At 69.3% G+C, this 54,556-nt stretch carries 45 protein-coding genes; 24 read left to right on the top strand and 21 right to left on the bottom strand.

What is annotated here, in order from left to right; all coding sequences use genetic code 11:
* Positions 1 to 24: 24 nt before the first annotated feature.
* From J7I94_RS21540 to eccE, 3 genes are all read right to left on the bottom strand, one after another.
* Positions 25 to 2,778 carry an SCO5717 family growth-regulating ATPase gene (locus J7I94_RS21540; RefSeq protein WP_215168968.1) on the bottom strand — a complete coding sequence of 918 codons (2,754 nt, stop codon included), beginning with the start codon at positions 2,776 to 2,778 and terminating at the stop codon, positions 25 to 27.
* Between the two features lie 206 nt (positions 2,779 to 2,984).
* Complete coding sequence (locus tag J7I94_RS21535; protein WP_215168966.1) at positions 2,985 to 3,830, bottom strand: hypothetical protein; 846 nt, start codon at positions 3,828 to 3,830, stop codon at positions 2,985 to 2,987.
* Positions 3,830 to 5,155, bottom strand: a complete 1,326-nt coding sequence (gene eccE, locus J7I94_RS21530; RefSeq protein ID WP_215168964.1) for a type VII secretion protein EccE — start codon at positions 5,153 to 5,155, stop codon at positions 3,830 to 3,832. The genes J7I94_RS21535 and eccE overlap by 1 nt, the downstream gene beginning before the upstream one ends.
* Positions 5,156 to 5,696: 541 nt before the next feature.
* Between eccE and eccB the strand changes: the two genes are divergently transcribed.
* From eccB to J7I94_RS21460, 14 genes are all read left to right on the top strand, one after another.
* A complete protein-coding gene (eccB, locus tag J7I94_RS21525; RefSeq protein ID WP_215168962.1) occupies positions 5,697 to 7,283 on the top strand; it encodes a type VII secretion protein EccB in 1,587 nt (528 codons plus the stop codon).
* A gap of 195 nt (positions 7,284 to 7,478) precedes the next feature.
* Positions 7,479 to 7,790 (top strand): WXG100 family type VII secretion target, encoded by a 312-nt coding sequence (locus tag J7I94_RS21520; RefSeq protein ID WP_215168960.1) that lies wholly within the window; start codon positions 7,479 to 7,481, stop codon positions 7,788 to 7,790.
* 129 nt (positions 7,791 to 7,919) lie between these two features.
* Positions 7,920 to 8,204, top strand: coding sequence for a WXG100 family type VII secretion target (locus J7I94_RS21515; RefSeq protein ID WP_215168958.1), 285 nt, complete (start codon positions 7,920 to 7,922; stop codon positions 8,202 to 8,204).
* Between the two features lie 211 nt (positions 8,205 to 8,415).
* The gene (gene mycP / locus J7I94_RS21510) at positions 8,416 to 9,636 is read left to right on the top strand and encodes a type VII secretion-associated serine protease mycosin (RefSeq protein ID WP_308114654.1); all 1,221 of its coding nucleotides are present in this window, start codon (positions 8,416 to 8,418) and stop codon (positions 9,634 to 9,636) included.
* A gap of 72 nt (positions 9,637 to 9,708) precedes the next feature.
* Entirely contained in the window at positions 9,709 to 10,044 is a 336-nt protein-coding gene (locus J7I94_RS21505; RefSeq protein ID WP_215168954.1) for a hypothetical protein, read from the top strand.
* 35 nt (positions 10,045 to 10,079) lie between these two features.
* Positions 10,080 to 11,516 (top strand): hypothetical protein, encoded by a 1,437-nt coding sequence (locus J7I94_RS21500; protein WP_215168952.1) that lies wholly within the window; start codon positions 10,080 to 10,082, stop codon positions 11,514 to 11,516.
* 88 nt (positions 11,517 to 11,604) lie between these two features.
* Positions 11,605 to 12,903 (top strand): type VII secretion-associated serine protease mycosin, encoded by a 1,299-nt coding sequence (gene mycP / locus J7I94_RS21495; protein WP_215168950.1) that lies wholly within the window; start codon positions 11,605 to 11,607, stop codon positions 12,901 to 12,903.
* A 96-nt stretch (positions 12,904 to 12,999) separates the two neighbouring features.
* Positions 13,000 to 13,335, top strand: coding sequence for a hypothetical protein (locus J7I94_RS21490; protein WP_215168948.1), 336 nt, complete (start codon positions 13,000 to 13,002; stop codon positions 13,333 to 13,335).
* On the top strand, positions 13,332 to 14,492 hold the full coding sequence (locus tag J7I94_RS21485) for a WXG100 family type VII secretion target (protein ID WP_215168946.1): 1,161 nt from the start codon (positions 13,332 to 13,334) through the stop codon (positions 14,490 to 14,492). Before J7I94_RS21490 ends, J7I94_RS21485 begins: the two co-directional genes overlap by 4 nt.
* Positions 14,493 to 16,303: 1,811 nt before the next feature.
* Entirely contained in the window at positions 16,304 to 16,855 is a 552-nt protein-coding gene (locus J7I94_RS21480) for a hypothetical protein (RefSeq protein WP_215168944.1), read from the top strand.
* 157 nt (positions 16,856 to 17,012) lie between these two features.
* Positions 17,013 to 17,324, top strand: coding sequence for a hypothetical protein (locus J7I94_RS21475; protein WP_215168942.1), 312 nt, complete (start codon positions 17,013 to 17,015; stop codon positions 17,322 to 17,324).
* Positions 17,325 to 17,579: 255 nt separating this feature from the next.
* Positions 17,580 to 19,241, top strand: a complete 1,662-nt coding sequence (locus J7I94_RS21470; protein WP_215168940.1) for an alpha/beta hydrolase — start codon at positions 17,580 to 17,582, stop codon at positions 19,239 to 19,241.
* 58 nt (positions 19,242 to 19,299) lie between these two features.
* Positions 19,300 to 19,776 carry a hypothetical protein gene (locus J7I94_RS21465; protein ID WP_215168938.1) on the top strand — a complete coding sequence of 159 codons (477 nt, stop codon included), beginning with the start codon at positions 19,300 to 19,302 and terminating at the stop codon, positions 19,774 to 19,776.
* Between the two features lie 40 nt (positions 19,777 to 19,816).
* Positions 19,817 to 20,332 (top strand): type VII secretion target, encoded by a 516-nt coding sequence (locus J7I94_RS21460; RefSeq protein ID WP_215168936.1) that lies wholly within the window; start codon positions 19,817 to 19,819, stop codon positions 20,330 to 20,332.
* 69 nt (positions 20,333 to 20,401) lie between these two features.
* Here J7I94_RS21460 and J7I94_RS21455 read toward each other — a convergent pair whose 3' ends face one another.
* The 10 genes from J7I94_RS21455 to J7I94_RS21410 all read right to left on the bottom strand — a co-directional run bounded on the left by J7I94_RS21455 (position 20,402) and on the right by J7I94_RS21410 (position 32,402).
* Complete coding sequence (locus J7I94_RS21455) at positions 20,402 to 20,959, bottom strand: hypothetical protein (RefSeq protein WP_251075507.1); 558 nt, start codon at positions 20,957 to 20,959, stop codon at positions 20,402 to 20,404.
* A gap of 264 nt (positions 20,960 to 21,223) precedes the next feature.
* Positions 21,224 to 21,499: a hypothetical protein gene (locus J7I94_RS21450; protein ID WP_215168932.1), complete on the bottom strand. Its 276-nt coding sequence runs from the start codon at positions 21,497 to 21,499 to the stop codon at positions 21,224 to 21,226.
* Positions 21,500 to 21,830: 331 nt separating this feature from the next.
* The gene (locus J7I94_RS21445; RefSeq protein ID WP_215168930.1) at positions 21,831 to 21,986 is read right to left on the bottom strand and encodes a hypothetical protein; all 156 of its coding nucleotides are present in this window, start codon (positions 21,984 to 21,986) and stop codon (positions 21,831 to 21,833) included.
* 217 nt (positions 21,987 to 22,203) lie between these two features.
* Complete coding sequence (locus tag J7I94_RS21440) at positions 22,204 to 22,827, bottom strand: hypothetical protein (protein ID WP_215168928.1); 624 nt, start codon at positions 22,825 to 22,827, stop codon at positions 22,204 to 22,206.
* A 43-nt stretch (positions 22,828 to 22,870) separates the two neighbouring features.
* Positions 22,871 to 23,839 (bottom strand): WXG100 family type VII secretion target, encoded by a 969-nt coding sequence (locus J7I94_RS21435; RefSeq protein WP_215168926.1) that lies wholly within the window; start codon positions 23,837 to 23,839, stop codon positions 22,871 to 22,873.
* 2 nt (positions 23,840 to 23,841) lie between these two features.
* The gene (locus tag J7I94_RS21430) at positions 23,842 to 24,348 is read right to left on the bottom strand and encodes a hypothetical protein (protein WP_215168924.1); all 507 of its coding nucleotides are present in this window, start codon (positions 24,346 to 24,348) and stop codon (positions 23,842 to 23,844) included.
* Positions 24,349 to 25,499: 1,151 nt separating this feature from the next.
* A complete protein-coding gene (locus J7I94_RS21425) occupies positions 25,500 to 25,703 on the bottom strand; it encodes a hypothetical protein (RefSeq protein ID WP_215168922.1) in 204 nt (67 codons plus the stop codon).
* A gap of 87 nt (positions 25,704 to 25,790) precedes the next feature.
* A complete protein-coding gene (locus tag J7I94_RS21420) occupies positions 25,791 to 26,777 on the bottom strand; it encodes an FUSC family protein (protein ID WP_251075506.1) in 987 nt (328 codons plus the stop codon).
* Positions 26,778 to 26,852: 75 nt separating this feature from the next.
* Positions 26,853 to 31,541: a toxin glutamine deamidase domain-containing protein gene (locus J7I94_RS21415; protein WP_215168921.1), complete on the bottom strand. Its 4,689-nt coding sequence runs from the start codon at positions 31,539 to 31,541 to the stop codon at positions 26,853 to 26,855.
* 198 nt (positions 31,542 to 31,739) lie between these two features.
* A complete protein-coding gene (locus J7I94_RS21410; protein ID WP_215168919.1) occupies positions 31,740 to 32,402 on the bottom strand; it encodes a hypothetical protein in 663 nt (220 codons plus the stop codon).
* Between the two features lie 108 nt (positions 32,403 to 32,510).
* Here J7I94_RS21410 and J7I94_RS21405 point away from each other — a divergent pair, with 108 nt between their 5' ends.
* Positions 32,511 to 32,942 carry a hypothetical protein gene (locus tag J7I94_RS21405; RefSeq protein WP_215168917.1) on the top strand — a complete coding sequence of 144 codons (432 nt, stop codon included), beginning with the start codon at positions 32,511 to 32,513 and terminating at the stop codon, positions 32,940 to 32,942.
* A gap of 58 nt (positions 32,943 to 33,000) precedes the next feature.
* On the opposite strand, the gene J7I94_RS21400 is transcribed toward J7I94_RS21405, so the two are convergent.
* The 6 genes from J7I94_RS21400 to eccCa all read right to left on the bottom strand — a co-directional run bounded on the left by J7I94_RS21400 (position 33,001) and on the right by eccCa (position 42,063).
* Positions 33,001 to 34,329 carry an SUKH-4 family immunity protein gene (locus tag J7I94_RS21400; RefSeq protein ID WP_215168915.1) on the bottom strand — a complete coding sequence of 443 codons (1,329 nt, stop codon included), beginning with the start codon at positions 34,327 to 34,329 and terminating at the stop codon, positions 33,001 to 33,003.
* 91 nt (positions 34,330 to 34,420) lie between these two features.
* On the bottom strand, positions 34,421 to 36,364 hold the full coding sequence (locus J7I94_RS21395; protein WP_215168913.1) for an ATP-binding protein: 1,944 nt from the start codon (positions 36,362 to 36,364) through the stop codon (positions 34,421 to 34,423).
* A 77-nt stretch (positions 36,365 to 36,441) separates the two neighbouring features.
* Positions 36,442 to 36,771 (bottom strand): hypothetical protein, encoded by a 330-nt coding sequence (locus tag J7I94_RS21390; protein WP_215168911.1) that lies wholly within the window; start codon positions 36,769 to 36,771, stop codon positions 36,442 to 36,444.
* A 412-nt stretch (positions 36,772 to 37,183) separates the two neighbouring features.
* Positions 37,184 to 37,501, bottom strand: coding sequence for a DUF397 domain-containing protein (locus J7I94_RS21385; protein ID WP_215168910.1), 318 nt, complete (start codon positions 37,499 to 37,501; stop codon positions 37,184 to 37,186).
* Between the two features lie 97 nt (positions 37,502 to 37,598).
* Positions 37,599 to 38,006, bottom strand: a complete 408-nt coding sequence (locus J7I94_RS21380) for a hypothetical protein (protein WP_215168908.1) — start codon at positions 38,004 to 38,006, stop codon at positions 37,599 to 37,601.
* A 112-nt stretch (positions 38,007 to 38,118) separates the two neighbouring features.
* Positions 38,119 to 42,063, bottom strand: coding sequence for a type VII secretion protein EccCa (gene eccCa / locus J7I94_RS21375; RefSeq protein ID WP_215168906.1), 3,945 nt, complete (start codon positions 42,061 to 42,063; stop codon positions 38,119 to 38,121).
* A 268-nt stretch (positions 42,064 to 42,331) separates the two neighbouring features.
* Here eccCa and eccD point away from each other — a divergent pair, with 268 nt between their 5' ends.
* The 6 genes from eccD to J7I94_RS21345 all read left to right on the top strand — a co-directional run bounded on the left by eccD (position 42,332) and on the right by J7I94_RS21345 (position 49,414).
* On the top strand, positions 42,332 to 43,789 hold the full coding sequence (eccD, locus tag J7I94_RS21370) for a type VII secretion integral membrane protein EccD (protein ID WP_215168904.1): 1,458 nt from the start codon (positions 42,332 to 42,334) through the stop codon (positions 43,787 to 43,789).
* Between the two features lie 174 nt (positions 43,790 to 43,963).
* On the top strand, positions 43,964 to 44,251 hold the full coding sequence (gene rpsO / locus J7I94_RS21365) for a 30S ribosomal protein S15 (protein ID WP_004924725.1): 288 nt from the start codon (positions 43,964 to 43,966) through the stop codon (positions 44,249 to 44,251).
* A gap of 305 nt (positions 44,252 to 44,556) precedes the next feature.
* Complete coding sequence (locus J7I94_RS21360) at positions 44,557 to 46,779, top strand: polyribonucleotide nucleotidyltransferase (RefSeq protein WP_215168970.1); 2,223 nt, start codon at positions 44,557 to 44,559, stop codon at positions 46,777 to 46,779.
* Positions 46,776 to 48,155 (top strand): pitrilysin family protein, encoded by a 1,380-nt coding sequence (locus J7I94_RS21355; RefSeq protein ID WP_215168903.1) that lies wholly within the window; start codon positions 46,776 to 46,778, stop codon positions 48,153 to 48,155. Before J7I94_RS21360 ends, J7I94_RS21355 begins: the two co-directional genes overlap by 4 nt.
* Positions 48,156 to 48,183: 28 nt before the next feature.
* Entirely contained in the window at positions 48,184 to 48,936 is a 753-nt protein-coding gene (dapB, locus tag J7I94_RS21350) for a 4-hydroxy-tetrahydrodipicolinate reductase (protein ID WP_215168901.1), read from the top strand.
* Positions 48,937 to 48,949: 13 nt separating this feature from the next.
* Complete coding sequence (locus J7I94_RS21345) at positions 48,950 to 49,414, top strand: hypothetical protein (protein ID WP_215168899.1); 465 nt, start codon at positions 48,950 to 48,952, stop codon at positions 49,412 to 49,414.
* Between the two features lie 76 nt (positions 49,415 to 49,490).
* Here J7I94_RS21345 and J7I94_RS21340 read toward each other — a convergent pair whose 3' ends face one another.
* Both J7I94_RS21340 and J7I94_RS21335 read right to left on the bottom strand, forming a co-directional pair.
* Positions 49,491 to 50,045, bottom strand: coding sequence for a hypothetical protein (locus J7I94_RS21340; RefSeq protein ID WP_215168897.1), 555 nt, complete (start codon positions 50,043 to 50,045; stop codon positions 49,491 to 49,493).
* Between the two features lie 121 nt (positions 50,046 to 50,166).
* The gene (locus J7I94_RS21335; RefSeq protein ID WP_215168895.1) at positions 50,167 to 50,409 is read right to left on the bottom strand and encodes a hypothetical protein; all 243 of its coding nucleotides are present in this window, start codon (positions 50,407 to 50,409) and stop codon (positions 50,167 to 50,169) included.
* Positions 50,410 to 50,580: 171 nt separating this feature from the next.
* On the opposite strand from J7I94_RS21335, the gene thyX reads away from it, so the two are divergent.
* The 3 genes from thyX to J7I94_RS21320 all read left to right on the top strand — a co-directional run bounded on the left by thyX (position 50,581) and on the right by J7I94_RS21320 (position 54,250).
* On the top strand, positions 50,581 to 51,324 hold the full coding sequence (gene thyX, locus J7I94_RS21330; protein ID WP_215168893.1) for an FAD-dependent thymidylate synthase: 744 nt from the start codon (positions 50,581 to 50,583) through the stop codon (positions 51,322 to 51,324).
* Between the two features lie 202 nt (positions 51,325 to 51,526).
* A complete protein-coding gene (gene dapA / locus J7I94_RS21325) occupies positions 51,527 to 52,426 on the top strand; it encodes a 4-hydroxy-tetrahydrodipicolinate synthase (RefSeq protein ID WP_215168891.1) in 900 nt (299 codons plus the stop codon).
* Between the two features lie 138 nt (positions 52,427 to 52,564).
* Positions 52,565 to 54,250, top strand: a complete 1,686-nt coding sequence (locus J7I94_RS21320) for a ribonuclease J (RefSeq protein ID WP_215168889.1) — start codon at positions 52,565 to 52,567, stop codon at positions 54,248 to 54,250.
* Positions 54,251 to 54,556 lie beyond the last annotated feature (306 nt).

Here is a 54,556-nt window from a genome sequence, read left to right as displayed (position 1 = left end):
GGTACGGGCCCTGGCCTGTGTGCGCTACTGCTGGGTCCAGCCGGGCGGTACGGTGCCCTGCTGAGGGTTCTGGGGAGGCTGCTGCCAGCCCTGGCCCGGCGCGGGGTGCTGCTGCTGGGGAGGCTGCTGCCAGCCCTGGCCCGGCGCGGGGTGCTGCTGCTGGGGAGGCTGCTGCCAGCCCTGCCCCGGCTGGGGGGTACCACCGGGATGGGGGTACGGCTGCTGCTGCGGCCCGGGCGCGTACCCCTGCTGGGGCTGCTGCGGGTACTGCATGTTCGGGTTGCCGAAACCCTGCTGGGTCCGGGCGATGTCCTCGGCGATGAGGGCGGCGAGATCGAAGTACGCCTCACGGGTCTTGGGACGCATCATCTCCAGGTCGACCTCCGCGCCGGCGGCGAGGTGCTCGTCGAAGGGCACCACGACGACACCGCGGCAGCGGGTCTCGAAGTGCGCGACGATGTCCTCCACCTTGATCATCTTGCCTGTCTCGCGGACACCGGAGATCACGGTGATCGACCGCTGGACGAGATCGGCGAACCCGTTCGCGGACAGCCAGTCCAGGGTGGTCGACGCGCTGCTCGCACCGTCCACCGACGGGGTGGAGATGATGATCAACTGGTCGGCGAGGTCGAGGACCCCACGCATCGCGCTGTAGAGCAGACCGGTTCCCGAGTCGGTGAGGATGATCGGGTACTGCCTGCCCAGCATGTCGAGCGCGGCCCGGTAGTCCTGGTCGTTGAACGTGGTCGACACCGCCGGGTCCACGTCATTGGCGATGATCTCGAGACCCGACGGCGCCTGCGAGGTGAAGCGGCGGATGTCCATGTAGCTGTGCAGCTGCGGGATCGCCTGTACCAGGTCGCGGATGGTGGCACCCGTCTCGCGCCGGACCCGTCGCCCCAGCGTGCCGGCGTCGGGGTTGGCGTCGATCGCCAGGATCTTGTCCTGCCGCTCGGAGGCGAGGGTCGCGCCCAGAGCCATCGTCGTCGTGGTCTTGCCGACACCGCCCTTGAGGCTGATCACCGCGATGCGGTAGCAGGACATCACCGGCGTACGGATCAGCCCGAGCTTGCGCTGCCGCTCCGCTTCCTCCTTCTTGGCACCGAACTTGAAGCGGGACGGGCCCGCGTTGTTCTTGCGCGCCTTGGGCTGGTTGCGCAGCAGTCGGTCGGAGGTGAGCTCCACGGCGGCGTTGTAGCCGAGCGGGGTACCGGGCGCGGCCTGCTGCGGGTGGGCCCCAGGCCCCCCGGGCTGCGGGCCGGGCGGAGCGCTCCAGCCCTGGTTGCCGTAGGCGGCGGGCTGCTGTTGCGGCTGCTGTTGCGGCTGCGGCTGCGGTTGGGGCTGTTGCTGGGGTGCGGGCTGGGGCGGCTGGCCCGGCTGCGGGTAGCCGTAACCCGGCTGCTGGGGCGGATAACCGTAACCGGGCGGTACGGGCGGCTGAGGAGCCTGCTGCGGGTAGCCGTACCCGTCGGCCTGCGGCTGGGGCGGGTGAGGAGGATCCGCCGGTGCGGGCTGCCCGGCCGCCGCCGCGGGGTACGCGGGCTGCGGGGGCGGGCCGAACGCCCCTTGCGGAGGCACCTGGTGACCGGGCTGCCCGGGCATCGGCTGGCCGGGAACCTGGGGGTAGCCGGGGCCGGCCGCCTGCGGGTCCGGCTGCTGCGGTACGCCCTGGCCGGGGTGCGCGGGCGCGAATCCCTGCGGCAGCGGCGGCAGCGGCTGGCCGGGCGGGGCAGGCACGGGGGCCTGCCCGGGGGGCTGTTGTGGCTGCGGCTGCTGTCCCTGGGCCGCGGGCATCGGCCCGGGAGCGGCGGGCGCAGGTCCCGGCGCGACGGGCGGGGTGCCGGGCGCGGGCGGCGGAGGGCCGGGTACGACGGGGGCGGCGTCGGCGGCGTCGGCGGCGTCGGCGGCGGCCGGCGGGGCCGCGGGTACGGCGGGAGGCGGTCCGGCGGCGGGCACCTGACCCGCGTCCGCCTCCGGACCCGCTTCCACCGCCGGTGCGGCCCCGGCGTCCGGGTCGGACTCGGGTTCGGAGGGACCGGCGGACTCCGCCGCGTCGCTCCGGGGCTCCTCCGGCTCCGCCTCCTCCACGTGGTCGTCGGCACCGCCGAACAGCCGCGCCGCCTCCGCGTCGGCCGCGGCGTGGTTGAGTTCGGCCTCCGTCGGCACGGGCGCGGCCGGCTGTTCCGGAACGGGCGGCGCGGGCACTCCCGGCGCGGGAGCGGCGTTCGGGGAGGGCGCGCCGGCGCCGTCCTGGTCGACCGGCCGCAGTACGGGGAAACCAGGGGCCGCCGGCTGCTGCGCGGGCGGCTGGGGGGCCGGGTAGCCGCCCGACGTGTTCTGACCCGGCTGGGGCGTACCGGGCCCGTTCTGCTGGGGGTAGCCGTACCCGCCGGGCGCGGACTGCTGCGGGAACCCGTAGCCGCCCGTGGAGGCACCCGGCTGAGCGGCGTCAGGGGCGCCTTGAGCCTGGGCGGGCTGCTGTTGCCGCGCGGGTTGGTGCGGGGCGCCCGGGGCCTGCGGCTGCGCCGGCCGCGCGCCCTGAGGCGCCGGACCGCCCGGCGGACCGTTGGGCGGCCCGACCGGCGGCCCGGCCGAGGGCGGCGGTGGAGTGGGTGCGGACGGCCGCTGCGCTTCGGCGGGCGACCCGCTCTGCGTACTCTGTGCGTACCAGGCAGGAGGCGTGTAGACGATTTCGAACTCGCCGGTGAGATCCACGTCGTGATCGTCCCCGTCCGAGGAAGGGCTGCCGCCGTTGTACTCGGACCGATCCCTGTTCACTGCTTGCCTCCTGGTCAGCCACTGCTGCTGAGCTGGTCGTCGTCTCGGCCGGGCGGACCGAGTGGCGAGTCCCACGCGACTGCGATCGTCACCGCACCACCAGAAGCCTAATCACTCGGATGGCGGGACGGAAAAGCCCCCACGGGCGCCGAGGGAGATGCCTCGTGGGGGCGGCCGTTCCCACCGCCCTCGCGGACGACGACGCGTCAATCCATCCGGCGTGCCGCGCCGAGCAGGCCCGTCTCCGCATCAGTGGGTTCGGTCATGACGAACTTGTGGTGCTTGCGAGTGCACCACAGGGCCACGCCGTCGTGAAGGTTCGGGAGGTGTTCGAGGTGCTCGCTGGAGACGCCCAGGGTGTCACGTACGACCTCGGTCTCGTAAGGGGAGATGCGCTGGATACCGACGAGGTGGGCCTGGGCCAGCCAGCGCGGCGCGTGCTCGCTGACGAAGGGAAGCACCGTCACCACGGCCTGCCACGGCGCGGTGTTGACCCGTCCCCGCGGCGGACGGATGCCGCAGTCCCGGATCAGCACCACAGGACTCGACACGGAGGGCCCCTGCGCGGGCACCCGGCCCACCGGATAGACCGTCATGCACTGCTGCCCGCCGCCCGCTGCCTGGGCGAGCTGCTGCCAGGCCTGCGGGCGGCCCGTCTCGACCCCCACGCGCGCACCCGTCGCGGCGGCGCGCAACGCCAGCACCTGGGCGAGCCACAGACCGCCCACCAGTACGACGTCGAAGGCGGTCGGCCGGGACAGCCCGAGCACCGCCGGCTGTCCGTCCTGGTCCTTGCCGATCAGTACGCCGTCGTCACCGATCGGCATGCTGATCGCCGCCAGTTCCTCGGCGGTGACGACATGGCGGTTGCGGCGCGGACCGCGCAGCCCGAAACCCGGGCTGACGATGCGGCGCTGCTGCTGCGGTGTCTGCGGCTGCCGGATGATGGGGATCATGCCGGTGTCGGTCGGCGAGGCCACGTGCGCGGGCGTGCGCACCGGGGCGGCCTGGTTCTGCCGGCCGGGAGGCATGGTCGACGCGGGGTGGGACATCAGCTCGTACCTCCGAGCGGCAGAGTGGCGAGGGCTCCGGGAACCTGTTCCCGGTCGAGACGGACGAGGCCGACCTTCGCGGCGCTCGCGGCCCGTTCCAACTCGCGTCCCACCTGACCGAGTTCGTCGTCACCGCGGGCGGTGATCCGGACGTGCCCGGTGAGCGCGACACCCCGGTTGCCGGCCTTGCTCAGGGTCATGCTGAACGTCGTGGCGAGCACCGGCAGCGAGGTGAACTGCGTGACCAGCTGGGGCAGCGCCACACCGCCGTTCCCCAACTGGGGCCAGCGGGAGACCCAGTACGTCGTGTGCCAGCGGTCGTCGACCCGCCAGGTCCGCACCGACTCGACCGTACGCCGCTGGGACGACCGTCCGTCCTGCGCGTGCTGCGCGTTGACCCGGGGGTTGAGGCAGCTGGAGGTCGCCAGCGCCTGGAGCAGTTCGGTCTCGTCCAGGATCGTCGCCTTGAAGCCGGCCCCGGCCAGTCTGCTCGCCAGCTGGTCCGCCACGCGCAGCAGGGCACGCTGGGCCCCCGGGACGCCGTCCCCGCGGGCCTGCACCGCCTCCGGGCACAGCTCCGGGTCGAGCTTGAGGGCGACCCAGGTCAACCGGAGCGCGGGAGAACCGGTCTGCGCCTGAAGGGGACCGTACGACCGGGCGGCGAGCGACTGCGCGGGCAGATGCGGCGCGGGAGCCGGCTGGGTGTGCTGCACGACCTGGGCGGAGGCGAGACGGATACCGTCGACCTCCAGGGCCTCCTGGATCAGCCGCAGCGGCAACTGCCGTCCGGCCGCCTCCGGGCGCAGCGGCTGGTCCGCCGGCTGCACGAAGAGCACGGTGGTCAGGAAGGTGCCGTCACCGATCATGCCGATCGAACGGTCGTCACGGGACACGAAGTCGTACGTCCGCAGGGCGGGATCGCACTCCACGGCGGCAGCCAGCATCGGGTCCGTGCCCGGGGGGACGGGCAGCTTGGCCTCGCGGCGGCGGTGCCTGAGCGCGCGCGCCGTCTCGTACCACTCGGGCAGCGGACGGCTGCCCCGGCGCAGCACCGCCAGGAGCAGCAGCAGCGCGGCCACCACTCCGGCCGGGATCAGCAGCCAGGACACGTCGGCGACCCAGGCGGCCAGCATGATCGCTGCCGCGAGTTCCACGAGGATGAGCTGCTGCAGCCGCACCGGACCCAGGCCGCCGGGACGAGGCAGTGTGCGCGGCGACGCGGCGGCGGAAGGGGGCGGTGCGGCCGGGGCGCGTCCGCCGCTGGCCGGACCCCCCTGTCGCTGCTGTGCGCGGCGTCCGCGCCGAGTGCTCGTACCGCTGGTCATCCCCCGGACATCCCTTTCGCGAAGTGTGCGGCCGATCGTCGGCGAGAGCCTCCGCAGAGGTCCCGGCGACGGGCCAGGAGCGCCGATGGCCCCATCATCCATGCGAGTGGCTCACGGTACCCGTTGCGGAACGCGAGGCGACACAGGGGACACCGGACCCCGGCCGTCCAGCCTGTCATGGACCGGCCGTGCGCGGCGCGGTGTTGCGGGGAAGCTCTGTGAAGATGCGGGGACGGCTGTATACCTGGTGGATCACCGTTCCGCGACGCAGGGCATAGTAGGTGCCTGCGCGGGCGGAGCGGCCTTCGAGTGCGACGGGCCGTGAGCGCGAGGGGTGACGAGTCCCGCGCGGGGGCCGCGCGGCCCGAGCGTGACCGGGCACCACGAGGCACGATCGGGCACCGTGAGGCACGACCGGGCGCCACGAAGCCCGATCGGGCATCACGAAGCCCGATCGAGCACCACGAACACGGCCGGACGTCACACCACGATCGAACAACACCACACGATCGAGCATGACCAAACGGGAGATACGGGGACCATGGCAAAGCGTCAGGACGAGCTCGCCGCCTACACGTTCGCTCGCAAGCGCACCGTCGCGGCGTTCCTGGCGCCGTCACCGGGAGGCTCGGAGGAGGGCGCACCGCGCCCCGTCCGCACGGTGATGCCCAGCCTGGCGGTCGGTGTCGTACTGGTGGTGGGCTTCATCGCCTGGGGCGTGATCAAGCCGACGGCACCCCAGGGCTGGGACAAGCCGGGCGAGTACATCATCGTCGACAGCGACTCCACGACGCGCTACGTCGTCCTCAACGACGAGGCGTCCAACGGCAAGAAGACGCCGACCCTGCACCCCGTACTCAACTACGCCTCCGCCAAGCTCCTCCTCGACAAGGGCAAGGGCAGCGTCATCGAGGTCGCCGGCAAGGAGATCGACAAGAGCGACATCCCGCACGGCGCGACCCTCGGCATCCCCTACGCGCCGGACCGGCTGCCCTCCAAGGAGGACGCGGAGAAGCCGAAGACCTGGGCGGTATGCGAGCGTCCGGCTCCGGGCTCGCAGGACGCCATCGACCGCGCGGTCTTCGTGCTTGACGCCGCCGACGCCAAGTCGCTCGACGACACGGGCAAGGTCGACGCCCGTGAGGCCCTGTACGTAGTCGACTCCAAGACCGGTGCGCAGTACCTGGTCGACGGCGAGGGCAACCGCTTCCTGCTGGGCGGTGAGTCGGGCCTGAACAGCACGACCATGGAGCAGTTGCGGGCCGCCGTCATCGGCACCTCGGCCGAGCCGCAGCCGGTGAGCCAGGAGTGGCTGAGCACCCTCAACGACGGCGGGGACATCACCTTCCCGGAGGTCCCGTCCGTCGGGCAGCCGACCTCGGTCCGGGGACTCCCCGCCGAAGCCGCCACGGTGGGCCGGGTACTGCGGGCGAAGGACGCGCAGGGCGAGCAGTACTACATCGTCCTCGAGGACAAGGTCGCCGCCGTCACGCCGTTCGTCGCCGACCTGCTCAAGGCGTCGCCCGCCGCGCAGCAGGCCTACGGGACGGACAGCATCGACGACATCAGGGTCGACACCCAGACCATCATCGAGGCCAACGGCGGTGCCGCCGACAAGTTCTACGCCGACAAGGGCTGGCCCCAGTCGGTTCCGGGGCAGGCCAACCCGGCCGCGACGGCGACCGACGAGGCGTACACCACCTCGTGCAGCGTGTACAAGGGCACCATCGGCGAGGACAAGAAGCCGGAGCTGGCCGCCTGGGCCGGGACGACGTACCCGAAGAAGGCCATCGCCGATTCGCTGAGCGCCTCCGTCTCGTCCGGCTCGGGCCTGCTCTTCCAGGAGGTCACCGGTGCGGCCGGCGGTGGCGGGGCGACGTACTTGCTGACCGACACGGGCCTGCGGTACTCGTTGCCGGCGAACAACGACAGCGAGGCGTCGGACGGCGGGAGTGCCTCTTCCGCGGATTCCGCCTCGGGCGAGGCGAGCGAGACGGACAAGGCGCGCACCCGGCTCGGCTACGAGGACGTCTCCAGCCCCGCGATCGTGCCGCAGACCTGGGCGACGTTCATCCCCAAGGGGCCCACGCTGGACACGGGCAGCGCCGCGCAGCCGCAGAGCCAGTGACCGGTTCCGGCGGCTGGACCGGGCGCGGATAACGGACCGATCGCTCAAGTGTGTGAGCCGTGTAACTGATTGGTCATGTCTGTGGATGAGTGACAGGCTGACGATAGAGTGTCACCAGCGTGCAACGCTGCGAAACTTTCCGGGCCGACCGTGCAGGTTTCCCGGAACAACGACGACAACGGGGAAGGTTTCACCATGGCCGGCCAGTTCCGGGTAACAGAGGACGAACTCACCAAGCTCTCCGGTGACATCAGCACCGTCAACGGCCAGCTGCAGGGCGAGATCCGCCGCCTCAACGGAGTGATCGACCAGATCGCCGGCGGCTGGCAGGGCCAGGCGGCGCAGTCCTACCGCCAGCTGCAGGACCGCTGGAACTCGGACGCGAAGAAGATGAGCGACATCCTCGCCGACATCAAGGAAGCCGTGGACTCCACGCGGAGCAACTACTCCGCGTCGGAGGAGCAGCAGAACTCCGAGATCAGCAAGATCATGTCCGACTTCGGCTGACCGAGCCGAGCGGAACTGAGCTGTTCTTCCCGATCCTGACCGTGAGCGACCGATCCAGGTCGATCCATACCGGTCTGGGTCGGTCTCTACTGACTTTCTCTCCACGACTCTTCCTGAAAGGAAGCGACGATGTCGATTCTCGTCAATTACGCAACCATCACCAACGCGTCCACGGACGTGAAGACGACCGCCGGTCGCATCAAGCAGCAGCTCGACGACCTCGAGGCCGCGGTCAAGCGTGTCGCCAACACCTGGGAGGGTGAGGCGCAGGAGGGCTACCAGCGCAAGCAGCGTGAGTGGGACCAGACCGCCCAGGACCTGCACGCGACCCTGCTGAAGATCTCCACGGCGCTGCAGAGCGCCGCTGACAACTACCAGGCCACGGAGAAGAGCAACGCCGCGACCTGGGGCTGAGCCCGTCACGACCCGGGGGATGTGACATGAAGCAGATCGGCCCAGCGGACGCGATGTCGTCGGCTGGGCCGAACTCTGCTTCAGGGATGTACCCCGAGGAAAGCAAGTACGCCTTGGGAGCCTGGAGATGGAGGGCCTGCACGTGAAGGTCCGGACAGCCCGTACGCGCAGCCGTGCCCGTGGGACCCGCGCACTGCGGCGGACATTCGGCGTGCTCGCGGTGACCGGCATCTGCCTGGCCTCGGCGCCACCGGCACTAGCGGACGCGACCACGCCGACACACCCCACCGACGCCGGCAGCACGGACTTCGGCCTGTCGGCCAGCACGGAGTGCGTGTTCGGCGGCGACGTCATCAAGTCCACGCCGTGGTCACTCCAGCGACTCCTCCTGGACCAGCTGTGGGGGGAGGCGACGGGCAAGGGCGTCACCGTTGCGGTGATCGACACGGGAGTCGACGACTCCAACGCGCAACTGCGCAACGCCATGGCCTCCGGCGGCAAGGACTACGTCGGCTCCACCGACGGAACCGAGGACATCGAGGGCCACGGCACCCGGGTCGCGGGCATCATCGCCGCCCGCCAGATGAAGGGCACCGGCTTCGTCGGCATCGCGCCGGACGCCAAGATCCTCTCCTTCCGCTACACCGGCGGAGAGGAGAAGGAGGGCAACTCCAAGACGATGTCGCAGGCGATCCGGGACGCGGTCGCCAAGGGCGCGGAGATCATCAACATCTCCTCGGACACCGCGGCGAAGGAAGACAACCTCGAACTGCGGTCCGCCGTCGCGGCGGCCGTGGACGCGGGCGTCCTGGTCGTGGCAGCCGCCGGCAACGACGGGGCCGACGGCAAGTCCGCCGACACCTACCCGGCCTCCTACCCGGGAGTCCTGGCGGTGGCGGCCTCCGACCGCAATGACGAGCGCGCCTACTTCTCACAGGCGGGCGAATTCGTCGACATCGCGGCACCGGGCGTCGGCATGGTCTCCACGGTGCCCAAGGGCGGCCAGTGCACCGCCGACGGAACGAGCTTCGCGGCTCCGTACGTCGCGGGCGTCGCGGCCCTCCTGAAGGAAAAGAACCCGAAGTGGAGCGCTGCCCAGATCGCCACCCGCATCGAGGAAACGGCCCAACGCCCGGGCCGCGGCCCGAACCGCTTCCTCGGCTGGGGCGTCATCGACCCGGTCGCCGCCCTCTCGGCCGACTCCACCCCGGCCACCACCCCGACCCCGGACCCACCGGTCGAGGCCGGCTCCGGCGGGGTCGTCCCCATGGCGGTGACCATGGGCGAGAGCGAGGCGGAACGGGAACGCCGGACAGCCATCTACGTGCTGGGCACGGGGTTGATCTTGGCCCTGGTGGTTGCGGGGAGCGGGGTGGCTGTGCGGGACTGGCGCAGTCGGCGGGACGACGGGGTCGGCCGGGCTGGGCGATGACCTGGCTGACCTGGCTGCCGTGGCTACCGGGCGCGCGGAAGACTTGAGAAACAGGGGAGAGGACAACGGGGTATGAGTAACGGAATGCGGGTTGATCTCAGCGCTCTGGATGAGGTGATCCGGAGGCTTTGGTCGTTGCTCGATGACATGGACAAAGCGGGGCAGACGTCTCGATACAACACGGAAATCCCGGCGAGCGCGTTCGGGAACGGTGGAGCGTTCCAGGAGGCGAAAGAGCTGTTCGACGCTCATAAGACGGCGAAGACTGACCTCGAGAGTGCGATCAGTGGACTGCACGACCTGATCGACAAGTTCGGCAGCAGTACCTCCAAGGTGAAAGACAAGTACACCGAGCAGGAGTACGCGAACAAGAATCAAATGGGTGGTGGCGAGGGCAGCTTCAAGTAATCGGTCCAGTAAGTACACATTAAGGAGGAATGCAAGTGGCCGGTGACAAAGAACTGCCCGCCCCCGTGATTGAGAGTGACGTCTGTGTTGCGGACCCAGATCGACCGCAGACGAAGACCTCGTTCATCAACTACTCCCTCAAAGAACTCAAGCAGATGCTTGAGGGAACCAATCCCGATCTGATCGAAGAGGTAGGCCGTCACTGGGGCACGGTGAACGAGCTTCTTGCCGGAGGCGAGGGAGGTGGTATCGCAGGCTTGCTCGACAAGTCGGTCGACAACGTCCTGGAGCATTGGGAAGGAGAAGCGGCGCAGGCCTTCGAGAAGGAAGCACGCAAGATCGCGCAGAGCCTTCGGAACACGGCTTGGCATGCCGATCTCAATAGTAGCCAGATGGCTGATGCGGGCGCACAGTTGCGTCGGTTCAAGACGCAGTTGGACGACATCGAAGAGCCCAGTGGATGGGCAAAGATCGGTGACGCTCTCAGCGACTGGAAGTGGGACAACGGTGAAGCAGTCGCTGGTGATCTCAAAGACCGCAAGTTGACAGCTGCGGAAGTCGCAGAGATCAATGAAGGTAAGATTGGTGCGAGTCGAGAGGCTCAGCTCAATGGCGTTGCCGTCATGGAGAACCTGGGCGCTCAGTACATGCGCGTCACACGGAATCTGAAGAACAACTCGATCAGAGACTCTGGTGACGGCCACATCGGAGAACCAAGCCGTGATGTGGAATATCCTCCGGCTGTCACAGTGCCTAGCGGAAGCGCATCACGGCCCAGTGGCTCGGGTGCAACTAGCAAGCCATGGAGCGCAGGTTCCACCAGTACCATCAAGCCCGCCCCCTCCGTGTCTGCTGACCGCACTGTCACAGGAGGTACTCAACTGCCTACGTCGAAGACGAAGGTGGACGGCATCACTCCCGGACTGTCGGGACCCAGTGCCAGTGTGACTGGGGGTTCTGTAGGCGGCAGCAGCAGCGGTAGCACCGGTGGCACTCAAGGGCTGGGCATCGCGACACCTGGCGTGGGGGTCGGAGTCGGTCGAAGCGGCGGAACCGGGCGAGGTGTTGGAATCACCGGTGGCCGCGGAAGCGTGACCGGCGGCGTGGCGGGACGTGGTGCCGGCGCCCGTGCCGGTATGGGTGGCGCGGGCACCGGAGCGGGCGCCGCGGGTCGTGCCGGTGCCGGTGCGGGCGGTCGCGGAGCTCTCGCGAAGTCCCGTGGTGGTGTAGTGGGCGCGGCCAAGGGCATCAGCGGCAAGGGAACTGGCGGAGGCGCCGGCCTGCACGGCAGCCGCGGTGGAACGCAACGCGGAGCCGCCGCAGGCGCAGGAGCGGGCGGTCTGGGCCGTAAGGGCCGTCGTCCCGAGGACGAGAACAGCACTGGTGACCGTCCGGACTATTTGGTCGAGGACGAGGAGACCTGGATCTCCGAGGAAGACCGTAATCGGAACGTACCGCGGACCATCGAATAGACGCACAGGCGAGCCGCACGCATCAGTCGTGCGGCTCGCCTGTGTTGAGGCTGGATACTCCAGCTGTGATTGAGTGAGGAGCAGGGCAATGAGTTTCAGAAAAGTCTGGTCTGCGACGGGAGTCGTGGCACTGACAGGAGCTTTGCTCCTCACTACAGCTCCAACTGCGTCCGCAGACTACATCAGAGATCGGCAGTGGGCCCTAAGCGCTTTTGCGGCGGAGGATGTTTGGGCTAAATCACAGGGAGCGGGCGTCACCGTGGCAGTAGTTGACTCTGGAGTCGATGCCACACACCCCGATCTAACTGGTCAGGTCCTGGAGGGAAAGGACTTCACCGATGGCAGGGACGCTCACGAGGATCTCGTCGGTCATGGCACTAAGATGGCGAGTATCATCGCGGGCCATGGGCACGGCTCCGGAGGTACTTCCGGCGTCATGGGGATGGCACCGAAAGCCAAAATCTTGCCTCTGCGTACCCTGCAGACACGGAAGGACAAGAACCTAGAAGAGACTTGGGGACCTGCAGTTCGGTATGCAGTAGATCAAGGCGCTAAGGTGATCAATCTGTCATTCGGTTCAGACGGTGGCAGTAAGACCACGAGTGATGGTCGTGAAGCGATCGCCTATGCGCAGGCGCATGACGTAGTAGTTGTTGCAGCGGCAGGCAATGAAGCGTCGATTGCTGTGATTGAACCAGCGGCACTGCCCGGGGTTGTATCTGTTGGGGCCGTTGATCAGGATGCCAATGTCTGGACAGACTCGAACACCGGAAAGGGACTGGCACTCACAGCACCCGGTGTCGACATCGTTGGCGCGAACAACACGATGTCCAACGGGTACGGCGTATCCAGCGGGACGTCGGAAGCTACGGCTTATGTTTCTGCCGCTGCTGCCCTAGTTCGATCCAAATTCCCCGAACTCTCCGCAGGCCAAGTAATCAACCGCCTGATCAAGTCGGCCACCTTGAAGCAACACGAGGGACTAACGGCCCCCAATGAAGAGTACGGTTACGGCATCGTCCGACCCTACTCCGCACTCACTATGGATATCCCGGTTGGTCCCAAAAATAACCCTCTCGGCCAGCTTGAGGAGGACCCTGCCGCCAGCGGGGCGTCCGAGAACGAGAATTCCTCTCAGGCCCAGGAAGGTGACTCTTTTACCAGCAAAGTCGTCGTCATCGGCGGTGGTATCGCAACAGTTGTGATCGTCTCTGTCATCGTCTTCGCGGTGGTCCGGAGCCGTCGCGGTCGTAATGGCGGAGGCCCGGGGCCCGGAGGCGGGATGCCGTCTTATGGCAGTAGCTACCAGCAGTACCCGATGGCGCCAGGCCAGTCCGCGCAGTATCCGAATCCTCACGCACAACAACCGCCTTCGCAGGATCGTTGAGCAGCTCTTCCATTGGGCGCAGCGCTCCCGCATCTGGTCTTAATCGACAATTTGCATTGGCTGATGCGGGAGAATAGTTGATGAATGGGGAAGTCAATGACGGACAGTGTGTCGTACTACGCAGATGGAGCAGGCAAAGGTCTCGCCAAAGACTTTGAGCTTCAGGCTTACGATCTGCGGGCCTATCTTAAGAAGTTCGAAAACGAGACCGGGGAAGAGGCGATCTCTGATGGCTTTGGGCTTCTTACGGAATCGGACGAGATCAGAAACGCGTATATCGAGTACTCGACGACCGCAGCTTCTGCCATGAAGGCAGTGTACGAGCATCTGGATGTCATTGCTGACGCCCTGAGGAAGGTCAGCCAAAATACCGAAGTGAATGACGGCGAGACCGCTGTGCTCTTCGGTAGGGGCTCCGGAGGTGGCGCATGAGTGGCAAGGAGTCCGGCGCAGAGGAAATCATTGAGCTCGGGCTTGAAATCGTGAACCCCGGTGGTCGGCCGGACGAGTTGAGGCAGGCCGCGAAGGCTTGGCGGCAACTCAAAGCCGATGTGGCTGGCCCGAGCGGACTGCTTAACGCCCTCGACAGAAATGTCGAGAACACAGTCGGCCACACTTGGCGCGGCGAAGCAGCGGAAGCGTTTAGAGATCATTGGCGTAAAGTCAAAGCCGCAGTTGAGGAAGGAGTCGAAGAGTACGACGACATTGCTAAGCAACTGGATGAAGTAGCCGATGAAATCGAGACCGTCAACGACGAGATTCATGCAATTTACGCCGAAATTGGTGTCTCGATCGGCGTGGGCGTGGCTCTTTCTTTTGTGAGCTTCGGCGTCGCAGGCGGTGCTGCCGCCGCCAATGTTACTCGGCTAGCTGCGCAGGCGGTCCGTATTTCAGCCCGCCTTGGTACGCTGCTCCGGCGTATCGCTACAGCAATCCGTGCGTATCAGCAGGCTGGAAAGATGACGAAGCTGGCTGCAAGCTTTTTCGTCAACTGGGCTGGCAATACCGGTGGAACGCTGCTCGGAGCCGGGCTCTCCGGTCAGGACGTCGATGGGGCAACGGTGTGGGAAGCGACTTGGCAGGGAGGGCTTGCCGCAGCCGTCGGCACCCCTTCGGGTGCCACAGCAGCTGGCAGAGTCGGCAAGTTCATGGACAACCTGGAAACTCCACCGAGTCAAGTTTCCAAGAGCCTTACCGAGAACGTATCCGGTGGGATGGTCGGTAATGTGGCCGGTGGGCTTGCTGTGGATGGCAATACGGCACTCACCACAAACGAGGATCCCGAGTGGGGTAAAAATGCTCTGATCAACGCGGCAGGTGGGGCGCTCGGGGGAGCAGTGGTCGGCGGTGCTGGACACTACCGGGATAGCATCCCCGTTTCGGAAGGTTGGGATGCGTCCCGATATGGGGAGCGTGGCCAGAATCCTGATTTTGCAATTGAGGTGCCCGCTGGTGGTGTGGGCGCCGGATTGGCGGGCGCAGGAGGAGAGCTAGCTGCGAGCGACGGGAACGACGAACAGAAAGGCACGGTCGAGCCTAAGACGTCGTTCGGCCGTAATCAGCGCAGCCTTGAGGAAGAGTTCGGATGATGACACGGTCCAGCACCCTGGTCCGCTGCTTGGTTCTGCTGGGCCTTAGTCTTGCGGCTGTGGGTGCCGCTGTTCTGATCCAGCCCTCCGCTCGGCCGCCCAGGTGGGATCTCATTACCTGCTTTACGATGGCAGCAGTAGCTGCTGGCGGTGGGATCCTCACGCTCCGCGGCCGTTCCGCTGGCGGCTCTGGTTTGGGGGGTAGATATTGGTGGGTGAGCCAACGTAACGGATGGGTCAGATTTCTGTCCTGGGCCTGGGTGGTACTCACGTTCATGGTTGCTTATGCGTCGCTGTCTTTGAGGCCCGCTGCTTGGGAGATTGTTGACGCGGGTTCGGCGATGCGTACGTCCGAGATCGAGAAAGTCATCTCCTCGGAGTACGTAAGGAGCCAGCGAACCGGGCATTACACTTCCACCGTGTTGGTGTCTGTGCCGTTTGACCGAGGGCCCCAAGTCACTGAGGTCGAATTGACCTCGAACGAAAAGCCAAAAGCGGGAGAAGAGATCTGGATACTCTATTCTCCTTCATCTCCTGACTTGGGGGTATTTGTCGGGGATCGCCAGTCGATCGATGAAATGATCGGTGGGCGGGCAGACTTTTGGACCATCTTCTTGAGCCTGGCATGTCTTGCAGCCTGCTGGTTCTTTACTCTGTTCGGTCGCTGGCGTTCTGATCCCGTGGCAGGCCTCCGTCGTTCTCTGCAACAAGGAACGCTCCATGCACTGCCCGTCTCCGTTACTGGTGTGGGGACGGCCCGCGATGAGCGGCCGGCGTCTGCGTCGGTGGCCCAGCACCCCAAGCCCTGTATCAGCCTGACGAGCGCGGAGTTCGGTGGCCTGCGCCTGTATCTGGATGACATCATCGACCCGCTCCCCTTGGTGCACCAGCTCGCGGGTGCCTGTGGCCACGTCTACTGGCGGCGGCCCACTCGGCAGCTCCCGTATGCGAATTCAGTCGGTCATGCCGTACTGCTTCTGGATGGACAGCGTTATGTGGCCGGATGGGTTGAGTCTTCGGACGCTTCAATCGATCTGCCGGTCAGCGCACGTGTCTCAACAGACCAGGAGCTCCCAGTAGTCGGCGTGCCCCGCGCCCTACACCCTGCTTCCTCAGTGGAGGCGAGTGCTAATTCCACTTTTCTGGCGGCGCTTCTACTTGGCATCGTACTTCTGAGTACCGTCTCCTTCGGGGTGAGTGACGTCGCGACGGTTGTTCTCGCCGGCGCGTCCGTAATGTCAGTTATGGTGGGGCGGAGGCGAGGGAGACTTCGCGTGCGGCGAAACCTGGAAAGTGCGACTCCCGGCTATGGCTTGAATACAGACACCCCCGCGAGGCCTGATTAATGAGTTCGCATAGAGCTAAAAGGAGTGCTACCGTAGACACTGAGAATGCTACGATTGGGATCCGTAAGGACTTGGGTTCATGACTCAATAAAGCTGCTGAAGTATCTGCCCAGCTTGGTGGAATGTGGGTTCAGTTGTGTTGCCGGTCTTGACAGTCGTTTCGAGACAAGGGACCGTTAAGGAGATCGGAGAGGCGGCCTGTGCCCAAGCGGGCGGTGTGGTCCGCTCCCACCGAGGAGTCACTCTTGGTGCAGCGGACCATCCCTGCGAGTTGGATTCCTCAACTATGGACTGTCGGTTGGGGGATAGAACTCAGCAGTGTGCTCATCGCGGCTCTTCGATGGAGTGTGGTACCGCGCCGCGGAGTGACATGACGGATCGCTCGCCCTTTGCGAAGGTCGGTCTCGGCGCGCGAGTCGCAGCCCGAGGAAAGGCGGGAGCCGGGATGGACGAGAAGGGTTGGATGTGAAGGCGGACGTCACTGCTCCTGTGGGTGCCTGTGCGCTCGATGACCCGGTGACGCGGCGTACGTATCAGCGTTCGCGTCGGCTGGCGGTGCTCAGTGTGTGCTGGCGGGTCGGTGTGTGGTTGGCCCTGGTGGTGGTGGCGACCACGGTCGAGACCGATGAGCAGTTGGTGGAGGGTCTCGCGTCGTTTCTGACGATTCCTGGAGCGTTTCTGCTCGTCGCCCCGGCGAGGCGGTTGAGGTGGACGATCTCGGTCGGACGTGTGCTGGAGTCGTACCCGTGGCAGCGCTGTCATGTTGACCCTGATGACGAGACCAGAACCGCTCAGGGGACGGCCGTGGTTCTCCGTGTGGTCGGTGATGACGGAGAGGCACTCGCAACGTCTGCCATGACCGTGAGTACGTGGCGCCTGCGCAGGCCACGGTCCAAGGCGCTGACGGGGGCGGACTGGTTCGCGGGCCGGTTGGAGCGCGGAGGAGTCCTCGCGCGCTCTGGTGGACGCGTGGTGATGTCCGCCCGGCGAGTGGACGGGAAGACGCTCAAGGTGTGACGTGGTCCTCGAAGCAGGGCGTCAGGGGCGGTGTCCCGGACGGGGGTTCGCGCGACGTGGATACTTGGGCGCGGTCGCGCCGAGGTGTACGTGCGGTGCGGTCGTGCATGCGAGTGTGAATTGACCCCGATGTCGAACGTAGGAAGGGGATGCCCTCATGGGAGGGATCGTCCTTGTGGTGGGCTTGCTCGCCCTCTGCGCCGTGGTTGCCACCGTCGTCGTCCTCGCGGTGCTGCGGCGGCGCCGTGACTCCGGTGTGGGCCCGGCCGGCCCCGGTGGCGTGCCGTATCCACAGAACATGGGCGGCTACACGGCTCCCCAGGCCGGGTACCCGTCTCCGCAAGCCCCGCACGCGGCTGGGCAGCCCCCGTACCCTGCCGCTCCTCCGCAGGGCTACCCGCAGACGCCGGGGCAGGGTCCGCAGGGCGGGAATCCGTACGTCCAGCAGCCGCCGTATCAGGGGCAGTGAAGCGAGGGGAAGGGGTCTGGGTCGGAGTGGGCCCAACTGGTGCGGGGGCACTGGCCGTTGCCAGTGGTGACGTGCTGCGGTGTCTCAAGTGGAGGGACCGCCTTCCACAGCCTTGATCCAAGAAGTGTGACGTCGGCTAGGGTGATCCCTCGAATGCATGGCTGATTCATAGCAACGGGGGTTGCCTGATGTCTGTGTGTGTTGGCTCGGCATGCCGTGCGGGGCGTCTCGGCTGGTCGGGTAGGGGGCGCCGCCATGGCCTCTGACTTCAGTCGGCTGATGAAGCAGGACTTCTCCGATCTGGAGGCCGCGGCCAAGTCGTGGCGTACGCTGTCGACGACCACGGACTCGCTCACCGACCGCCACCGCCGGCAGGTCACCGGGCCGCTGCACCAGTCCTGGAAGGGCGACGACGCCGACGCGGCGCTGTTCTATCTCGAGGACGTCGAGTCGCGGATCGGTGTGGTCGAGACGGAAGCCATGGCCATCGCCTCCGTGCTCGAGACCACCAAGTTCTGGATGGAGCAGGCCCGGACGAAGTTGCGCTCCGCGGTGCGGCGGGCGGAGCAGGACCACTTCCGCGTGGACGACGACGGCTGGGTCAGCGATCCGACGACCGATGACCTGCCGCGCCAGGACCCTGACGCGCAGGCGATCATCGCCGACCGCAGCGGTCTGCTCGGGGAGTACCGGGCGGCCATCGACGAGGCGCTGGCCGACGCGCACAAGGCCAGCAACGACGGGGCGAAGGCCCTCGGTGAGCTGAACGGTGACATCCTCACCGACCCGTTCAGCCATGACGCGGCAGCGGAGTCCGCACAGGACGCCAAGAACGCGATGAACGCGATCGGTGTGCAGCCCCCGCAGATACCGGACGACGATCCGAAGGCGGCGGCAAAGTGGTGGGACGCGCTCAGCCCTGAGGAGCGTCAGACCTACACCACGCTCTATCCGAAGGAGATCGGCGCGACCGACGGTCTGCCGACGGACGTGCGCGACGACGCGAACCGCACGGCCGTCGCCCAGGAGCTCAACGCTCTCCGGGAGGGGAATTACGCGGAGAACTTCCCGGGAGAGAGCACCGAGACGGTCAACCGACGGCTGAACAACCTCACGGTGCTCAACGACCGGCTCGAGGAGTCCGACAGCGCGCCCAAGGGGAAGGAGCTGTACCTCCTCGGTTACGACTCGAAGGACGACGGCCGGGCCATCATCGCCATGGGCAACCCGGACACCGCCGCGCACACGGGAATCCTGGTGCCGGGGACGAACACGAACATGGAGAGTGTGCCCGGGCAGGTCGCGCGCATCGGCACCCTGCAGTCGGCGGCGGAGGCCAGGTCCGACGGGGAGAGCGTGGCGATGGTCACCTGGCTCGGCTACGACGCTCCCGAGGCTTCGGCGACCGACTTCAACAGCGTGGGCGGAACGGGGCGGGCCGAGGACGCGGCTCCGGATCTCCGTCAGTTCGTGGCCGGTACGCGGGCCGCTCACGACGGGTCGCCCAGTCACACGACCGTGCTCGGGCACAGCTACGGCTCGACCGTCGTCGGCGCGGCCGCGGCGGGAGGTGCCGGCCTGGGCGCCGACGACGTCGTGGTGGTGGGCAGTCCGGGGATGACGGTGGACGAGGCGGCAGACCTCCAGATGGACCCGGAGCACGTGTGGATCGGCGGAGCCGAGGACGACCCCGTCATCAACCACCTGTCCGACTACACCCTCGGCCGTGACCCGATGCTCGGAGGCTTCGGTGGCAACAACTTCGCAGTCGACACCCACGGGCACAGCGGCTATTGGGACGAGGGCAGCGACTCCCTCGACAACCAGGGAAGGATCATCGCGGGGAAGGCGCCCGATGAGGTTCCCAAGGAGGGCGGCGACCTCCCGCCGGAGGGCTACATCGTTCCGGGACTGTAGTCCCTCACTCGGCGCGGTCATCGCTGTCTGCGCGATCCTGCTTTCGACTGGAGCCTGTGTGTCTCAGAGCGACGACGACCAGAAGAACGTTCCGCTGCCCCGCGTGGACAAGGACGCCGCGGTGAAGTGGGCGGAGGACTACACGGCGTACATGGCCCGGATCACCGATGTGGAGCTCACGCCGTCGACGGCGGAAGTGAACTTCGAAGCGTGCGTCGGGAAGGACGACGAAGTCGCCCAGGACGGTCGGTACAGCCTCTTCTACTACGTCTACTCGGACGCCCCTGTCACGGAGCACTCGCGGGTCGTGCGGACGCTCCGCCGGGAGCTGACCGGGCAGGGGTACGAGGTGACCTCGTACCGGGAGTTCCAGAGCGCCTACAAGTCGGCCGTGTTCAGCGCACGGGACAAGAAGAGTTCCTACCGGGTCATGGCCGACACCGTCGGTTCCGGCAAGGACAAGCCGCAACGGCTCTCCTTCTCCGTCCGTACGCCCTGCCTGTTGCCTCCCGGCGTGACCCAGCAGCAGTTCTGACGGCCCGAAACGAGCATCTGTCCACCGGAGAGGATCCGACATGCCCCGGACCATCGACGTCGTCCCCGCCGAGCTGCGTGCCTCCGGCGGAGCGTGCGACAGTATCGCCCGTGACCTGAAGAGCCCCGCCGACAAGGCGGTGAAGGAGGCCGGGACCGCGGGAGGCTCGCTCACCGGTTGGTCGGTCGGGGCCGCCCTGACGGAGATCGCGAACAGTTGGAAGCCCGCGCTCGACGGCCTGCACGCCCGCATCCAGGCCGGTGGCGACAACCTCCGCTCGTCCGCGGACGGGCACGAGTGGAACGACGAGCGGACCTCGCGGGACTTCGAGGGCACCGGCGGCGACACCTCGGTCCAGGCCACCCCCGGTGTGATGCCGGCGGTGCTGCGCCCGAGCGCGGGCACCCAGCACCCCGTCGGGCACCCCACCGGGCACTCCGTCGGGGACGGCCCCGGCGCCGCCCCCGACCCCCGTGCCTCCTACGGCACCAACATGCCGACGTACGACGAGACCGTCAGTACCCGTCCCACGCCGGGCACGAACGACTTCGGCTGAGTCGGGCGGTAGCCGCGCGGCAGTGCGTCGACGCGGACAGCGGCCATGACAGCCCCGGTGATGCCGATGTCATGCTCGCGTGCGGCTCTTGCCGATGACGTGGGCGAGACTCCAGGCAAGGACCGCGGCGATCACGACGCCGAGCGGGGAGAACCAGTCGACTCCGCCGCTCATCTCGTCGTTCCACCAGACCTTGGCAGGGAGGAAGGGGTCCGCTTCCATCATGTCGCCGATGGCCGCGGGCGACTGGCTCTCGGCCAGGACGAGGGGCAGGGAGTTGGTGTAGCCGAAGAAGGCGCCGAGCGCGGCGACCACGGCGCCGCACATGTGTGCGCCCGCGTTGCGGTGTCCCACCATGCCGACCAGAGCCCCGACGATCAGCGCGTTGATGGCAGCGTGGGCGATGTAGAGCGTGTTGGCCGCCGTGACCGACTGGTCCTTGTACGTGGCCAGGATCAGGCCGCTGTAGAGCAGGGACACGATGAACGACACGCACAGGGCGAGGAGGACCGCGCCCACGGGGTGCCCCGTCGTCGTCCGTGGCGGCTGTCCGTAGGCCGGTCCCTGGTAGGCCGGTCCCTGGTACGGCGGCCCTTGGTAGGGCGGGTGCTGCTGTGCCGGGTACATCGGTTGCGCAGGGTGGACCGGCGGCGTCGGTGGCTGTGGTGTGACGGGCGGTGCACCGTAGTAGGCCGGTGGCTGTCCGGGGACGGCCGGGGCTGCGGGCCCGGGGCCCGGAGGCTGTGCCGGTGGCGGGCCGAAGCCGGGCTGCTGTGGTGGAGCCGGCCAGTTCTGCGGAGCGTGCGGCGGCTGGGAGGGCGGCGGTGGGAACGGTGGCGGCTGACTCATGTTTCCCCCATGGCGTGAACGGGCGGCGGCGCCAGCAAGTTATCAGGGGCGTAGGAGCGCCGCTTCAGTACGCCCGCGTACTCCGGGCGCACGCCAGGCGGTGAACGACTCACCGAGGTCGGCGATGAAGCCCAGGACGCACAGATGGGTGCCGACGACCAGGCCGCCGAGCAGCCGGTCAGCCACTTTGTCACGCCGTCGGAAGAGGTGCGGCGTCCGTGTGAGGTCTCCGTAGCGGTCGTTGTCGGACTTCTTGCGGCTGTCGTTGGTGTCATGCCAGGACGTCACCTTGAACGTGCCGGCGTGCCGTAGAGCCACCGGGCAAGGGGAGATCGGCGGTCGCGGTGACGGCCGGCACCGTGACGTTCCCGCAGCTCCGGACACGTTCGCAGCACCTTCTCACTCACTTCGAGTCGTCGGCCGAGGCGTACCCGGAGACAGAGGAACAGCAGGAGGAACAGGCCGGGCACGATGGGCAGCACGGTGAGCAGGGACACCGGGGCGCCCACGAGCTGCAACACGAACGGAACGGCGACGAGGGCGAATGCCGATGACAAGCCGGGCCATGATGTGCTTGTGCCAGCGTGTTCCTGCTACGCCGGATGACCTGACCGAAATCCGGCGGTGCGGGCTGCTGAGTCACCCGAAGTCACTGCTCATTGCTGCCGCGGCAGTACTGGGTTCGGACGTTGCGTCCGAGCCGGTTGCGCTCGGCGGCCTTGTTCGGACCGGTGAGGGAGAAGGCGCGGGCGACGCCGAGCAGGATGCTCCGGTAGGTGTCCGCCGGGCCCACGGCGAGCCTCATAAGCTGCACCATGATCAGACGCCCTCGGCACCCTGTACGCCATAGCTGGACCTTCTGTGCTGAGGGCGCCGCCTTCCAGGGACAACTGAACCGGCGGGGCCGCGGCGATGGGGTACCGGAACCGTGCCTGGTCCCGGTCGATCGCGGCCCTCGCCGTCGAGGGGGCCTGGTTCGCGGTGATGTCCGTGCTGGTGAGCTGAGCCGCGGCGGAGCTGCCTCAGCGTGAGGGTGAGGGCAGGGCGTCCGGCAGCTGCTGCCATCCGGCGCCCCGGGCCGTCACGTCGTACCAGGAACCGTCCCGGAAGTGCCAGCGCAGTGTGGCCCGTTGCTCGTTGTACGGGTCCCAGTCGGCGAACTCCACCCCGGTCACCTCTTCGCGGGGCGTGGACCAGGCGACCTCGGCCTCGTGTTCACCGACGTACAGCAGGGAGACCTGGCGCTGTCCGAGGGCGAGCACGCGGGTGCCCTGGAGATACATGGCTGTACCGAGCCCGCCCGCCGTGCTGTCCCATCCCCCCGCGAACCGCTTGTTCCGGCGACGCTTCTCCTTGCCCCGGCAGAGCCACCTGAGTCCCCTGAAGGGCGCCAGGAGCAGTTCACCGAGGAAGTGCAGGGGGTCGGTCAGCCAAGCGAAGAACCCGGTGACACCCGCCAGCGCCCGCTGCCCGCCGGACAGTTGTGAGCCGGCGCCGGGCAGTACGCGGGAGCGCGGCCGTCGCTGTTTCGGAGGCTTGGGTGCCTGGGAGTGGCGGACCACGGGTTGGAGGTGCGTCACGGGGTCGCCCCGGAGCGCCGTCGTCACCATGGTCCGGACCGCCGCTTCCACCCCGGCCGATGTCATGCGGACTCTCCCGTGTCTCGTGCTGTGCCCACCCTTGCGCTGGTCACCCGAAATCCTCCCGTATTTTCTGCTGGGTGCTCGTCTCCGCGGCGGTCATCCGCTGGTCGAAGCTCTGCGACTGCGGACGCTGGTCGTAGGCAGTCGGTTCCTTCGGCGAGGTACCGGGTGCGCCCTCGGGCGCGTATGCGGCGTAGGCCTGGCCGAGGGGCTCGCCCACGTCCTGTCCGACGATCGGGGTGACGATGCCCTGCTTCACACCGCGTTTGGCTGCTTGGTATGCCGCGTACTGGGCCAGGTCGGCCTGGTTGCCGGCCTCGACGCCGTCCACCTTGCCGCGGTAGCGGGCCAGGCCCATGCGGTAGGCGTCCTCGGCCTGCTTCTTGCCGGCGCCCAGCTTCTTCAGCTCGGTCGCGAGTTTCTCGGCCCGCTTGATGGCCTTGAGCCTCTTGGCCAGGTCGCTCAGCTTGTCGGCCAGATTCGCGGTGATCTTGACGGCCTTCAGCGCCTTCTGGGCAACGCCGGCCGCTGTGATCAGCGGTCCGATCGCGGCCGCGGCGCCGGCCGTGAGCAGGGAGAGGATCGCCGTGGTGGCCGCCGCGGCCACCACCGTCTCGATGATCTCGACGATGAGGTCGATCAACAGCTGCTCGGCGGTGGCGCAGGCCTCCGCGGCGGTTTCGAGGAGCGTGGCGACGGTGTCCATGTCGTCGGCCTCGCCGCCCAAGGCCTTCTCGAACGCCAGGGACTTCTTGCTGAACGCGTCGGCCGCGTCACCGCTCCACCGGGTGAGGAGCGCGTTCCGCTCGGCCTGCAGGTCCTGGACGACACCGCGCAGGTCACGGGCGGCCTGGCGGTAGTCGGCGGCCGTCTCCGTGAGTTTCTCGTTGTCGCCGCTGACTTTCTCCAGGTCGTCTTCGAGACCGAACTGTTTGATGATGCCCCGGACGATCTGGTCCATGGTGTCGGAGAACGGTCCGCTGAAGCTGACGCCGAGGCGGCTGAGGATGTCCACGCTCACGCACCCCCGAAGCCGGCCGTCGTGTCCTGTTCGTTGCCGTCGTAGCGGTCCGCGGTCGAACGCGCCGCGTCGACGATCTGCTGGAGCACGTCCGCCGCGTCGCCCAGGTCCTTGATCCCGTCCTGCTGCTTCGTGTCGTAGTCGGCCTTCAGTTCGTCCGACTCGGGCAGCTTGCCGAAGGTCCCGGCGGACAATTCAAGCTGCTGGATGCGGTTGCGTATGCGTAGGATCCGCTCGACGTCGGGTTCGGTTCGGCGGGCGTAAGTCCGCAAGGCGTCGCTCTGGACGTCAAATCCCTGACCCATGGGGTCCCCCGTGATCGCTGTCTGCGTCAACTGTTCAGCGTTGCTGTCGGGAATGATGATAGTCAGAGAGGCGTACGTCGAGTTCATCGCCGCGATCGCTGCGTGAGTTCCGGTCGTGCGACGTAAGTTGCGGCGTGTCGCCGAGGCGGATCGGCCGGCCGGCTCACGCTCGCCTGGGTCCGAGTCCTCGGCGACCACTCCGCTTCCGGCTCACATCCGGCCTCCTCTCTGTCCTGGGGCGGCATGCCGGGAGGTCCCGAGGTGTCGGAACCGCGGCTCGCCGGTGGCTCACAGATGGTGGAGGTCGTCCTCCTCCAGGACGTGGCCCCGATTCCCGGTGACCGCGGCCGCGGGGCGATCGTGCTGAGCCATGGGATGAGTTCGGCCGGCAGATCCGCGCCGCCGAGACCGGATCGCCGGGGCCGTCGGAGTCGACTGCCCCGGGTCGTGTGCGGCGCAGTACGCGGCTCCTCGGTGAGGGCACACCTCTCCACCGAGGCCCGTACCGGCTCGTACACGTCGTACGTGTGCGTAGAACGGGCCGTCGCCAGGTGCCTCGCTGCGCGCGCGGAGACGGCGGGGAACGTCCCGTCCCTGACCGGGCCAGGGCATTTCGTGCAGGGGCCGGTCGCCGCGCGGTGTGATGGACCAGCAGGTAGGCGGGGTGCGGCCGCGGGGAAACCGGGCCCCTGACGGGTCGCAGGCCGGTGTCGTCCAGGGCGACGGTCGTCACGAACGGAGGCGGGGCGCCGGTGAGGACGGCGGCCGCCCGGTGATCGGCCAGTCCGGACGGGAGAGCGTCAGGGGAGAGGCAGCGCAGTGTGCGGTCACCGAGGTCGGTGCTCAGCCACGGACCGAGGGCCTGGCCGCGCTCGGCGGCGGTGGGCGGGGGCGGGCATCGGCCATACGGCAGTGGAGCGGGCCGACGGCAGGAGGGGACGCTGCCAGGATTCCGGCTCGGCTGATGAGCGTGTGGGACGCGGGGCGTCGAGGGCATACAGCCCCCTGCGGCCGTACGCCACCCAGCGGTCATCGCCTGCGGCCACCGCGGCACTGCGTACCGGCAGGGGTGCCGGGCGGTCGGCACGGGACCGGTGACCGGGACCGGAGGCGGTCGCCGGACGGCTGTCCAGTGCGCTCCCGACGGTCCGCGTCACGTTGCCCCGCTCGTCGATGAACTGCCGCACCACTCTCGCCGGGGCCGCCTCGGCCCCGTCCGACAACCTCCAGATCCGTTGCCGTACCTGGAGGTCGCCCTGGTCGTCGAGGCCGGTGTCAGGGACGACATCCTGCGATCCCTCTCGGCCGAGGAGATCGGCGTGCTCGCTGGCCACGACCTGTGTGCCCGATCATGTTCCGGCCTCCACGCCCTGAACCGGCCCGGGCAGGCCGGGCCGGCGTCCCAGGACGCCGTATGGGTGCCACCGCGACCACGCGGTGCGCCAGGGCAGCGGTACGGGGCTGAGGCTCTCCAGCTGGTCGGCCCAGCCGCGGGTCCAGGTGGAGCGCCTGGACAAGGCGATCCGCGCGTACGGTTTCACCGCTGCTGCCATCCGGGCGGCGACAGCCGGCGGAATCCCGCCGTCATGACGGAGTGCGGGGAACTGAGGACGCGCGTCGGTGCGTCCGGGAAGGACCGGTCACACCGGCAGGGCGCCCGGGAAGCGGGAGTTGGGCGCCTCCGGATGGGTGGTGGCCAGCCAGCCGTGCTCCTGCGTGATGTCCGCGGGCATGTAGCCCACATCCACCGAGAGATGATGGGCGGCGACGTTGGCGTCCGTCACCCCCAGCGGGCCGCATTGGGACGGGTCGATCCAGGCACGGCCCTCGATGTAATCGAGCTCGAAGGGCAGCGGGTCGCCGTGCCACGTGGCAGGTGTGCCCCCGGAATGACGGCGTATCACGTCGCCGTCCCGCGCCACACACCAGGCGTGCAGGTCGTGGTAGACGTCTACACGGTAGAAGTGGGCTTCTCCGCACGTCGCGCTGACGGTCTGCGCGATCCGTTCGCCACTGTAGGCGTCCAGGTAGGAGTTCCCGTACAGGAGGCGCCATGCGCCGAACTGGGGAGTGATGAAGACACGATGGGCGGTTTCCTGCCGCCCCGGAGCGACGGTGACCTCCACCGCGTCGCGGGCACTGGCGCCTTCGGCGGCGGACAGTCCCATCACGGTGGTCACCGGGCGGAGGTCGTGCAGTGTCAGAGCCGACACGACACCGGCGAGTCCGTCAGCCGGAAAGGCCAGCCAGTGGCTGTCCGGCGGCAGTGTCACAGGGCGCTCGGAACGCAGTTTGAGGCGCACCAGCCGGTCCAGAGCACGTCGGTCCGCGGGAATGAACCCCTCCTCACCGCGTAGGTCGGCGAGGAGACGCAGGGCCACACGCCGTAGGTTGCCCGGGCCATGGGCGCGAATCTCCCTCAGGCGCGTCACCGCCGCGTCACCGATACGGCTGAGAGCCGACTGCGCGCGCAGGGCGCGACTGCCCCCGCGCGGAGCGGCCAGGAGTGGCAGCAGATGGTCCACAGCTTCGCCTCCGAGAGCCACCAGGGAGTCCTCGGCGGCAGCCCGGCGCCCGCGATCTCGGTCGCCGAGATCTCTCAGGAGGGAATCGATGGTGTCGGTCATGACGCACAGCCTAGTTCGGCTGCCAGAACGACAGGATGCGGACCGGGAGGAACGGGTGCGGATCGTCGGCAGGTCTCAGTTGACGAGTTGAGGCCGCAGCGCCTCCCACACTTGTCCCAGTTTCTCCATATGGCGCGTCATTTCGGCGGCCATCGCCTTCTCTGCGTCTGTTTTGGTCGCCTTTCGTATGGAGTCCTGTTCATTGCTGATCTCGCTCTTCAGTCGCGCCCGTGCCTCGCCCGGAGACAAGCTCTCTATCGTGGCGAGGTTCTTCGGCAGTGCGGGGGAATTCGGAACCAGCCGGTTACGTACCCGGTCCTCCAGTGTCTCTTTTACTTGTTGGTCCGACAAGTTGTCGACGGCGGATACCGCCGCTGCCTTCTGCGGGAGCATGGCCGCTCGTATCGCGACGCCTTCCGGGTCCTGGCGGTAGGTGGCGCTGTAGTGGACAGGAACTCCTTCGAGCCGTTTGTCCTGCAGCACCTCTGAGCACCTGGCGTGCCCCTTTCCCTCTCCGCACGGTTCTCGCTCCGTATAGAGGCCGACGGGGGTATACCGGTCACCTTGGGGATCGATGCGTTCCAGCCACTGCATCAAGTGTCTCTCGGAGTGACGAGGGCTGACGCCCGGCGTGTTGGCCGGTACGGAGGAATCAGCGACGTACATGACCTCGTGATCCGGCGGCGGCCCTTGCACTTCGAGAACCGCGAAGTTCTTGTCGGTGAAGTCGGGGCCATTTTTTTTGAGCGTCTTCGCTTCGTCCTCGGGAAGTTTCTTGAACTCAGCTCCACGGAACAGCGTGTTCACGGCCATACGATGCAGGCGAAGGCCCAGGGACTGCTTCGACAACTTCGCGCCACGGTCCTTGGTTCCGGGCTCCGGAGCCGGCTCGTCTGGCTGCCGGTAAGGGTGTGTCACCACTTCGGGGCTGCGGCCGACACCGTGCTGCTGGTGGAAAGAGAGGCTGAGCCGTGCGAGAGAGGCGACAACAGCCTGCTGCTCGCCGGGGGAAAGCCGATCGAAGCCTGTCAAGTTGGCGCTGAGCTGGGCTTGCGTAAAACTGCGCATGCCGCTCGGGCCGTCAGGGTGTGGCTGCGTGCCGGCAGTGACATGCAGTACGCGCGCCAGCTCACCAGATTGGGTCCACCTGTCGAGTTGGTGATGAACGCGGTCCAGCTCGACCCGGTGTACGTCCCGCTCTTCTCGAAGTCTCCCCTGCAGCGTGTCCGGCTCGATGCCGTATTCCCTGGACTGCGGGCTTTCGGGCGACTCATGAGTACGTGATGTGTCGCTTTCCGGCCCGTCCGCAGTCACATCACGGCTCTGTGCCGAGGTATCGCTGACACCCCGGTCGTGTGGGTCGGGGAAGTCCGCGGACGTGGTGAGTGTCCCTCCGGAGGGCTCGGCGGGTGCGACGCCTCGCCCAGGCAGTGATCGTCCGGTGCTCGAGTCCTCCACGCCGGTCTCGGAGGGAGACGATTCACCGCCCTGTTCCAGGGTGTCGTTCGCCAGGTCGTCCTGTGCTGTGTGGGAGGGCGTGGACTCCGCGTGGCCCGCAGCGCCGTGTGTGGTCTCAGTAGTGCCGGCGGTGTCCTGTGCTTCGGGCTGGGTGGTGTCGATGGGGTTGCGGTCGGGATCGAGCGGGATGTGCCAGACGTGGGCGGCTTGGTCGATGTGGAGGGGCTGGTGGCTGACCTGGCCGCTCTGGGTGTCGATCCAGACGATGGTGCCGTTGTGGTTGACGGCGTTGTAGGCGTGGCCGCCTCCGCCGGGCCAGTCGACCTGGACGATGGCGGCTGAGCCGGGGCCGGCTTGCTGGAGGGTGTCGGCGATGGCCGCGGCGGTGCCGGGATCGCCGCCTGGACCGGCGTAGGTGTGCGTGCTGCCGGTCCAGCGGATCTGGTTGTCGTTGGCGTCGGTTTCGGGGGACCAGGTGTCGGGGTTGCCGTTGGGGTCGGTGTCGGGGGTGCGGGGGGCGCTGACTTGGGGGTTGCCGTACCAGGTTTCGAGGAAGGAGCGGGAGCAGTCGGCGCAGTTGTTGCTGCGGCCGGGGACGGTGGGGCCGCCGTCGTTCTGGAGCCCGGTCCAGGGGCCGAAGGGGTCGGGGAAGCGCTGCGGGGTGCCGTCTTCGTTGTGGGGGACGGCGTCGGTGAGGGCTTGTTGGTCGGCGGGGTCGGGTGGGGTGAGGCCGCCGGGGGAGTGGTCCAGGTCGGCGCGGATGTCCTGGAGGCTGTCCTGCTGGGGCTGCTGCGCGGGCGTGGGGCTGCCGGGCGTGGTGGGGGAGCCCGGTGCCTGGGGTGCGGTGGGGGTCGCCTGGGTGGGGGAGGCAGCGGGGGCCGGGGTGCGCAGGGCGGTCGGGATCGGGACCGCCGTGACCTGGTTGTCCCGTGGTTGCTGCTGGGTGGGGGGCGTGCTCTGCGGGGGAGTCGGCTGAGCGGCGGGCTGCTGAGGGGTGTTCGGTGTGCGGGGCGTGCCGGGAGTTCCGGGGGCGCTGGTGGCGTTGCCGGCGGGCTGGTGGGGCGGTCGTGTGGGGGTGGCGCTGGGCTGGTTGTGGGTGCCGGTGGGGGCGTTCGTGACCGGGCCGGGCTGGGGAGAGTGGGCTGCTGTCCTGCCGGACGGCGCTGAGGTTCGGTCGGGGTTGGTGGGGGGTGTCGTCGTTCGAGTGCCGGTGGACGGTGGTGCGGTCCTGGGGGGAGACGACTGGGCCGGGGTGTTCTGCCCCGGGTTCTGTTCGGTGACCGGGGATGTGCGCGGAGTCTGGGGGGTGACCGTGCTCGGGTTCTGGCGTCCGGCGGGGGTGTGGGTGCCGGTCCCGTCCGGGGTGCTGGGTGCCGGGGTGCGGCCGGTCGGTGTGGTGGGGGGAGCGGTCTGGTGCGGAGTGCGGCTGTCCGTACTTCCCGGGGTGCGGTTGTCCGTCGTACCCGGGGTGCGGTTGTCCGGGGTTCCCGGTGTACGGCCGTCAGCACCCGGCGTCCGGGTGTGTGTCGAAGGGGTGGAAGTGGACGGCGTACTGGGTGCGTTCGGTGTGCTCGGTGTGCTCGGCGAGGTGCGCGGGGTGCTGGCCGGTGTGGACTGCGGGGTGGAGGCGGGGCCAGTGGCGGCCCCGTTGTGGGCGCCAGGAGTGCGTGCCGGGCCCGAGGCGGACGTGTTGGGGCCGGTGGCGGTGGTGTTTCCGGGGACCGAACCGGTGGCGGGTGCGGAGGCGGAGGGGGTGCGTGCCGGGCCGGTCTGGGTGGTCGGGCTGGTGGGGCCGGTCGTCGAGGAGGCGCCGGGAGCGTGTGTGGCAGGGCGGGCGCCTGTCGTCCCGGCGCCTGTGGTGGGCGCGGTGGGGGAGGTCGGCATGGCCGAGCCGCTGTCCGGGCGGCCTCCGCTGCTGCCGGGGGCCGGCTCCGCTGCCGGGGTCGGGGTCGCGGCGCTCTGGGTGGGGACGCTGGCGGCGAGGCTGTCGATGTTGGTGCTGATGCCGCCGTTGCCCGACGAGGACGAGACGGAGCCGCCGGAGGAGGTGGTGGGCGCGGAGTGCGGGGTCGGCGAGGAGAGGCCGGAGACGGAGGAGCCGCCGCCGGTGTGGGAGGTGCCGGAGGAGCCTGCCGCGGTGCCGGTGTCCGGGGTGCTGGTCGTTGCCGCGACGGGGGAGGGGTCGTCGAAGTCGGACAGGGTCGGTCCGGTCGATGAGGGAGCGGGTCTCGGATAGGACGTGTCCGAGGAGGACGAACTCGGTCCGGAATCGGTGGTGGAACCGGAGCCGGGCCCGGAGCCGATGTCCGGCGCTCCCACGGTGGCGCCGCCGGTCTCGGCGGATATGCCGCTGCCGATGCCCGAACGGGTCGATGACGAGGAGGAGTCCGAGCCGGACGAGCCGGACGAGCCGGATGAGCTGGATGAGTCGGACGAGCTGGATGAGCCGGACGAGCTTGATGAGTCGGACGAGCGGGAAGAGCCCGACGAACCGGAGTCCGAGCCGTCACTGCCCGAGCCGCCACTGCCCGGCGCCTCCGAGGACGTGTTGCCGTAGCCGTCGATGCGGCTGTCGATGGCGTGGTGGGCGCGGTTGCCCGCTTTGGAGCCCAGGCTGTCGCGGACGCCCTCGGCGAGGGTCTGCGGGGTCTGTTTGATGGCCTCCCAGCCGCCCTGAGCGCCGGCCTTGACCGTCTGCGACAGATCGAAGCCCTGCTGGGCGCCGAAGCCGACGTTGACGGACTGGCGTACCAGGTCGGTGATGATCGCCTCGATCGCCGAGACCGCGGGCTCCTTCATCGCCTCGACGATGGCTTCCATCAGGGCGTCTTTGAGTTCGTCGAGGAGGCGGCGGACGATGAGGCGGGTGGCCTGGGTGGCGCCGAGGGCGGCGACTTCGGAGAGGCCGAAGGTGAAGGGGGCGGCTACCTGGGCGGCGGCGATCTCGATGGCGAGGGCGATGAGCTGGGCGATGACGGCCCACTTGGCGAACTCGACGAGGTAGGCGCAGGCGTCCATCACATTGGCGATGATGTGGGCGGCCTGGGCCGCGTTGCTGAGGTAGCCGTCACCACCGCTGCCGCCGTCGAACTTGGCGTAGGTCTTGGTGAAGGCGTCGATGGACTCGCCGGCGTTGTGAGCGGTGACGGTGCGGGCACTGGTGTTGGCGGCGCTGTGCAGTCGGGTGACGTCGTCGCCGAACTTCCGCCACAGCTGTGCGGACTCCCGCAGTTTGTCCTCGTCGGCGGTCGGCCAGCGGTAGCCGAGCATTTCGAGGACCCACTCGAGCTCGTCCGGCAGCATCATCGACACAGCAGCAACCCCCGTCGCACCTCACGGCTGCCCAACTCCCCCGATCGGCAAAAGGAGTCACACAGGAGTACAGCCGTCCGCAGAAGTGTACGGAGTGCGGGTCGAGGACTTCAGGCCCCTGCTGTCACAGATTCGCTGCAGCGCGCTCCGCGCCACCCTGGACACCGGGCGGTGCCGCGCCGCGCCGCACGGTCAGACGAAGTAGCTGACCAACAGGCATACTCCGGCCCCTACGAGGCCCACCCCGAGCATCCCGATCACGACCGGCCGGGTGACACCCCGCCCGGACGCCTCCCACGCCGCGTCGTACGAGACGCGGCTCCGGCCGAACGGGGCGTACCCCGTGGCGAGGCAGAAGACGCCCAGCCCGGTCAGGACCCAGCCCCCGAAGAAGACGCCGAACCAGCGCCAGGCGCGGCCCGCGCTGCTCTGGACGTAGTCGGCGTCCGCCGCCCCGGACGCCGACGGCGGATCCGTCTGCTGCACCGACAGTTCGGTGCCGGCGGCGAACCGTTGCCGCACCTGCACCGCGGCCCCGGCGTCCCGGCTCCTGCCGTCATCGGACACGAAGGTGCCCGCACAGCGCACGGGCCGGCGGTTCTTGCGGCTGCTCCGGGAGGCGTTGTTCAGGTAGCTGATGTCGCACCGCTCGACCGTCAGCGTGCCGTGCGTGCCCGCCCACCCCGCCAGGTACGCCCCCTCGTACGCGCCCCAGCCGCTCAGCAGCAGTCCCGCCAGCAGGAAGACCAGGCCACCTGCCCGGCCGAGGCGGCCGAGGGCGCCGGCCACCAGACCGGAGGCTCCGGACGGCCCGGAGGAAGGACGGCCCTTTCCCGTGCTGTGCGTTCGCGCCATGACACCGCCACCCTTCTCCTCGGCCGCCGAAGAGGTCAGCATGACACTCGTGAGTGACGGGAGATACTTCAGGTGCCGAGAAACGGGGACCAGCGAGGAGGCGCCGACATGACAGGGCAACCCGGGAGGACACCGGACCGGCACGACCCCTCACCGGAGCGGGGTGTACTGGACGAGGCACTGGAACCGGCCCAGATCCGCTCGCTGAACTCCGCCTTGCGCAGACTCTCCCAGTCCGACGGCGCGAGCAAGGACCTCCAGGACGCGGCGAAGCGGCTGCTCACCGGCCGGCTGGCCCTGCGCGACGCTTTGGACGACCCCGCGATGGCCCGTGCCCTGGGCGGCGGGGGCATGGAGTCGCTGCGGGGGCGGTGGGAGTCGCTCTCCGAGGAGGAGCGCGAGCGGATCAGGCGTGGGGAGACACCTACGGGCGGCGGCCCTGCCGGGGCGCCGTCCGAACCGAGGAAGCCTCAGCGGGACTTGTCCCAGCCGAGGAAGGGCACCCAGGGACGGCACAGCGGCGGATTCTCGCTGTACTGATCACTGGAAGGCTTGTGACGGACCTCCGTAGCGTCGCGATCCAGCAGAAGCCGCCTGCTCAGAACAGCCCGTGCCACATCTGCTCGACGATCAACGACCACCAGGCGTCCGCGTCGCCCAGCGCGGAAGGGTCGACGGCCACCAACCGCTCCTGGAACGCGGCGACTTCCGACCCGGCCGCGACCGGGTCCAGGCCCCGCATCCCCTGCCGCGCGGTGGCGAGCAGGGCCAGGCAGCGCGCGAAGGCGGCGGCCGACCCGTTCACGTACCGCGCGGTGGCGGTGACCGGGTCCACCGCCCAGACCGTGCCGTACCCGTCCGGCCGCCCGACACCCGGCGGGCACTGCACCGTGATGACCGAGACCCCGTCGAAGCCGATGCGGACCAGGTGCGCCAGCGCGCCGATCTTCTCCTCGCCGGCCGGGCTGTGCCGGGCGCGCAGGTTCGTGGCGACATCGGTGAACAGGCCGCCCGCCGGAGGCGCCTCGGGCCGGTCGGCCGTGAAGAAGAGCGGAAGGCCGGCGGGCAGCCCGGCCGTGTGGAGCGTGGCCTTGGTGGCCTCCGGCAGCGGGGTGCCCGCGAGCGTCCCGGCGTCGTAACGGCGTACGCCGTCCTCGCCGAAGACCTCGGCGAGGTGCCGTCCCAGGGCCGCGTCGTCCATCGCCTCCGCGGGCGTCACCCGGTCCGGAACCGGAAGCCGGTGCGGGCGGGGCGGTGGCTGCCGGCCCGCGATCCGGTGCATGGTCTCCACCTGCTCGACCAGGGCCGCGATGCCCTCGGCGCGGGTTTCGGGCCGCGCCCCGTACTCCTGTGAGCAGGAGAGCCGGGCGTTGGGGAAGGCGTTGAGGAGTTCGGCCGGGTAGCCGCCGGGCAGCAGGCTGGGGCGCAGGTCGGTGTGGATCGCGAGGACGTCACCGGCGGGCACGTCCAGGCGTCGCAGCTCGTCCCATGCCTGGTACTCGGCGGGGGGCAGCCCGGGGCCGGAGGTGCGGAAGAGCGTGGTCTCCTCGCCGGTGGCCGGGTCGGTGTACGTGAAGACCGCGGTGTTGCCGGGACCGGTGACCGGGGGCGCGTCCTCCGCCCGGGCGCTGCCCTGGGCGTCACCGCCGTGCTTGCGCCGGTACATCCGGACGACCTCCTCGGCCGGCACCGAGGGCCACACCGTCAGCTCGCCGGTACGGCGGTCCACGACCCCACAGGCGTCGCCGACCTCGGCGGGCGGCCGTCGCTCACCGGTCTCCGGGGCGGTCTCGGGCGCCGCGGGCGCGGCCCACACGACCCAGCCGAGCTCGAACTCCCGCATCCGCACCTCGCGGCGGGGCTCGGCCGAGCCCTCCGGATTGAGCCACCGGTCGGCGATGGCGAGCGCCTGCTCCTGGCTGGTCACGAGAAGGCTCCTTCGAGAGCGGATCGGTCGGGGGAAAGGTCGGGGGAATGAAGGGGGGCACCGTCGCGGGGCATCAGGCCGCCGTGCGCGCCTAAGAGGCTAGCGCCGGTCCAGCGGGGAGGATGCGCAGAGCCTTCACCCCGCGCCCGGAGGCGACGAGGAGGATGCCGTCGGGCGACAGGTCGGCGGCGGTGAAGGGTGTGTCGGAGATCAGCGCGGCCACGACCTCCCCACTCGCCCGGTCCCAGACGCGCAGGTAGTCGGCGCCACGGCTAAGCCCCAGCGGAGCCTCGGCCCGCTCCTGTTCGGACGGCCGCCGGACCAGCCCGAGATCGAGACCGGGCCCCGCCCCACCGAGGTCGTCCGGCCGCACCAGACCCTGGACGAGCGCCGCGGAACCGGACTCCGTGCCGGGACCGCCGACCGGGAGCGCGCCGGGTGTGCCCGCCGGGACGACGAGGACGGCCACGGGGACGGCCGGGCCCCCGGCGCCCGGCAGACTGCCGACGGTCACGGCGCTGACACCGGGCACGGGCAGACTCCACAACGTCTGCCAGGGCAGGCCGAGGCCGAGCCGGTGCAGGGCTTCGGCGTACTCGGGCAGACCGTCCTCAACGAAGGCGGTCTCCAGCAGGGCGGCGCGCAGTACGGCGGGCGCCTCGGTACGGGTCAGCAGGGGAGCCGTCCGCAGGTAGGTGCGGGCGGGGGCGCCGAGCGACTCGGCGGGTACGGCCTCGACGGCGGCGCGCAGCGGAACCGGGTCGGCGTGCACGAACAGCGCCGGGTCGGTGAGGAGCTGGGGCAGCAGGCCGGCTTCGAGGGTGTGGCCGGCGAGGTGGTCGCGCACGTACGGGTCGGCCTTGCTCCAGTCCTGGTCCGGTACCGCCTCCAGCAGCGCCATCGCGATCCTGGTCTGGGCGGCGCGGACGTCCGGCAGGCCGGCCCGGATCTCGTCGCCGACGGCAGGGTGCAGCAGCCGCAGCAGCGTGCGCTCGCCGTCACCGCCCGCCCCCTCTTCCAGAGGCCGCAGAAACGGTCCGGCCAGCCGCATCCCGTCCGCGACGGCCCGGCTCATGTCCTGTTCCGCGACGGCGCTCACCAGACGCGGCCAGAGCTGGACCGGCAGACCGTCGCCCTCGGCCAGGGCGAGCGGCGCCAGTATCGACCGCAGCGTCCCGGGGTCCGCACCCAGCCGCCGGGCGTGCAGATCCAGGGCCTCTCCCACAGAGGACGGGAGCCAGGCGTCATCGGCGGGGTCGAAACCCTCCGGAGCCATCAGCAGGCAGTTCACGGCCAGCTCGACGACCAGCGGACTGCCGCCGGCCCGGCGCCCGATGGCCGCGCCGAGCGCGAGACGGACGGCGGAATCCGTGGTGAACGGCAGCTCGGGCGCGCCCGCGTCCGGGCTCAGCGCCGCCTGGGCGTGCAGCACCAGACCGTCGGGGTCGGCCCATTCCGGATCGTCGAGGTCGACGATCCGTACGGTGCCGGGCGGCAGGCTCGCGGCCAGCTCCCCGGCCGCGGCGCGATCCGCCTCGGCGAGCAGGCGGACGTTGCCGGTGGCGGCCAGCGGGGTGAGTACCTCCCGTACCAGCCGGGCGGGCTCGCCCGCGGCACGCACCGGACCGGCGCGGTCGGTGTCCGGTACGACGACGGTCACCGGCCGGTCGAGGGCGGCCAGCTCGGCGTACACCTCCTCGGTGCTGCCGGCGTCCAGACCGTAGTGGTCGGCGAGCAGCCACAGAGCCTGGGCCGCGGTCAGCCCGGCGACCGCGGGGACGGCGGGGGCGGGCAGGTCGGGCGGCACGGTCGTCGGGTCGAGGTCGTCGAGGGGCAGCCGCTTGCGGTACTCCGGGTCGCAGAGCATCAGGAACCCGGTGATCAGGCGCGACCGGCCGCTGCCCGGGTTCCCGGTCAGGACCAGCACGCTCGGGGTACCCGGCCACTCCATCCGCCATGCGGCCAGGGCACGCAGCACCGCACTGCGACCGCCGGTGTAGGGATGCGGTGCGTAGCCGTCGCTTGCGCGGGACATGGGCTCCAGTCCTTGTCGTGGACGTCCTCGTGGTGGACGGGGTGGTGCGCTGGACCGCCGTGGGGATCTCGCCGCCGTCAGTCGCCGCGTCCACGGATCTCGCGGTACAGGGCGATCGCCTGTTCCGTCGGGTAGTTGGGGACGGTCACGGCCTCACCGGTCTCCTTGGAGACGACGACCTTGGCTCCGCCGGGCGGGGCGGGCGCGGCGGGCCGGCCGGAGCCGGGCTCGACGGGGCGGGGCGTGGGGTACACGAGGTACCCGAGGTCGAACTCGTGCACGCTCAGCTCGGCGGGCGAGCCGTCGGGGGCCGTCGGCTGGGCGAAACGGCCGCGCACGATCCGCACGGCCTCTTCCGGGCTGGTGGGAGGGGTGCCGGGGGGCGGCGCGGGAACGTCGGATGTCATGGTGCCCTTCTCGTCTCTCATCGGGGAGCAGGTGGAAGACAGCCGGACTCCACCTCGGCGGTGAGACCGCGGTCGCCGGCGAGGCGGGCCTCGGCCGGGGGCCCGACGTGATGACTCCACCGACGTGCGCGGCCCCGGAGTCCCGCAGCGGCGAGATCGGCACGTCGCTCAGCTCTGCCGAGGGAGCGGATCGTGCACGCTTCACCGGAGGCGGAACGTTCCACCGTCGGTCCGTGAGGCAGCGGCGCGGAACAGGGCGGAACGTACCAGCGACCCCTGCACCCGAGGCGGAGAGCGCCCGGGGCCGGCAGGCCCGCCCGGACGGGCCGCTCAGGACGCCGTCCGTCTCCGCGGCCCGGCCCGGGCGGGAAGCCCGCACGAGATCCTCGCTGAAGGACCCCGCCCGGAACCGTTACTCGCTCGCCGCCCCACCGTTGTGCGGCGCCGGCTCCAGGTCGAACTCCCCGTCCCGCGCCCCGAGCACGAACGCCGTCCACTCCGCCTCGGTGTACCGCAGGACCGTGTCCGGATCGAGGGACGACCGCATCGCCACGGCGCCTTCGGGCAGGTACGCGATCTCCACCCGCTCCTCGTGCTCCTCGGTCCCCGGCGCGCTGTGCCACTCGACCCCGGAGATGTCGAGGGCGTACAGCTCGTCCCGCTCCCGCTCCTTGCGCGCCCTGACGTCCTCGGACTGAGTCGCGGCCTCGTCCTGGTGTGCCTCGGTCATGTCGCTGCGCCTCTCCCCACCGTACGAATCACGTGCGGGACCACATTACTTGCGCACCCGGTGCTCACGCTCCGGAACCGGTGGGTCACCCGCACGATCACCACAACTCCTGCCGGGGACGCAACGTCGCGTGCACCGTCGCCGGCGGCTCCACCTGACCGTCGTACTCGGACGTCAGTTCCTTCCAGGCCGCGTCCTCGTTACCCTCGTTCTGCTCGTGCCGGACGCCCATCTCGGTGAAGGCCAGTCCCATCCCCGCGATGCGTTCCGCCAGGCTCCCCATCGACTCGTACATGCCGTCGCGCAGACCCTCGTAGACGACGCCGAACTTCTCGCCGATGTCGTCGTCGCCCCACGGCGGAGTGGCGCTGTTACCGCCCTCCAGCGCGGACAGTCCCTGCTGCAGGCTCTGTACGGCCTTGCCGAAGTCCTGGCCCACCGTGAACATGTTGAAGCCCTCGGTCTTGAGGACCGCGGGATCCGCCTGCAGGCCGTCGCTCGCCACAACTGCCCCCCGTTGCTCGGCTTTTCCGTCGTCACATCACTCTAACGGGCGGGTACGACAGAGGGGCGGCGCCCGTCAGGACGCCGCCCCTCTCCCACGGGAAGCGGATCGGTCAGTACCGCGCCGGCAGCCAGCCCGTCTGCACCAGCTGTCCGCTGCGCCGCCGCGTGTGGAAGGACCCGCGCCCCGGCGGCAGCTGCGTCGCCGTGATGTTGCCGAGCAGCGCGCCCTCCGACCGGTCGCCGGAGAGCACCAGACCCTGCGCCCCCAGCTCGCGCATGCGCTGCATCACCGGCTCGTACAGCGACCGGCTGGCACCGCCCGAGGCGCGCGCGATGATGACGCGCAGACCGATGTCACGGGCGAACGGCAGGTACTCCAGGAGCGGGGCCAGCGGGTTCATGCCCGTCGCCACCAGGTCGTAGTCGTCGATGATGACGAACGCGTCCGGGCTGCTGTACCAGCTGCGGTTGCGCAGCTGCTCGGGCGTGATGTCCGGGCCCGGCATACGGCGGCCCATGGACCCGGCCAGCCCCTCCAGCGTCTCGGTGAGCGAGGGGGCCGACGGGCAGTAGCGCGACAGATGGGACTCGGGCACGCCCTGCATGTGGGCACGCCGGTAGTCACCCAGGACGATCTTCGCCTGGTCCGGCGTGTAGCGCTCGGTGATCTGCTTGATGAGCAGCCGCAGCACCGCGGACTTACCGGACTCGCTCTCGCCGAACACGATGAAGTGCGGGTCGGTCTCGAAGTCGACGAAGACCGGGGACAGCGTCGACTCGTCGATACCGATGGCCACACCGCGGTCCGGGTGCTCGAAGCCCTTCGGCAGCCGGTCCGCCGGCAGCATCGTCGGCAGCAGCCGGACCACCGGCGCGTGCGCGCCCTGCCAGTTGTCGTTGACGCCCCGGACGAGGATCGTCGTGGCCTCCGCCAGGTCCTCCGTGGCCGAGGAGCCGTCGACCCTGGGCAGCGCGGTCATGAAGTGCAGCTTGTCCGGGGTCAGACCGCGGCCCGGCACGGTGGCCGGCACGTTCTGCGCGACCTTGCGGTCGATCTCCGACTCCGTCGGATCGCCGAGCCGCAGCTCGATGCGGTTCTGCAGCATGTCCTTGAGCGCGGGCCGCACCTCGGTGTACCGGCTCGCGGTCAGGATCACGTGCACGCCGAAACCGAGACCGCGGGTGGCGATGTCCGTGACGGTCGACTCGAGCAGCTCGTAGTCCGTCTTGAAGGTGGCCCAGCCGTCGATGACGAGGAAGACGTCACCCCAGGGCTGGTCGGGCAGCTGCCCCGCGGCCCGGCGCTGCCGGTAGGTCTGGACGGAGTCGATGTTGTGGGCCCGGAAGTACTCCTCGCGGGTGTCGAGGATGCCCGAGACCTCGCTGACCGTGCGGCGCACCTTCTCGGCGTCGAGCCGGTTGGCGACCCCGCCGACGTGCGCCAGCTCCTCCATCGTGATCAGACCTCCACCGCCGAAGTCCAGGCAGTAGAACTGCACTTCGGCCGGTGTGTGGGTCAGCGCGAACGACGAGATGAGCGTGCGCAGCAGTGTCGACTTGCCGGACTGCGGACCACCGACGAACAGACCGTGGCCCGCGCCGCCGGAGAAGTCCCGGTACAGCACGTCACGCCGCTGCTCGAACGGCTTGTCCACCATGCCGACCGGCACGTTGAGCCGGCCGAGCGCCGTGTACTCCGGTGCGGTCAGGCCGCGCTCCGGGGTGACGGCGAGCTGGGGCAGGAGCTGCTCCAGCGAGGGCGCCTCCTCCAGCGGGGGCAGCCACACCTGGTGGGCGGGCGGCCCCTGGTTGACCATCTTGCCCACGATGACGTCGAGGACGGTGTCGGCGAGCGCGTCGTCGACCCGGTTGTCGACCTCGGGCTCCTCCACCACCGGCTGCGGTGGCAGCGCCACCTGCTCAGCCGTGAACAGCGCGGGCCGCAGCTGCGTGGAGCGGTGCACCCGGGCGGGGCCCTCGCCGTGGTACGGACCCGACACGTACGCCGCCTTGAAACGGACCATCGTGTCGGTGTCGTAGCGCAGGTAACCGGAGCCCGGGATCGACGGCAGGTGGTAGGCGTCGGGCACGCCGATCGCCGTACGGGACTCCGCGGCGGAGAAGGTGCGCAGGCCGATCCGGTACGACAGATAGGTGTCCAGACCGCGCAGCTTGCCCTCCTCCAGGCGCTGCGAGGCGAGCAGCAGGTGCACACCCAGCGAACGGCCGATACGGCCGATCTGGATGAACATGTCGATGAAGTCGGGCTTGGCCGTGAGGAGCTCGGAGAACTCGTCCAGCACGATCACCAGCGAGGCCATCGGCTCCAGCGCGGCACCCGCGGCCCGCGCCTTCTCGTAGTCGTGCAGGTTGGCGTAGTTGCCCGCCGTGCGCAGCAGCTCCTGCCGGCGCTGCATCTCGCCCGTGATCGCGTCCCGCATGCGGTCGACGAGGGTGAGGTCGTCGGCGAGGTTGGTGATCACGGCCGCGGTGTGCGGCATGTCCGCCATGCCCGCGAAGGTCGCGCCGCCCTTGAAGTCCGCGAGGATGAAGTTCAGCGTCTCCGAGGAGTGGGTGACCGCGAGCCCGAGCACCAGGGTGCGCAGCAGCTCGGACTTGCCGGAGCCGGTCGCGCCGACGCACAGGCCGTGCGGGCCCATGCCCTCCTGCGAGGCCTCCTTCAGGTCGAGCATGACGGGTTCGCCGTTCTCGCCGACACCGATCGGCACCCGCAGCCGCTCGTGCAGGGTGCGCGGACGCCAGGTACGGGAGACATCGACGGAACCCGCGTCACCGATCCCCATCAGGTCGGTGAAGTCCAGGTTGGACAGCAGGGGTTCGCCCTCTTCCGCGGAGCCCACCCGGAACGGGGCGAGCTGCCGGGCCAGGGACTCGGCCTGCGCCTGGTTCAGCACATCGGGCTTGCCGCTGTACGCGGACTCGTGCCCGACGAACAACTGCATCCGGTCCGGCTTCACATAGGCCGTCAGACCCGCGCGCAGCTCCTCTTCGAGATCGCCGGGGGCGAGTTCGAGGAAGGTGACGCCCTGGAGTCCCTCGGCACTGGCCAGCTCGGAATCCGGTGGCACCGTGCCGCCGTCCAGCACCACGATCAGGTGCGGCTGGTCGTACAGCGGGTTCGCGTCCCGGTTCCAGCGCGGCCGGTCGTCCAGCTGGTCCGCCAGCGCCTCCTCCAGCTCCCCGAGGTCGTCGAAGAGCAGCCGGGCCGAACCCGCGCCGTCCTTGACCTTCGGGTGCTGGCTGTGCGGCAGCCACTTGATCCAGTCCCACTCCGCCGCGGTGGACGGATGCGCCACCACGGCGACCACCAGGTCCTCCGGGGAATGCAGGGTGACCAACTGGGCGAGCGTCGCGCGGGCGTTGCCGTAGACCGTGTCCGTCTCCCCGCTGATCGTCACGTGGTAGAAGGCACGCAACGACACGGACAAGGGCAGGTCGGACAGGCTGCCGTGGGCATCGAGGAAGGCCTTCATGGCCGCCGCGGTCAGCGGCTCCAACTCGTCCTTCGGAGCCGTCACCGGAGCCACCAGCGGAGTGTTCAGCTGCTGGATGCCGCGTCCCATCCGTACCGAGGCGAAGTCGGCGTCGCTCGGGCGCCGCTCCCACAGGCGCTTGCCGTCGGCCGCCACCGCCCACAGGTGGTCCGGCTCGGGGTGCTGGAACAGCTGGCTGCGGCGCTGCAGTTCCGCCGTCTTGTTGACGTCCTTGCGGACCTGCTCCAGATAGCGGAAGTAGTCACGCCGGTCCTGCGCCATCCCCGCGCCGCCGCCCTGCCGGGACTTGGCGAACTGGGCGATGGCCATGGCCAGGGTCGAGGCCAGCATCAGCCCGCCGACCACCCGCATGTACGAGGGCAGGTTGGGCATGAAGAAGAAGCCGACGGAACCCAGCATGCCCATCATGGGCAGCAGGTTCATCAGCATGCTCTCGTCGCCCTCACGAGGGATCTCGGGGGGCGTCTCCAGCTTGACCTCGCCGTCCGGTACGACCGGAGGCGGTATCCGCGGCGGCCGTTTGATGATGACGACGCTCACCGATGCACTCATCCTTCGTGGTTGATACGTCCTGCACCGACGCCCCCGTGTGCGCGACGTGTTCCCGTTCGCTTAGGCGTCGTCCGCGTAGAGGGACGATCCTACTGATGCGCGCGGTGCGCAGAAGAGCCAGGAGGATGGAGAAGCCGAGGGGGTAAGGGGAGAATTGAGGGAGGCAGCCCCTTTCCCTTGCGGCGCAGCGGATAGGGTGGCGCTCCGCGTCGTACGAGCGGCGCGCAGCAGTCGTGTCTAGCAGGGGGAACACCAGGTGAGCACGGGGACTTCGACAGGTTTCTGCCGAATCACCATCGCGGCGCCGGACAGCCGAGTCGATGTCGCACTGCCGGAGGACCTGCCGATCCAGGACCTCTTCCCCGAGATCGTCAGGCTCTCGGGACTGACCCAGTCGGACACCAGCCCCGCCGGCTACCACTTGGTGAGCCGTGAGGGCCAGGTCCTCGACGCCAGCCGTTCGCTGCTGGAGCACCGGGTCAGGGACGGCGAGGTGCTCCTGCTGCGGACCTTCGCCGACTCCCTGCCGCCGGCCGTCCACGACGACGTGGTCGACGCGATCGCCGCCGCGGTCAAGCAGGACATCCGCAGCTGGAACGACAACCTGATGCGGGTGGCCGGTCTCGTCTCCGGCGCGCTGCTGCTGATCATGCTGGGCTTCGTCTTCTGGTTCGCCGATCCGGTCCGGCACGACATGGCCGGTCTCCAGGGCATCCTGGCCGGAGCGACCGCGCTCACCCTGACCGCCCTCGCCGGCGTCCGGGCCCGGGTCTACGACGACCGCGCCTCCGCCGTCGCCCTCGGCATCTCCGCACTGCCGCACGCGCTCATCGGGGGCTCCGGCATCATCGCCCAGGACGCCGGTGAAGGGCCCGGACGCATCCAGTTCCTCGTCGGCTGCGTCGCCGTACTGCTGTGCTCCATCGTACTGATCATGCTGCTGCCGCAGGGAGACGCCCCGTTCGTCGCCGCGGCCCTGGCCGCCGCGATCGGTACGCTCGCCGCGTTCTGCGGCATCCTCACCGAGGCCGAGCCGCGGGAGATCGCCGCCGGCACCGCGGTCGTCGCGCTCGCGGTCGTCGGTTTCCTGCCCGGCTGGTCGGCCCGCTTCGCCAAGCTGCCGATCGGTTTCCGCAACCCCGAGGACCTGGCCAGGGCCCGGCGCGAGGGCCGCGAGGGCGACATGGAGGCCGTCGACGTCCAGCTCATCGTCGCCCAGACCAGCCGGGGGCACGAACTGCTGCTCGGCCTCGTCGGCGGCTGCGCCGCGGTCATCATCGGCGCGGGCGGCGCGGTGCTCGGCTTCAGCGACAGCGGCTGGGCCCAGCTGCTCGCCCTGTGCACCGGCCTCGCCGCCATGCTGCGGGCCCGCCTGTTCCGCTACACCGCGCAGGTCACCTGCCTGTTCGTGGCGGGTGTCGTCACGCTCGCCCTGCTGGTCCTGGGCCTCGCGATCTCGCCGCCGGCCGACATCGTCATGGAACTGCTCAAGGGCAACTCCGGCCCGGTCGACGTACGCACCCTGTGGCTCGGCGCCTCGGTCGCGGCGGGCGTGCTGCTGCTGATCGCGATCGCCCTGATCGTGCCGAAGAAGGGCCTGTCCCCCTTCTGGGGCCGCATGCTGGACCTCGCGGACTCCCTGGTGCTGCTGTCCCTGGTCCCGATCTGCCTGGCCGTCCTCGACGTCTACAACAAGGTCCGCGGCGGCGTCTGAGGCCCGCGAGGAGACTGGTAGGCTGGCTGACGGCCGTTTGTGTACGCGCCCCCGGACCACCTCACGTGCCTGGAGGCCGCGCCCAGCGGACCCCGCCTTCCGAGTTCACGGAAGTTCCCCCGAGAAGCAGACCGGGGGCGCTCGAAGGCTCATGAAGACCTTGAAGGAGCACGCGTGTCTCTCGACGCCGCAGTGAAGAAGCAGATCATCTCCGAGTTCGGTACCAAGGAGGGCGACACCGGCTCCCCCGAGGTCCAGGTCGCCCTGCTGTCCCGTCGGATCTCCGACCTGACCGAGCACCTCAAGACCCACAAGCACGACCACCACTCCCGTCGTGGTCTGCTGATCCTGGTCGGTCAGCGCCGCCGGCTGCTGCAGTACCTGGCCAAGAAGGACATCCAGCGCTTCCGCGCCCTGGTCGACCGCCTCGGCATCCGCCGCGGTGCGGCGGGCGCCAAGTAAGACGCCGTGAAGGGAGCGGTTCCCCACGATCGGGAGCCGCTCCCTTTGCTGTACGTGCGCGGTGTCACCGCCACTTTGTAGTGTGGTAGAGAACGCGACCGCACCACACCGACGAGACGAAGAGACGAGGAGAAGCGTCACCGCGCCGCCGCCGGTCCTCGGTAGTGGCCCTCGGGGAAAAGAACGCCGGGGGCTTCGATCGAAGACCGGCCCGCACCGGACGCTTCTCCATCACCGTCCCCCCGCCACACGGGCGAGGCGGGACGGAAGACGACATGTAACTGAACGTAATGGAGAAGACCATAGTGGAGAACGAGACCCACTACGCCGAGGCCGTCATCGACAACGGCCCCTTCGGCACCCGCACCATCCGCTTCGAGACCGGCCGCCTCGCCAAGCAGGCCGCCGGTTCCGCCGTGGCCTACCTGGACGACGACACCATGGTGCTGTCGGCCACCACCGCCTCGAAGAACCCCAAGGACCAGCTTGACTTCTTCCCCCTCACGGTGGACGTCGAGGAGCGGATGTACGCCGCCGGCAAGATCCCCGGCAGCTTCTTCCGGCGTGAGGGCCGTCCCTCCGAGGACGCCATCCTCACCTGCCGCCTGATCGACCGCCCGCTGCGCCCGTCCTTCAAGAAGGGCCTGCGCAACGAGATCCAGGTCGTCTGCACGGTCATGGCGCTCAACCCCGACCACCTGTACGACGTCGTCGCGATCAACGCCGCGTCCGCGTCCACCCAGCTGGCCGGCCTGCCCTTCTCCGGCCCGATCGGCGGCGTCCGCGTCGCGCTGATCCGCGGCCAGTGGGTGGCGTTCCCGACCCACACCGAGCTCGAGGACGCCGTCTTCGACATGGTCGTCGCGGGCCGCGCCCTGGAGGACGGCGACGTCGCGATCATGATGGTCGAGGCCGAGGCCACCGAGAAGACCATCAAGCTGGTCGAGGGCGGCGCCGAGGCCCCCACCGAGGAGGTCGTCGCCGCCGGTCTCGAGGCCGCGAAGCCGTTCATCAAGGTGCTCTGCCGCGCCCAGGCCGACCTCGCCGCCAAGGCCGCCAAGCCCACCGGCGAGTTCCCGGTCTTCCTCGACTACCAGGACGACGTCCTGGAGGCGCTCACCGTCGCCGTCAAGCCCGAGCTGGCCCAGGCGCTCACCATCGCCGGCAAGCAGGAGCGCGAGGCCGAGCTGGACCGCGTCAAGGCGCTCGCCGCCGAGAAGCTCCTGCCGGAGTTCGAGGGCCGCGAGAAGGAGATCTCCGCCGCGTACCGCTCGCTGACCAAGACCCTGGTCCGCGAGCGCGTCATCAAGGAGAAGAAGCGCATCGACGGCCGCGGTGTCACGGACATCCGTACGCTCGCCGCCGAGGTCGAGGCCATCCCGCGCGTGCACGGCTCCGCGGTGTTCGAGCGTGGCGAGACCCAGATCCTGGGCGTCACCACCCTCAACATGCTCCGCATGGAGCAGCAGCTGGACACCCTTTCCCCGGTGACCCGCAAGCGCTACATGCACAACTACAACTTCCCGCCGTACTCCACCGGCGAGACCGGCCGCGTCGGCTCCCCGAAGCGCCGCGAGATCGGCCACGGCGCCCTCGCCGAGCGCGCCCTCGTGCCGGTGCTGCCGACGCGCGAGGAGTTCCCGTACGCGATCCGCCAGGTCTCCGAGGCGCTGAGCTCCAACGGCTCGACGTCCATGGGCTCGGTCTGCGCCTCCACCATGTCGCTGCTGAACGCCGGTGTGCCGCTGAAGGCCCCCGTCGCCGGTATCGCCATGGGCCTGATCTCCCAGGAGATCGAGGGAGAGACCCACTACGTCACCCTCACCGACATCCTCGGTGCGGAGGACGCCTTCGGCGACATGGACTTCAAGGTCGCCGGCACCAAGGAGTTCGTCACCGCCCTCCAGCTCGACACCAAGCTGGACGGCATCCCCGCCTCCGTCCTGGCCGCCGCCCTCAAGCAGGCCCGTGACGCCCGCCTCCACATCCTCGACGTGATGATGGAAGCGATCGACACGCCGGACGAGATGTCCCCCAACGCCCCGCGGATCATCACCGTCAAGATCCCGGTGGACAAGATCGGTGAGGTCATCGGCCCCAAGGGCAAGATGATCAACCAGATCCAGGAGGACACCGGCGCCGAGATCACCATCGAGGACGACGGCACCATCTACATCGGTGCCGCCGACGGCCCCTCCGCCGAGGCCGCCCGTACGACGATCAACGGCATCGCCAACCCGACGATGCCCGAGGTCGGCGAGCGCTACCTGGGCACGGTCGTCAAGACCACGACCTTCGGCGCGTTCGTCTCCCTGCTCCCCGGCAAGGACGGTCTGCTGCACATCTCGCAGATCCGCAAGCTCGCCGGCGGCAAGCGCGTGGAGAACGTCGAGGACGTCCTCGGCGTGGGCGCCAAGGTCCAGGTCGAGATCGCCGAGATCGACTCCCGCGGCAAGCTCTCCCTGATCCCCGTGGTCGAGGGCGAAGAGTCCGCCGACGAGACGAAGAAGGACGACGCCGACCAGTGACGTCCCACAGCTCCAAGGCGACGGCCCGCACCTCCCCGGAGGCGCGGGCCGTCGCCCGTACCCAAACCCTGATCAAGGGTGAGAACGGCATCGGCACCGTCCGCCGGACCACCCTCCCGGGCGGCCTGCGCATCGTCACCGAAACCCTCCCCTCGGTCCGCTCCGCCACCTTCGGCATCTGGGCGCACGTCGGCTCCCGCGACGAGACCCCGTCCCTGAACGGCGCCACGCACTACCTGGAGCACCTGCTCTTCAAGGGCACCGCCCGGCGCAGCGCACTCGACATCTCCGCCGCGCTCGACGCGGTCGGCGGCGAGATGAACGCGTTCACGGCGAAGGAGTACACGTGCTACTACGCGCGCGTGCTTGACGCCGACCTGCCGCTCGCCATCGACGTCGTCTGCGACATGCTGACCGGCTCGCTCATCCTCGAAGAGGACGTCGACGTCGAGCGCGGCGCCATCCTCGAAGAGATCGCGATGACCGAGGACGACCCGGGCGACTGCGTGCACGACCTGTTCGCGCACACCATGTTCGGCGACACCGCCCTGGGCCGCCCGGTCCTCGGCACCGTCGACACGGTCAACGCCCTCACCGCCGACCGCATCCGCCGCTTCTACAAGCGGCACTACGACCCCACCCACCTGGTGGTCGCCTGCGCCGGCAACGTCGACCACAACAAGGTCGTACGCCAGGTCCGCGCCGCCTTCGAGAAGGCCGGCGCCCTCAAGGACCCGGCAGCCCAGCCGATCGCCCCGCGCGACGGCCGCCGCGCCCTCCGCACCGCGGGCCGCGTCGAGCTGATCGGCCGCAAGACCGAGCAGGCCCACGTCGTCCTCGGCATGCCGGGCCTGGCCCGCACCGACGAGCGCCGCTGGGCGCTCGGCGTACTGAACACCGCCCTCGGCGGCGGCATGTCCTCCCGCCTCTTCCAGGAGGTCCGTGAGAAGCGCGGCCTGGCCTACAGCGTGTACTCGTACACCTCGGGCTTCGCCGACTGCGGCCTCTTCGGCGTCTACGCGGGCTGCCGCCCCTCCCAGGTGCACGACGTGCTGAAGATCTGCCGCGACGAACTCGACCGGGTCGCCGAGCACGGCCTGCCCGACGAGGAGATCGACCGCGCCATCGGCCAGCTCCGCGGCTCCACGGTCCTCGGCCTGGAGGACACGGGCGCGCTGATGAACCGTATCGGCAAGAGCGAACTGTGCTGGGGCGAGCAGCTGTCGGTCGACGACATGCTGGCCCGGATAGCCTCGGTCACCCCGGACGACGTCCGCGAGGTCGCTCGCGACATCCTGGGACGGCGGCCCTCGCTGTCGGTCATCGGCCCGCTCAAGGACAAGCAGGCATCCCGGCTGCACGACGCCGTCGCCTGACCCACCCGTCGGTAAGGAAGCAACAGACATGAGCAAGCTGCGTGTGGCCGTCCTCGGCGCCAAGGGCCGGATCGGCTCCGAGGCGGTCCGGGCGGTCGAGGCCGCCGAGGACATGGAGCTGGTGGCCGCCCTCGGCCGGGGCGACTCCCTGGAGACGCTGACCGAGACCGGCGCCCAGGTCGCCGTCGAGCTGACCACCCCCGCCTCGGTCATGGACAACCTCGACCACTGCCTGCGCCACGGCATCCACGCCGTCGTCGGCACCACGGGCTGGACCGACGACCGCCTCACGCAGCTCAGGGCCTGGCTCGACGCGTCGCCGGGGACGGGCGTCCTCATCGCGCCCAACTTCTCCATCGGCGCCGTCCTCACCATGAAGTTCGCGCAGATCGCCGCCCCGTACTTCGAGTCCGTCGAGGTCGTCGAGCTGCACCACCCCAACAAGGTCGACGCCCCCAGCGGCACGGCCACCCGCACCGCCCAGCTCATCGCCGAGGCGCGGCAGAAGGCAGGCACCGCTCCGGCGCCCGACGCCACTGCCACCGCCCTGGACGGCGCCCGCGGCGCGGACGTCGACGGCGTCCCGGTGCACGCGGTCCGGCTGCGCGGGCTCCTCGCGCACCAGGAGGTCCTGCTGGGCGCCGAGGGCGAGACCCTCACCGTCCGGCACGACTCCCTGCACCACAGCAGCTTCATGCCGGGCATCCTGCTGGGCGCCCGCCGCGTGGTCACCACTCCCGGCCTCACCTTCGGCCTGGAACACTTCCTGGACCTGAACTGAGCCCCTGATTCACATGCGCGCCAAGATCACCTACGCCGTCACCGCCGCCGTCCTGGTCTTCTACTTCGTCCTGGTCGGCAGCCGCGGCGTGCTGCTCATCGAGGCCGGCACCCCCGTCACCGTCGTTCTCGGCGTCTCGGTGCTGGTGCTGCCGGTGATCGGGGTGTGGTTCCTGTGGAAGAACACCCAGTTCGTCCGCAAGGCCAACCGGCTCGCCGCCGAACTGGACGCCGAGGGCGCCCTCCCCGTCGACGAGCTGAAGCGCACCCCGAGCGGCCGGATCGACCGCGACTCGGCCGACGAGGTCTTCGCCCGCCGCAAGGCCGAGACCGAGGACGCCCCCGACGACTGGCGCAGCTGGTTCCGCCTGGCCGTCGCCTACCAGGACGCCCGGGACACCCCGCGCGCCCGCAAGGCGATGCAGCGCGCGATCAGACTGCACGACGGCACGGCCGAGCCGCACACCGAGACGGCCTGAACCAGGCCCACGACATGCCGGTGGCCCGGCCCCCGCCTCCGCGGGGCCGGGCCACCGGCATGTCGTCGTACGCCGCTCAGCCGATCCGGTACTCCGCGCCCCACGCCTCCACGGCGTCGGCGGCCCGGTCGAACCCTTCCGGCCGGGCGAGGAAGTCGGCGTTGTGCGTGGTCAGCAGTGGCGGCAGCGTGCCGGCGTCCCGCCCCCGGCAGGACATGACCAGCGCCTGTCCCTGCACCGTCCGGGGCAGCCCGAGCCAGCGCACCGGCTGCTGCACCGTCCGCACCTCGACGATCCGCTCCCACGGCACCGTACGGCTGACCAGGAAGCCCACCCGGCGCACGCCCCGCGCGCTCACCCACGTGCCCATCCGCAGCAGCCGCAGCGCGCAGACGATGACGACCACGGCTACGCCGAAGACCACGCCGGCCGAGGCCACGGTTCCCGTCGCGGCGATGGCCACCGTCGAGAACAGCACGAACGACGCCAGCAGCAGCATCAGCGCGGACGCGCCGACGCGCCAGGGGCCGGGGCGGTAGGGCCGCCGCCACCGGTCCCGGTCGTCGTACGGCAACGCGACGTCGTCGGCCGTGTCGAAGGCACGGTCGGCCGTCAGGAAGGTCAGGGGCACGGCTGGTCCTCACTCGCTCCATGCGTGGGCTGTGCCCGGTGAGGTTATCGACCTGTGTCCCCGGTCACCACCCTCGGGGGCCCGGATGGAGTCGTCGACGCCCCGGCGGCCCGGTGACGGCTCAGCGCTTGCCGGACGACGCCTGTGACTGCTGCGTCTGCTGCGAGGAGTGGTCGAGGGACAGCGCGGGCATCCCGATCACCAGGGACCCCACGAGTCCCGCCACTATGGTCGTCCCGAGCAGCCAGCGCCCGGCCAGCTGGCCGAACGACATGCGCTCAGGGGGCGGGGGAGTGACATTGCTGCGGAACCTGTCGGCCTCGGCGACGAAGGCGAACGGGACGGGTTCACGCCGGCGCATCATGAGAACGTCTCCTTCCAGAACTCGAAGAACACCTGTCTGTACAGACGAACGGACACCACCGAAGGTGCCCCGTTTCACCGACTTCATCGCGGCACGGCCGTGAACGCCCCGTTTGGTGTCCGCCGTAGAGTGGCGTCCGCAAGCTGCCGAGACCGGAAGGCCCTCCCCACCGTGACCCCCGACACGCCCGAAGACGACTTCAAGATCGACCTGCGCAGCGACGTCACCGTCGAGCTGGTGAAGCACACCGCCTCCGACGCCGACGTGCTCTTCGCCGCCCGGGTCTCGACGGTCGGTGAGCAGTCCCTGGCCGAGCTGGACAAGGACCCGGAGCGCTCCAAGGGCCTGATCAACTACCTCATGCGGGACCGGCACGGCAGCCCGTTCGAGCACAACTCGATGACCTTCTTCATCAGCGCCCCGATCTTCGTCTTCCGCGAGTTCATGCGCCACCGCGTCGGCTGGTCCTACAACGAGGAGTCCGGCCGCTACCGCGAGCTGCAGCCGGTCTTCTACGTCCCCGACGCCTCCCGCAAGCTGGTCCAGGAGGGCCGCCCGGGCAAGTACCGCTTCGTCGAGGGCACCGAGGCCCAGCAGGAGCTGGTCGGCCGCGCGATGGCCGACTCCTACCGCCAGGCGTACGAGACCTACCGCGAGATGCTCGCCGCCGGCGTCGCCCGCGAGGTCGCCCGCGCCGTGCTCCCCGTCGGCCTGTACTCCTCGATGTACGCCACCTGCAACGCCCGCTCCCTGATGCACTTCCTCGGCCTGCGCACCCAGCACGAGCTGGCCAAGGTCCCGTCCTTCCCGCAGCGGGAGATCGAGATGGTCGGCGAGAAGATGGAGGCGGAGTGGCAGCGCCTGATGCCCCTGACTCACGCGGCCTTCAACGCCAACGGCCGCGTGGCCCCGTAACACCTTCTCCACAGGTACGCATGTGCGATCAACCGCGCGAAGTGTCCGTATTGCGGCATTTCATGAAGTTCATCTAGCCTGATCGAACGGACCCGGCACTGCTTGAACCCCCGAGCAGGCAGTGCCGGGCTCCGCCTCCGCCTCCCGCGGGTGCATCCCCCGAGGGCAGACCCTGCCCCGAGCAACGAGTAGCGTGTAACCCATGGCTCCGACCTCCACTCCGCAGACCCCCTTCGGGCGGGTCCTCACCGCCATGGTCACGCCCTTCACGGCGGACGGCGCACTCGACCTCGACGGCGCGCAGCGGCTCGCCGCCCACCTGGTGGACGCAGGCAACGACGGCCTGATCGTCAACGGCACCACGGGCGAGTCCCCCACCACCAGCGATGCGGAGAAGGCGGATCTCGTACGGGCCGTCGTGGAGGCGGTCGGTGACCGCGCCCACGTCGTCGCCGGCGTCGGCACGAACGACACCCACCACAGCGTCGAGCTGACCCACGCCGCCGAGAAGGCCGGCGCCACGGGCCTGCTCGTCGTCACCCCGTACTACAACAAGCCCCCGCAGGAGGGGCTCTACCGGCACTTCAAGGCCGTCGCCGACGCCGCCGAGCTGCCGGTCATGCTCTACGACATCCCCGGCCGCAGCGGCGTCCCGATCAACACGGAGACCATCGTCCGGCTCGCCGAGCACCCGAGGATCGTCGCCAACAAGGACGCCAAGGGCGACCTCGGCCGCGCCAGCTGGACCATCGCGCACTCCGGTCTCGCCTGGTACTCCGGCGACGACATGCTGAACCTGCCCCTGCTCTCGGTCGGCGCGGTCGGCTTCGTCTCGGTCGTCGGCCACGTCGTCACCCCCGAGCTGCGCTCCCTGGTCGACGCGTACGTCGCGGGCGACGTGCAGAAGGCACTGGAGATCCACCAGAAGCTGCTCCCGGTCTTCACCGGCATGTTCCGCACCCAGGGCGTCATGACCTCCAAGGCAGCGCTCGCCCTCCAGGGCCTGCCCGCCGGACCGCTGCGCGCGCCCATGGTCGAGCTGACGCCCGAGGAGACCGAACAGCTCAAGATCGATCTTGCCGCCGGCGGGGTACAGCTCTGACAACAGACTTCGCAAGACCCCACAACTGAACAAGCGGGCCACCGGTGCCCGCGTCCCACACCATCCATCGCATCTGCACGAACGTCATGCGCGCCACGTGCCCCACCGGTACGTGGCGTGCGTGGTGAGGAGAGTCTTTTGAGTCATCCGCATCCTGAACTGGGCTCGCCCCCGCCGCTCCCCGAAGGCGGCCTGCGGGTCACCCCGCTCGGCGGCCTCGGCGAGATCGGCCGCAACATGACGGTCTTCGAGTACGGCGGCCGTCTGCTGATCGTCGACTGCGGAGTGCTCTTCCCCGAGGAGGAGCAGCCCGGAATCGACCTGATCCTGCCGGACTTCTCGTCGATCCGGGACCGCCTCGACGACATCGAGGGCATCGTCCTCACCCACGGCCACGAGGACCACATCGGCGGCGTCCCCTATCTCCTCCGCGAGAAGCCGGACATCCCCCTCATCGGCTCCAAGCTGACCCTGGCCCTCATCGAGGCCAAGCTCCAGGAGCACCGCATCCGCCCCTACACCCTGCAGGTGGCGGAGGGGCACCGGGAGCGCATCGGCCCCTTCGACTGCGAGTTCGTCGCGGTCAACCACTCCATCCCGGACGCCCTGGCCGTCGCCATCCGCACCCCCGCGGGCATGGCGGTGCACACCGGCGACTTCAAGATGGACCAGCTCCCGCTGGACGGCCGCCTCACCGACCTGCACGCGTTCGCGCGTCTCAGCGAGGAGGGCATCGACCTCCTCCTCTCCGACTCCACGAACGCCGAGGTCCCGGGCTTCGTCCCGCCCGAGCGGGACATCTCCAACGTCCTGCGCACGGTTTTCGCCAACGCCCGCAAGCGCATCATCGTGGCCAGCTTCGCCAGCCACGTCCACCGCATCCAGCAGATCCTGGACGCCGCCTACGAGTACGGCCGCCGGGTCGCCTTCGTCGGCCGCTCGATGGTCCGCAACATGGGCATCGCGAGAGACCTCGGCTACCTGAAGGTCCCCCCGGGCCTGGTGGTGGACGTCAAGACCCTCGACGACCTCCCCGACCACGAGGTGGTCCTGGTCTGCACGGGCTCGCAGGGCGAACCGATGGCCGCCCTCTCCCGCATGGCCAACCGCGACCACCAGATCCGCATCGTCCAGGGCGACACGGTCATCCTGGCGTCGTCCCTCATCCCCGGCAACGAGAACGCGGTCTACCGCGTGATCAACGGCCTGACCCGCTGGGGCGCCAACGTCGTCCACAAGGGCAACGCCAAGGTCCACGTCTCGGGCCACGCCTCGGCCGGCGAGCTGCTGTACTTCTACAACATCTGCCGCCCGAAGAACCTGATGCCGGTCCACGGCGAATGGCGCCACCTGCGCGCCAACGCCGAACTCGGCGCCCTGACCGGCGTCCCGCACGACCGCATCGTCATCGCCGAGGACGGCGTCGCCGTCGACCTGGTCGAGGGCAAGGCGAAGATCTCGGGCAAGGTCCAGGCCGGATACGTCTACGTCGACGGGCTCTCCGTCGGTGACGTGGGCGAGCCGGCCCTGAAGGACCGCAAGATCCTCGGCGACGAGGGCATCATCTCGGTCTTCGTGGTGATGGACTCGTCCACCGGAAAGATCACCGGCGGCCCGCACGTCCAGGCCCGCGGTTCGGGCATCGAGGACTCGGCCTTCGCCGTAGTCCTGCCCAAGGTCGTCGAGGCACTGGAGCGTTCGGCCCAGGACGGTGTCGTCGAACCGCACCAGCTCCAGCAGCTGATCCGCCGCACCCTGGGCAAGTGGGTCTCGGACACCTACCGGCGCCGTCCGATGATCCTCCCCGTGGTGGTGGAGGTCTGACGGACCGTCGGACATCCGTCCGCGCCAACCCGGAGCGGGGCGCCTCGATTTGCATCGAGGCGCCCCGCTCCAGTACGTTTACAACTCCGCTCAGGCGGGCACCCGACCAACTCACGGTCCGGAGCCCCGGGAGCGGGAATTCCGACTCAGAACTTCTGATAAAGTCGGAACCGCCGGAAAGGGAAACGCGGAAGCGGGAACCTGAAAAGCACCGAGGAAATCGGATCGGAAAAGGATCTGATAGAGTCGGAAACGCAAGACCGAAGGGAAGCGCCCGGAGGAAACCCTGAGAGAGTCTCTCGGGTG

This window comes from Streptomyces sp. ISL-12 (assembly GCF_018614415.1).
GTDB lineage: Bacteria > Actinomycetota > Actinomycetes > Streptomycetales > Streptomycetaceae > Streptomyces.
This window is presented reverse-complemented; position numbering and strand designations above follow the sequence as displayed.

Excerpts from the sequence above, each read along its gene's own strand:
- J7I94_RS21345 (WP_215168899.1), top strand. The coding sequence starts at position 48,950 with ATGCGCGCCAAGATCACCTACGCCGTCACCGCCGCCGTCCTGGTCTTC.
- eccE (WP_215168964.1), bottom strand. The coding sequence starts at position 5,155 with ATGACCAGCGGTACGAGCACTCGGCGCGGACGCCGCGCACAGCAGCGA.
- J7I94_RS21490 (WP_215168948.1), top strand. The coding sequence starts at position 13,000 with ATGACGGACAGTGTGTCGTACTACGCAGATGGAGCAGGCAAAGGTCTC.
- J7I94_RS21420 (WP_251075506.1), bottom strand. The coding sequence starts at position 26,777 with ATGACCGACACCATCGATTCCCTCCTGAGAGATCTCGGCGACCGAGAT.
- eccB (WP_215168962.1), top strand. The coding sequence starts at position 5,697 with ATGGCAAAGCGTCAGGACGAGCTCGCCGCCTACACGTTCGCTCGCAAG.
- J7I94_RS21335 (WP_215168895.1), bottom strand. The coding sequence starts at position 50,409 with ATGATGCGCCGGCGTGAACCCGTCCCGTTCGCCTTCGTCGCCGAGGCC.
- J7I94_RS21535 (WP_215168966.1), bottom strand. The coding sequence starts at position 3,830 with ATGTCCCACCCCGCGTCGACCATGCCTCCCGGCCGGCAGAACCAGGCC.
- J7I94_RS21455 (WP_251075507.1), bottom strand. The coding sequence starts at position 20,959 with ATGTACCCGGCACAGCAGCACCCGCCCTACCAAGGGCCGCCGTACCAG.
- J7I94_RS21485 (WP_215168946.1), top strand. The coding sequence starts at position 13,332 with ATGAGTGGCAAGGAGTCCGGCGCAGAGGAAATCATTGAGCTCGGGCTT.
- J7I94_RS21385 (WP_215168910.1), bottom strand. The coding sequence starts at position 37,501 with ATGACCGAGGCACACCAGGACGAGGCCGCGACTCAGTCCGAGGACGTC.
- J7I94_RS21445 (WP_215168930.1), bottom strand. The coding sequence starts at position 21,986 with ATGAGGCTCGCCGTGGGCCCGGCGGACACCTACCGGAGCATCCTGCTC.
- dapB (WP_215168901.1), top strand. The coding sequence starts at position 48,184 with ATGAGCAAGCTGCGTGTGGCCGTCCTCGGCGCCAAGGGCCGGATCGGC.
- J7I94_RS21415 (WP_215168921.1), bottom strand. The coding sequence starts at position 31,541 with ATGATGCTGCCGGACGAGCTCGAGTGGGTCCTCGAAATGCTCGGCTAC.
- mycP (WP_215168950.1), top strand. The coding sequence starts at position 11,605 with ATGAGTTTCAGAAAAGTCTGGTCTGCGACGGGAGTCGTGGCACTGACA.
- J7I94_RS21460 (WP_215168936.1), top strand. The coding sequence starts at position 19,817 with ATGCCCCGGACCATCGACGTCGTCCCCGCCGAGCTGCGTGCCTCCGGC.
- J7I94_RS21390 (WP_215168911.1), bottom strand. The coding sequence starts at position 36,771 with ATGACATCCGACGTTCCCGCGCCGCCCCCCGGCACCCCTCCCACCAGC.
- J7I94_RS21395 (WP_215168913.1), bottom strand. The coding sequence starts at position 36,364 with ATGTCCCGCGCAAGCGACGGCTACGCACCGCATCCCTACACCGGCGGT.
- J7I94_RS21425 (WP_215168922.1), bottom strand. The coding sequence starts at position 25,703 with ATGGCAGCAGCGGTGAAACCGTACGCGCGGATCGCCTTGTCCAGGCGC.
- J7I94_RS21505 (WP_215168954.1), top strand. The coding sequence starts at position 9,709 with ATGAGTAACGGAATGCGGGTTGATCTCAGCGCTCTGGATGAGGTGATC.
- J7I94_RS21440 (WP_215168928.1), bottom strand. The coding sequence starts at position 22,827 with ATGACATCGGCCGGGGTGGAAGCGGCGGTCCGGACCATGGTGACGACG.
- J7I94_RS21405 (WP_215168917.1), top strand. The coding sequence starts at position 32,511 with ATGACAGGGCAACCCGGGAGGACACCGGACCGGCACGACCCCTCACCG.
- dapA (WP_215168891.1), top strand. The coding sequence starts at position 51,527 with ATGGCTCCGACCTCCACTCCGCAGACCCCCTTCGGGCGGGTCCTCACC.
- J7I94_RS21470 (WP_215168940.1), top strand. The coding sequence starts at position 17,580 with ATGGCCTCTGACTTCAGTCGGCTGATGAAGCAGGACTTCTCCGATCTG.
- J7I94_RS21410 (WP_215168919.1), bottom strand. The coding sequence starts at position 32,402 with ATGGCGCGAACGCACAGCACGGGAAAGGGCCGTCCTTCCTCCGGGCCG.
- J7I94_RS21475 (WP_215168942.1), top strand. The coding sequence starts at position 17,013 with ATGGGAGGGATCGTCCTTGTGGTGGGCTTGCTCGCCCTCTGCGCCGTG.
- J7I94_RS21515 (WP_215168958.1), top strand. The coding sequence starts at position 7,920 with ATGTCGATTCTCGTCAATTACGCAACCATCACCAACGCGTCCACGGAC.
- J7I94_RS21520 (WP_215168960.1), top strand. The coding sequence starts at position 7,479 with ATGGCCGGCCAGTTCCGGGTAACAGAGGACGAACTCACCAAGCTCTCC.